This is a genomic window from Streptomyces sp. NPDC047981 (assembly GCF_040653315.1).
In the GTDB taxonomy this organism is placed as follows: domain Bacteria; phylum Actinomycetota; class Actinomycetes; order Streptomycetales; family Streptomycetaceae; genus Streptomyces.
Genome location: NZ_JBEZNQ010000010.1, coordinates 1 through 57,671 on the forward strand (window position 1 = coordinate 1; position 57,671 = coordinate 57,671).

Here is a 57,671-nt window from a genome sequence, read left to right on the forward strand (position 1 = left end):
GGGCGGACACGGCCTCGGCGTCGAGCTCGTTCCACCAGTCGGGGAGCGAGCCTGTGTGGCCGAGGGCGTTCGACGTCCGGTAGTCCTCGCCGAAGCCCTCCTTTCTCTCCGCCGACGCCCTCCTCGCCTTCAACTGGCGCTTCGCCCTGGGCGACCAGGACCTCACCCGCGCCGAACTCGACCTGCTCGCCGAGGCCGCCCGTCCGCTCGTCCGGCTGCGCGACCAGTGGGTCCTCGTCGACCCCGCAGAGGTACGGCGCGCCCGCGCGTCGCAGGACCGCAAGGTCACCCCGGTCGACGCGCTCGGAGCCGTGCTCACCGGGACCACCGAGGTGGACGGCAGGCGCGTCGAGGTCCGGGCGACCGGATGGCTGGAGCAGCTGCGCGCCCGTCTCGACGACCCGGAGGGCGCCCCGCAGGAGGTTCCCCAGCCGGCCGGGCTCGCCGCGACGCTCCGCGACTACCAGCTGCGGGGGCTCAACTGGCTGCACCGGATGACCTCGCTCGGACTCGGCGGCTGTCTCGCCGACGACATGGGCCTGGGCAAGACGATCACGCTCATCGCCCTCCATCTGCACCGCCGGACCGACCCGTCGGCCGCCGGACCCACGCTCGTCGTCTGCCCGACCTCGCTCATGGGCAACTGGCAACGGGAGATCGAGAGGTTCGCGCCCGGCACGCCCGTGCGCCGCTTCCACGGCCCCGCACGCGCCCTGGAGGGCCTGGCTGAGGACGAGTTCGTGCTCACGACGTACGGCACGATGCGGCTCGACACCGAGCCGCTGGCCGCCCGGACCTGGGGCATGGTCGTCGCCGACGAGGCCCAGCACGTCAAGAATCCGTACTCGGCCACCGCCCGGCAGCTCCGCACGCTCCACGCCAAGGCGCGCGTCGCCCTGTCGGGCACCCCGGTCGAGAACAACCTCTCCGAGCTGTGGGCCATCCTCGACTGGACGACCCCCGGTCTCCTCGGCCGGCTCGGCACCTTCCGGTCCCGTTACGCCTCGGCCGTCGAGGGCGGCGAGGACCCGGCCGCGGCGGAGCGCCTGGCCGCGCTGGTCCGACCGTTCCTGCTGCGCCGTCGGAAGTCCGACCCGGGCATCGCGCCCGAGCTGCCGCCGAAGACCGAGACCGACCGCGCGGTCTCCCTGACCGAGGAGCAGACGGGGCTCTACGAGGCCGTGGTGCGCGAGACGCTCGCCGCGATCGCCGAGGCGGACGGGATGGAGCGGCGCGGGCTGGTGGTGAAGCTGCTGACGGGGCTGAAGCAGATCTGCAACCACCCGGCGCAGTACCTCAAGGAGGAGAACCCTCGGATCCAGGGCCGTTCCGGCAAGCTGGAGCTGCTCGACGAGTTGCTCGACACGATCCTCGCCGAGGACGCGAGCGTGCTGGTGTTCACTCAGTACGTCCAGATGGCACGGCTGTTGGAGGGCCATCTGGCGGCGCGGGGCGTGCGCACGCAGTTCCTGCACGGCGGCACGCCGGTCGCCGAGCGCGAGGCGATGGTCGCCCGCTTCCAGTCCGGTGACGTGCCGGTCTTCCTGCTGTCGCTGAAGGCCGCGGGCACCGGCCTCAACCTGACCAGGGCCGGACACGTCGTGCACTACGACCGCTGGTGGAACCCGGCCGTCGAGGCCCAGGCCACCGACCGCGCGTACCGGATCGGGCAGACCCAGCCGGTCCAGGTCCACCGGCTGATCGCCGAGGGCACGGTCGAGGACCGGATCGCGGCGATGCTGCTGCGCAAGCGGGCGCTGGCCGACTCGGTGCTCGGCTCGGGCGAGGCGGCGCTGACCGAACTGACCGATGCCGAGCTGGCCGACCTCGTCAGGCTGCGCGGGGACGAGGGCGGTCACGGGGGCGAGGCCGGTCGCAGGGACAACGAAGGTCACGGGGACAAGGGCGCGAACGGGGAGGACGGTCGATGAGCGACGACCACGGATACGGCGACGGACACGACGATGACCGCGAGGCCCATGGCCGGCAGGAGGAGGAGCGGACCTTCGCCGCGCTGCCGCCCGCCCGCGGATCCGCCTTCGCCCGCACCTGGTGGGGCCTCGCCTGGCTCAAGGCGCTGGAGGACACGGCGCTCGACGGACAGCAGCTCAAGGAGGGGCGGCGGCAGGCGCGCGCCGGCGCGGTGGGCGCGGTGTCGGTGCGGCCCGGCCGGATCACCGCGGTCGTCAAGGACCGTGACGGTTCCTCGTACCGCAGCGACGTCCTCCTCCAGGAGCTCTCGGAGGACGAGTGGGACCGGCTGCTCGATCTCGCGGTGGAGAGCGCGGGGCACATCGCGGCGCTGCTCGACCACGAGATGCCGCCGCACCTGGTGGAGGACGCGGCGGCGGCCGGGCTCGAACTCCTGCCCGGAATCGGCGACCTGGACCCCGAGTGCGGCTGCGAGGCGTGGGACCACTGCCCGCACACGACCGCGCTCTGCTACCAGGTGGCGCGGTTGCTGGACGAGGACCCGTTCGTGCTGCTCCTGATGCGGGGGCGCGGGGAGCGGGCGCTCGTGGACGCGCTGCAGGAGCGGAGCGCGGCGCGGGCGGCGACGGCAACGACTCCGGGTACCCGGAACCTCGCCGAGGAAGCGGCCGCCGAGGGCGTTCCGGCCGAGGAGGCCTTCGCCGCGCGGGACATCCTGCCGCCGCTGCCCGCTCCGCCGGTGCTCCCCGCCGTCCCGGGCGAGCCGCCCTCGCTGGACACCGAGACGGAGCCGGCGCCGGGGCTCGATCCTGCGGCGCTTGAGTTCCTCGCGGCGGACGCGGCCACCCGCGCCCACCGGATGCTGGCCGAGGCTCTCGCGCCCGGGCATGGTCACCCGTGGCGGCCGGAACCGTCCTTGACGCCCGCTCAGGACGCCGTGCGGATGGCGGCCGTCGGGACTCCCCCGTCCTGGGTCGCGGCACGGCTGGCGCAGGGGGCGGGGCGCCGCACGGCGGGGCTCGGCCCGGCCACGCGCGCGTGGCGCTTCGGTGGCGCTGCCGCCCTCGCCGTACTGGACGAGGAGTGGACGCCCGCTCCGGAGGTGCTGGCCCGTGCGCGGGCGGTGCTCGCTGAGGCCTGGGAGGACGCCGAGAGGCCCGTGCTCCGGCAGTCCGGGGCGGCGCGCTGGACCGTGGTCGGCGCGGAGGCCCAGCTGCGCCTCGGCGAGGACGGCCGCTGGTGGCCCTTCCGCAAGGAGCGCGGCGCCTGGGTCCCGGCGGGCCCCGCGGACCAGGACCCCGCCGCAGCGCTCGCGGGCCTGGCGGCGCGGGAGGCCTGACGCATGTCCGGAGCGGATGGCGCGCGTCCGGCGCGCCTGGGCCGCCTGGCACATGTCCGGCGCGCCTGACGCACGTCCGGAGCGACTGACGGTGTCCCCCGCGGTGGGCGTCAGCGCAGCCGGGCGGTGAGCGGGCGGGTGGCCTTGCCGGGGGCCGCGTGCGCGGTGAGGCTGCAGGCCACGGCGTCGGCGCCGAGGAGGTAGCCGGAGCGGTACGGGTACTGGACGAAGGTGGTCCAGCGGGTGCCGCGCGGCTGGGCGGAGGCCTTGCGGCGGAGCGGCTCGCGGCACAGGGCGGCCGCCGCGTCCCGTATCTGCCGGTCGGTGCGGTGCTCGCCGGTCAGCCGGACCACGGCGACGAGCTGGGCGTCGTGCGGCCGGTCGCAACCGCGCCGCACGGCGGAGCCGGGGGCGGCCCGGTCGATGTCGAAGCACTCCCCCGGCGTGAGGTGGTGGTACGGGACGGCAGCGGTGCTCCCGGCCGTTCCGCCCTGCGCGGCGAGCTGGTCGCCGGCGGCCGGCGCACCGTCGGCGCTCGGGCCCGCGCGCGTGCCGACGGTCGCGCCGGCCCCCTCACGCGTGGTCGCGTCCCAGTGGCTCCGGCCCTCCTGGCGGACCACGAAGGCGACGGCCGCGACCAGGACGAGGAGCGGAACGATGAGGTACCGGGTGAACGACGGCGCATTCTCGCCGGAGTACGGGGACATGGTGACCAGAGTCACCTCCGAATCCTCAACAGGGTTGGTTCGATTCCGAGTTGAAGCGTGGCCCGTACAGAACCGTGACACTTCCCTTGGCTGTACGGGCCGTTGGGAACCCCTCCGACGTGCTATGGGGTCTCTCCGCCTAGAGGCCCAGCTGGCGCTCGGCTCCCTCGACGGTCTGGGCGAGGAGCACGGCGATCGTCATGGGGCCGACACCGCCCGGCACGGGGGTGATGAGGGAGGCCCGCTCGGCGGCGGTGTCGAAGTCGACGTCACCGACGTTGCCCGGGTTGTAGCCGGCGTCGATCACGACGGCGCCGGGCTTGATGTCCTCGCCCCGGATGAACCGGGGCTTGCCGACGGCCGCGACCAGGATGTCCGCCTCGCGGACGGCGGCGGACAGGTCGGTGGTGCGCGAGTGGCAGTACGTGACGGTGGCGTCGCGGCCGAGGAGCAGCAGGCCGGCGGGCTTGCCGAGGATCGCCGAGCGGCCGACGACGACGGCGCGCTTGCCGCGCGGATCGACGTCGTAGGCGTCGAGCAGCCGCATGATGCCGCCGGGCGTGCAGGAGACGAAGCCGGGCAGCCCGAAGCCCATGGCGGCGAACGAGGCCATGGTGACGCCGTCGACGTCCTTGGCCGGGTCGATCGCCTCGAAGGCGGCCCGCTCGTCGATGTGCGGGCCGACCGGGTGCTGGAGCAGGATGCCGTGGACGTCGGGGTCCTGGGAGAGCGCGGTGATCGCGGCGACGAGTTCCTCGGTCGTCGTCTCGGCGGGCAGTTCGACGTGGCGGGAGCGGATTCCGGCCTTCGCGCAGCGGTTCTGCTTCATCTTCACGTACGTCACGGAGGCCGGGTCCGCGCCGACAAGCACGGTGGCGAGGCAGGGGGTGACGCCGGTGCGGCGGGTGATCTCGGCGGCGCGGGCGGCGGTCTCCCCAACCGTGCGGCGGGCGAGGGCGGTGCCGTCCATGAGGGAGGCGGTACTGGTGGACATGGGCCACTCCTGGGCGTCGTCGAGGACAGGGTGATGGCCCAGGCGCACGGCAGCGTCGGATCCGCGCGGGTGCGCGGGGTCCGCGGGCCGCTCCCCGGTGGTGATCCACCTCAAGCGCCAGTCACGGCCCGAGCCCTACTCTACGTGAGCACCGGGCGGGGCCCCAGGGCGGTGTTCGGACACGGCGCATATGCCGGAGTGCTGGGACGCTTGTCGGCGGCTTCCCCGCGCACGACGATGACCCCGAGACGGCGGACGGGGCCGGGGCGCCATCGCGGCGCGCCGGGCCCGTCCGGTCCATGGGACCTCGACGTGGAGGCCGAGTTGAGCGATGCGTGGGTGGCGGCCGGGCCCGACGCCGGGGCGCTGCGGCGGGCGCACGAGGTGTTCACCAGCGGCGGCCAGGTCCGCCTCCCGCCGGTGCGGCCGCTGGTCGCGGAGTCGTGGCGACGCTCCGCGCGGGCCCGGGTGAGTCCGGACGGCGCGGCCTGTGTGGAGCTCGCCGACGACGAGCTCGCCGACCACCGTGCCGGGCATCCGCTGTCGGCCGCGATGCCGGTGATCCGGGAGCTGATGGGCACGTACGCGGCGGACGGCGAACATCTCCTGGCGGTCTGCGACGCGGCGGGCCGGATGCTGTGGGTGGAGGGCCACCCCGGGACGCTGCGGCGGGCCCGGGCCATGAACTTCGTCGCCGGGGCGCGCTGGTCGGAGTCGGTGGCCGGGACGAACGCTCCGGGGACCGCGATCGCGGTGGACCGCCCGGTGCAGGTCTTCAGCGCCGAGCACTTCCAGCGGCCGGTGCAGGCGTGGACCTGCGCCGCCGCTCCCGTACACGATCCGCGGACCGGGCGGCTGCTCGGCGCGGTCGACATCACCGGCGGGGACCGGTTGGCCCATCCGCACAGTCTGGCCTTCGTCCAGGCCGTGGCGCGGGCGGCGGAGTCGCAACTGGCCCTGCTCGCTCCGCCGGCGGCGGAGCGGCCGCGCCTGGCGGCGCTCGGCCGGGACGAGGCGGCCCTGGTCGTGGCGGGCCGCCGGCTGCGGCTGAGCCGCCGCCACAGCGAGATCCTGGTGGTGCTGGCCCATCGCCCGGAGGGAGTGGGCGGCGAGGAACTGCTCACGCTCCTCTACGAGGACGAGTCGGTCACCCCGGTCACGCTGCGGGCGGAGATGTCCCGGTTGCGCGGGCTCCTGGGACCGGAGTTGCTGCGCTCACGCCCGTACCGACTGGCGGGCGAGGTCGACGCGGACTTCACGGCGGTGGACCGGCGCCTGGGCTCGGGGGCGGTGTCGGCGGCCCTCGCCGACTACGCGGGGCCGCTGTTGCCCGCGTCCCGCGCCCCCGGGGTGGTACGGCTGCGGGAGCGGCTCGCGGCGAGGCTGCGGGCGGCGCTGGTGGACCGGGGCGACGCGGCGCTGCTCGCGGACTGGACGTACAGCGCCTGGGGCGAGGACGACGTGGAGATGTGGCGGGCGCTGTCGGAGGTCGTGCCCGCCTCGGGCCGGGCCCCGGTGCTCGCCCGCCTGCGCGCCCTGGACGAGGAACTGTCCTCGGGCGCAACGGGGTTGCAACGTGGGGCTCCGCACACTCGGCGGTGAGCGCCGGCCAGGGACGGCCGGCGCGGTTCGAGGGAGGCCATGCCGATGACCCGTTACGCCGCACCCGGTACCGAGGGCGCGCTCATGTCGTACCTGCCCCGCTACGACCACTGGATCGGCGGCGCATACGTGGCGCCCGCGCGGGGTCAGTACTTCGAGAACCCGAGCCCGGTCGACGGCCGCCCCTTCACCGAGGTCGCCCGCGGCACCGCGGAGGACGTGGAGCGCGCCCTCGACGCGGCGCACGCGGCGGCTCCGGCCTGGGGTCGTACGGCGCCGAACGAGCGGTCGAACGTCCTCCTGCGGATCGCCGACCGGATGGAGGCGAAGCTGGAGGAGCTCGCGGTCGCGGAGAGCTGGGAGAACGGCAAGCCGATCCGCGAGACGCTGGCCGCCGACATCCCGCTGGCGATCGACCACTTCCGCTACTTCGCCGGGGCGTTGCGCGGCCAGGAAGGCACGCTGAGCGAGATCGACGACGACACCGTGGCGTACCACTTCCACGAGCCGCTGGGCGTCGTCGCGCAGATCATCCCGTGGAACTTCCCGATCCTGATGGCGGTCTGGAAGCTGGCGCCCGCGCTCGCGGCGGGCAACGCGGTGGTGCTCAAGCCCGCCGAACAGACCCCGGTGTCGGTGCACTTCTGGATGAGCCTGGTGGCCGATCTGCTGCCGCCGGGTGTGGTCAACATCGTCAACGGCTTCGGAGCGGAGGCGGGCAAGCCGCTGGCGTCCTCGCCGCGTGTGGCGAAGATCGCCTTCACCGGCGAGACCACGACGGGGCGGCTGATCATGCAGTACGCCTCCGAGAACATCAAGCCGGTCACGCTGGAGCTGGGCGGCAAGTCCCCGAACATCTTCTTCGACGACGTCTGGGCGGCGGACGACGACTTCCGGGACAAGGCGCTGGAGGGCTTCACCATGTTCGCCCTGAACCAGGGCGAGGTCTGCACCTGCCCGTCAAGGGCCCTGATCCAGCAGGGCCACTACAGCGAGTTCCTGGAGGCGGCGGTCGCCCGCACGGAGCGCATCGTCCCGGGCCACCCGCTGGACACCGACACGATGATCGGCGCCCAGGCCTCCAACGACCAGCTGCAGAAGATCCTCTCGTACCTGGACATCGGCCAGCAGGAGGGCGCGAAGATCCTCACGGGCGGCCGGCAGATCACGTACGACGGCGAACTGGCGGGCGGCTACTACGTCCAGCCGACCATCTTCGAGGGCGACAACCGCATGCGGATCTTCCAGGAGGAGATCTTCGGCCCGGTCGTCGCGGTCACGTCCTTCACGGACTTCGACGACGCGATCCGCACGGCCAACGACACCCTCTACGGCCTCGGCGCGGGTGTATGGACCCGCGACACCAACACGGCCTACCGCGCGGGCCGCGCGATCCAGGCGGGCCGCGTCTGGACGAACTGCTACCACGCCTACCCGGCCCACGCGGCCTTCGGCGGCTACAAGCAGTCGGGCATCGGCCGCGAGACCCACAAGATGATGCTGGACCACTACCAGCAGACGAAGAACCTGCTGGTGAGCTACTCGCCGAGGAAGCTGGGCTTCTTCTAGCGGAACGGAAGAACGCGCATGACCCGGGCCTTTCCCGGGTCATGCGCCTTCTTGGAGCGCCCGGGCCTCGGGGAAGACGGGAGAGATGCCCAGTGACGGGGCGATGGCCGACCAGATCGTCGACTGGGCCGTGGGTAGGTCGACGTGTGGGTCGGTGAGCATCACGCGAATGCCCAGGCCGTCGCAGAGCGCCAGGATCAGAGTGCTGATCGCGGCGACATCGCAGGGGGCGAACTCGCCCGACGCGACGCCGCGTTCCACCGCGCCGCCGACCCAGGCATGGAGCTGGTCGTACAGGTCGACGGCGAGGTGCCGGGCTGCGTCGTCGCGCTGTGCGCGCACCCACAGTTCCTGCCACAGTTTCCAGTCCTGGCGCAGCTCCTCGTCGGTGGGCAGCATGGTGCGCACGATGCGCGCGAGCAGGACGCCGGCCGGCACGTCGGCGTCCCCGCCGTCAAGGTCCGTGCCGGTCTGCGCGAACGAATGCGTCATCGCCTCGGTGAAGAGCTTCTCGCGGGTGTCGAAGTGGTAGTGGAGCAGCGCCTTCGACACCCCCGCGTGCTCGGCGACCTTGCGCATGCTGACGTTCTCGAACCCGATGTCCGCGATCACCTCGCACGCGGCCTTGAGGATCCGCTCCCGTGTCTCGAGTGCGCGCTCGGCCTTGGTCACGTTGGCAACTCCCGCTTTCGGTCTCGGTCCACGTCCCGGACCATCATCCCTGCCCATCCTGCCCCGACCGGCGCCCCGGGTACGGGTGGAAGCCCCGACCTGTCTTCCGACCGAGCCGCCCCGCTTCCACCATCCGAGCGAGCAGCGGCGGCGGGGCGTACAGCGGCTCGCGGTACTCCGCGTACATCGACCGGGCGATGGCCTGCACCGTGTCCAGACCGATCAGGTCGGCCAGGGCGAGCGGGCCGAGTGGATGGGCGCAGCCCAAGGTCATGGCCCGGTCGATGTCCTCGGCCGACGCCGTACCGGACTCGGCCATCCGCACCGCTGCCAGCAGGTACGGCACGAGCAGGGCGTTGACGACGAACCCTGCCCGGTCCCGGGCGTGCACGACCTCTTTGCCGAGGACCTCGGCGGCGAAGGCGCCCGCGCGCCGGACGGTGTCCTCGCCGGTGAGCAGCGAGGGCACCAGTTCCACCAGCGGCAGCCGCGGCACCGGGTTGAAGAAGTGCAGACCGATGACCTGGGACGGCCGCGAGGTGGCGGCCGCCAGCCTGATGACGGGCAGGGACGAGGTGTTGGTCGCCAGGACGGCGTCCCGGCGCTCCACGACGGCGTCGAGCCGGGCGAAGACCTCGGTCTTCGCCCGCTCGTCCTCCGCCACCGCCTCGACGACCAGATCGCGGTCGGCGAGCCGCGCCATGTCGGTGGTCACGGCGATTCGGCCGGCCGCGGCCCGACGCTCGGCCACGGCCAGCCGGCCGGCCGCCTCAGCCCGTTCCAGCGAGCGGGTGATCCGCCGCAGTCCGGCTTCCGCGGCCGCCGGTCCGGTCTCCACCACCACGACGTCGCGTCCGGCGCGGGCGCAGACCTCGGCGATGCCGGAGCCCATGAGCCCGCAGCCCACGATCCCCACCCGGGCGAGGTCGCTCACGGGGTCGCCGGCAGCTGCAGGACACCCGTCCCGCGCTTGACGAGTTCGCCCGCGACGATGAGTCGCTGGATCTCGGAGGTGCCCTCCCAGATCCGGTCGACGCGCAGCTCTCGGTAGAGACGCTCGACGGGGTACGAGCGGTCGTAGCCGCGCCCGCCGAAGATCTGCAGGCACCGGTCGACCACCCGACCGGACGCCTCGCTCGCCGCGAGCTTGGCGATCGCGGCCTTCGCGTGCAGGGTCTTGCGGTCGGTTCGACCCTCGCCGACCTCCCAGGCGACCTGGTGGGTGTACGCGCGGTTCACGGCGATGTCGACGGCCGAGTCGGCGAGCATCCCCTGGATCAGCTGGAAGTCGGCGATACGGGAGCCGAACTGACGGCGTCCGACGGCCCAGTCACGGGCGAGCTCCAGGGCCCGCTCGGCCGCCCCGATCGTGCGGGCGGCGATCATCAGCCGCTCCTCGGAGAACCAGGAGCGGGTGAGGTCGTAGCCGTTGCCGACGCCGCCGAGCACCGCGTCCTCAGGCAGGCGTACGTCGGTGAAGGTGAACTCGGGGTGCTCGTAGACGAAGGTGTGCATCCAGCGGGGCACCCGGGTCATCTCGATGCCCGGGGTGTCCTTGTCCACGAGGAACAGCGTCGGCGCCCGCTCCTCCCCCGCAGCAGCAAGCACAATCATGAAGTCGGCGTGGTCGCCCACGGTGACGAACCACTTCTCGCCGTTCAGCACCCAGCCGTCGGCGGTCCGGGTCGCGGTGGTGTGCAGGTTCTGCGGGTCGGAGCCGGCTTCGGGCTCGCTGACCGCGTAGCAGTCGCGCCGGCGCCCGCGGATCACGGGCACGAGGTACCGCTCGCGCTGTTCGGGCGTGCAGTGCGCGAGGGCGTTGGCGGGCCGCCACACCATGTCCCACAGTGCGCCGGTGAGCCGGCCCAGTTCCTCCTGGACGACGACCTGCTCAGGAACGGTGAGTCCGGCACCGCCCCACTCGGCCGGCATGTTGACGGCCTGGAGGCCGCTGTCGAGGACGGCGTCGCGGATCTCGGCGTGGGCCTGTGGCGGCAGACCGTTGTTCTCCTCGCAGTCGAGCTCGTACTTCATGATGAAGTCGGTGAGGTCACGCGCCGATTCCTTGAGCTCCTGCTGGCGTGCGGTGAGACGGAAGTCCATGGGGTGCTTGTCCTCTCGGTGGTGGGTGTGGGTGCCGGGACAGGGCCGTGGGCTCAGCGCGGCAGGGCCAGCGCCCCGGTGCCGCGCTTGATCAGCTCGTTGGCGATGATCAGCCGTTGGATCTCCGATGTGCCTTCCCAGATCCGGTCGACGCGCAGCTCTCGGTACATGCGCTCGACCGGGTACGAGCGGTCGTAGCCGCGCCCGCCGAAGATCTGCAGGCACCTGTCGACCACCCGACCGGCGGCTTCGCTCGCCGCGAGCTTCGCCGTGGAGGCCTTGGCGTGCAGGGTCTTGCGGTCGGTCTGAGGCTGGTCGGCCTCCCAGGCGATCTGGTGGGTGTAGGCGCGGTTGACGGCGATGTCGACGGCGCAGTCGGCGAGCATCCCCTGGATCAGCTGGAAATCGGCGATACGGGAGCCGAACTGACGGCGTCCGACTGCCCAGTCACGGGCCAGTTCCAAGGCCCTCTCGGCGGCGCCGACGGTCCGGGCGGCGATCATCAGCCGCTCGTCGGTGAACCACTCCTTCGTCAGCTCGTAGCCGTTGCCGACGCCGCCGAGCACGTCCTCGTCGGGTACGAAGACGTCGGTGAACCGGAACTCGGGGTGCCCGTTCACCGCTGAGTGCATGAAACGGGGGACCCGCGTCATCTCGACACCGGGGGCCTGCTTGTCGACGAAGAAAAGCGTCGCCGCACGGTCCGGCCCGGCATCGGCCTGCACCAGCAGGAAGTCGGCGATGTCGCCGCAGGTGACGAACCACTTCTCGCCGTTCAGAAGCCAGCCGCCCGCCGTGCGGGTCGCGGTGCTCGTGCCCGATCCGGGGTCGGATCCGGCCCCGGGCTCGGTGACGGCGAAGGCGTCGAAGCGCTCGCCGCGAATCACCGGCAGCAGATACTTCTCGCGTTGTGCCTCGGTGCCGTACGCGAGGACGTTGGCGGGCCGCCAGGGAATGTCCCACAGGCAGTTGGTGACCTTGCCGAACTCCTCCTCGACGATCACCTGGTCCAGCAGGGAGAGTCCTGCGCCGCCCCACTCGGCGGGCATGTTGATGGCGTAGACGCCGGCTTCGATCGCGGCCCGGGTCAGCTCCCGCACGGTGTCGGCGGGCAGCGGGCCGCCCGCTTCCTCGGACTGCTCCTCGCACCGCATCAGGAGCCGCGTGTAGGCCGCGGCGCGCGCCTTGAGCTCGGTCTGCTCGGGGGTGTAGCGGAAGTCCATGGTGTGGGTCTCCTCCAGGGCGAGAGGGGTGTGCGGGACGGTGTGCAGAGAGGTATGCGGGGGTGTACGGGAAGGCCTCACCGGGGCCTCGTGGGGAGGGTTGGGGGTCAGCCGAGGACGGCTCGCGCGTCCAGCGCGAGGGCGCCGTCCGGGCGTACCAGCAGCGGGTTGACCTCCAGCTCGGCGATCTCCGGGTGGGCCGCGGCGGCTTGGGTGATGCGGGCGACGACAGCGGCGGCCGCCGTCACGTCCACGGCGGGACGGCCCCGCACGCCGTCGAGCAGGGGGGCGGTCCGCAGCCCCCGCAGCAGCTTCTCGGCGAAATCGGCGGCCACCGGCGCGAGGGCGAAGGCCACGTCGCGCATGGTCTCGGCGAGCACCCCGCCGAGGCCGACCATCGCCACCGGGCCGAACCGGGGGTCGCGTTGGACGCCGACGATCAGTTCGACACCGTCCGAGAGGTCCGCCATGGCCTCGACCGAGTACGAGGGGGCGCCGAGGCGGGCGTGCATCCGCCGGTACGCGGCCAGCAGCGCGTCCCGGTCGGCGAGCCGCAGCGCCACCCCGCCGGCGTCGGACTTGTGCAGGAGGTGGAGAGCCTTGAGGACGTACGGTCCTTCGAACGAGGCGGCAGCGGCGAGCAGCCCGGCCTCGTCGGTGATCTCCCGGGCCGGCGGGAAGGGCACTCCGGCGGCGGCCAGCAGCGCCCGCACACCGTGGTACGAGGGATCCCCCAGTGGTGGCCCGGCGGGCGGCGGCGCGGCCACCCCGGTCGGAGCGCCCGCCGCGCGGCCGGTCAGCGCGGCGAGTGCACGGGCCGCGTCCTCGGTGGCGGCGAACACCGGGACCCCGGCCTCGGCGAGCGCCCGGCAGCTGGGCGACTCCGGGTACATGGACTGCACGACCAGCGGCTTCGGTGTGGCGGCGAGGTGTCCGGCGATCTCCTTCGCGGCCCGCTGCTCGCCCTCGGCGAGGACGGAGCCGCCGGCGGGCCCGCCGCCCAGGCCGCCTTCGGAGGCGGCGTACCCGCCGAAGTAGCCCGTCATCAGGACGGCGTCCACCTCGTCGGCGGCCAGCAGTTCGCGGACGGTGTCGGCGTACGAGAGGGGGCGCTGCTCCCCCATCCCGGCGAGGTCGACCGGGTTGCGGACGGCGGACTGCTCCCACAGCACGCTCCGCAGCCGGTCCTGGGCCGGGGCGCCGAGCTCGGGCACGTCGAGCCCGGCGTCCTCGGCAGCGTCGGCGGCGACCGCGCCGTGGCCGCCGCCGTCCGTGAGGACGGCGGTCCGCCGGCCGGTCGTGCGCCGCCCGCCGGCCAGGGCGGCGAGCACCACGGTCATCTCCCGTGGGGTACGGACGAGTTCGACACCCGCGTCGCGGCATGCCGCGGCCACCACGTCGGTCGAGGTGGTCAGTGCCCCCGTGTGCGACTGGGCACTGCGGGCCGAGGCGGTGCCGCGGCCGGCGGTGAGGAGGACCACGGGCTTGCCGGCCTCGGCGGCGGCGCGGGCGAAGGCCCGGCCGTCGCCGAAGTCCTCGGCGTACACGGCGATCACGGAGGTGGGCTCGTGGCGGGCGCAGTCCTCGACGAGGTCGACGAGGGTGACGTCGGCCTGGTTGCCGAGCGAGACGAAGCGGGAGAAGCCGAGGTCGTGCGGGGCGCCGCGCAGCTGGAGTTCGAGGGCCAGGTTGCCGCTCTGGCTGAGCAGGGCGACATGGCCGGGCGCGAACCGGTCCGAAGCCAGGTACAACTCGGTGGTGTTGTCCGCGATGCCCAGGCAGTTGGGGCCGACGAGCACGGCTCCGGCGGCCCGGACCCGCTCGGCGACGACCCGCTGGCGGGCGAGACCGGCGGGGCCGGCCTCGGCGAAACCGGCGGTGATGGCGACGATCGCCTTCGCCCCGCAGGCGAGGGCGTCGTCGACGGCCGCCTCGAAGCCGGTGCCGGGCACGGAGATCACCACCAGGTCGACCGGCTCGCCGATCTCGCCGAGGGAGGTGGCCGCCGTCCGGCCGAGTACGGTGCCGCCGCGCCGGTTCACGAGGTGGACGGGCCGCCGGTCGGGCGCGCGGAGGGCCTGGGCCGCCACCGCATGGCCGTACTTCGCCGGGTCGTCACTGGCGCCGACCACGGCGACGGATCCGGGGTCGAAGAGCGAGGTCAGGTCACGCGTCATCTCATCCCTCCACGCGCAGGGCAGAGTTGGGGCAGCTCTCCGCGCAGGCGCGGGCGCGGTCCTCGGCAGCGGGCGGCACGTCGACGGCGACGACCTTCGCGTAGCCCCATTCGTCGAGCTCGACGAGTTCGGGGGTGTTCTCCTGGCAGAGGCCGTAGCCGTTGCACAGCGTGGCGTCCAGCAGCAGTTTCATGACGTTCCTTCCAGTACGGCGGCCATGGGCTCGGCGGATGTGGGGCCGGATCCGGTCGGCGCGGGTGGTCCCACGGCCGGTACCGGCACGCTCAGGCGGGTCAGGCGGTGCGGGTCCCGCCCGGGGGCGTCGGCGCGGCATACCGGGCAGGGCCCGTCGAGATGGGCCCGGACCTGTGCCGGGAAGACGCGCAGCAGGCTTCCGGCGAGGCCGGCGGCGGCGTCAAGGAGCCCGCACGCACCCCGCCCGGGCAATCCTCGCGCCCATCGGTGCAGCCGCTCGGCAGTGTCGGGTTCGGCGGATCCGGAGGCGAGGCGGTCCAGAGCGTCACTGATCGCGGCCGAGCCCGACACGCAGACACCGCACTGGCGTGCGCTCTCGACCGCGAGGTAACCGACCGCGTCGGCAGCGGCGCCCACCGGGCAGACGTCGGTGGTGAGGAAGCGGATGGCTCCGCAGCCGAGCGCCGTGCCCGCGGCAGCGAGAGCGCCGGGTTCGAGGGGCAGGTCCAGGGCGCGGGCGTCGACGAGCCCGCCGAAGAGACCGCCCATCAGGGCGCCGGTCGAGGCCGGGGTGCCGTGGGCGGCGGCAAGGGTCCTCAGGGGGACCCCGTACGGCGCCTCGGTGAGCACAGGTGCGACGCTGCCGCCCGAGAGGGTGACCAGGGTGGAGCGCGCGATCGGCTCGCGCAGGTCGGGCCGGGCGGCGACGAGCGCGATCCGGGCGAGTGTCTCGACATTGGCGACCAGCGTCGGCACGCCCCGGACTCCCCGCTCGAAGGGGCGGGGCGGTTTGGCGGTCGGCAGGGCCGGCCCGCCGTCGATCCGGCGGACGACCGCGGTCTCCTCGCCGGCGACATAGGCGGCGGCGGTCTCGACGACCTCGACGGGCAGCGACGGTACGCGTTCGGCGAGGGCACGGCGGACGCTGCGGGCCGCCTCCGGGTCGGAGAGGTAGACGTAGCCGTGTTCGGCGCCGGTCACCGCGGCGGCGTGGACGAGGCCGTCGAGGACCAGGTGCGGGCGGGCCCGCAGCAGCCAGCGGTCCTTGACCGAACCGGGCTCGCCCTCTTCCCCGTTGGCCACCACGACCGGGGTGCCTGCACCTGCCGCGCGCTCGCCGCGCGTCCCGCTCCCCCGGCCGCGTCGCCCGAGCTCGCGGACGGTACGGAGCTTGACGGCGGCCGGGAATCCGGCGCCGCCGCGGCCGCGCAGGTCGCAGGCGTCGAGGTGATGCAGCAGCTCGTCGGGGGTGACGGCGGCGGCGTAGCCACCGGTGGCCTCGTACGCCTCGGCGTTCTCCGTCGCGTTCGGCGTCGCGCCCAGCACAGAATCCGGCGCGGGGGCGGTCGGGTGACGGATGACGGTCGAGGGGCGGCTGATGGCCGGGGGGTGACTCGGGGGCGAGGGGAGGCTGTGGGTCATCTGCCGTCTCCTGTACGGGCGGTGGGGGCGGGTCCGGCGGTACGGGACCGGGTGCGCAGGAGTCGCAGCGCGCCTTCGAGCGCGGCGCGGTCCCCTGCGGTGCGGCCGTATCCCGCTCCTGGCAGGCCGATGAGCATGCGGTGGTGGTCGAGGATCACCTCGGCGGCCAGCAGCGCGGCCGCGGTCGAGGCGTCCGTGTCCGCGTCGGCTCTCGTGTCCGCGTCCGCGTTCATGCCCGCGTGGCTGTCTCCGCCGCCCTGCTCTTCGAGCCGGAGGGCCACGGCGGTCACGAGCGCGGTGGCTTCGGCGAGGTAGCGCAACCAGCTGTGCCGGCTGCCCCTCAGAACCAGGCGTTCCACCCGGCGCCGCTCGACGGCCGCGAGTTCGGCCCGGCCCGGCGGCGGGTGGTGCGCCGTGCCGAGGGAGGCGCGCAGCGTGGCGACGGCTGCGGGCAGCTCCCGCTCCGGTTCGGGGGTGAGCCCGAGCCAGTCCAGATGCCGACGACCACTCATACGTGCCTCCGGAAGGGAAGGGGTGCGGGTGCCGTGACCGTCGGTCGCGGGCCCGGCAGCCGAGTGGGGCATTCGAGCCACAGGCTCGTCCGCGGTCTCCGGCCGAGGGGGAATCGGAGGAGGAAAGCGAGGGAGGTGCGTGTCGGGGCAGGTGCCAGGGCACGCCGGGCTGCTTCCGGCGCGAGGCCGTGGGCCGCACCCACCAGATGACGAGAAAATGCGCAGGTCAGAGGCAGTGCGGCGGGAGAGCAGCAACAGGAACACGTTTGCTGACCGATCGGTCAGGCAATAACCAAGCTAGCTGACCGATCGGTCAGCGTACAAGTCTTGACCCAGCGGAATTCAGCCACCACGCTGGCTGTCCAATCGGTCAGCCCGGTCCCGGCACCCGCCCCGACCCGCTGCCCGCATGCGGTTCGCACGACATCGACGCCCGACACCGATCGCCGCCCCGCGGTACGAGGAGTCACCGATGCACCCCAGAGCCCCCGCACCCGGCGCACTCACCGCGCACGAGGCGCCCACCGCACCCGACACAGCCGCCAGGGACCTCCCCGCTCCCGCGCTGGCGGCCCGCAACTACACCGATCCCGCCGTCGCCGCCGCCGAGACCCGCCAAATCTTCGCCAGGTCCTGGCAGCTCGTGTGCCACGAGTCCGACCTGCCCGGCCCCGGGGCCCGGCTCGCCGCCACCGTCGCCGACCGGGAGGTCCTGGTCGTCCGCACCGAGGACGGCGGCATCGCCGCCCACCTCAACGTCTGCCGCCATCGCGGAACCCGCCTGGTCACCGCCCCCGAAGCGGCCGGCAAGGCGATCCGCTGCCCGTACCACGGCTGGACCTACCGCCTCGACGGCAGCCTGGTCGGCGCCCCCGAGGCCCGGCAGATCCCCTGCCTCGACAAGCCCCGCCTCGGCCTGTTCCCGGCCCGGGTCGAATCCTTCCTGGGCTTCGTCTTCGTCAACCTCGACCCGAACGCCGTCCCGCTCGCCGAGAGCTGCGCGGGGCTCGCCGAGGCCGTCGGCCACTACGCCGGGGCGGACCTGGTGCCGGTCGGCCGGGACCGGATCCACGACCTGGCCCGCGCCGAGGTCCAGGAGGCCAACTGGAAGGTCGCGGTCGACAACTACCTGGAGGGGTACCACGTACCCGTCGCCCACCCCGGCCTGATGCGCCTGCTCGACTACCAGGGCTACGGCTGCGAGATCCACGACTCCTACGTCCTGTTCACCTCGCCCCTGCGCGACAAGCCGTCCTCCAACTGGACCGAGCGCCTCTACCAGCGCGTCACCGCGCCCATGCCCGGCCTCACCGAGGCCGACCGCAGGGTCTGGCGGTACGCCGTGATCTACCCCAACACCCTCATCGACTTCTACCCGGACCACGTGCTCGCGTGGACCGCCGTGCCGGCCGCGGTCGACAAGGTGGCCGTCCCCGGCGCCTTCTACACCCGCCGCGGCACCGGGCTGCGCACCCGACTCGCCCGGCGCCTGAACATGCACATCGGCTGGATCACCAACGACGAGGACACCGAGCTGGTCGCCCGTGTCCAACGCGGTCTGTCCACCCCGGGGTTCGAACCCGGACCGCTGTCCCGGCGCGAGCTCGCGGTCGGCTGGTTCGCCGACCGCATCCGTGCCGACCTGGCGGACCCCGCAGAGCTCTCGGACCCCGCCGACCCCGCGGAGGCCGCACCGGACCCCGACCCCGGCTCCGGCCCGCCCGGCCGGTGAGCGGCACCGCCCCGTCGCCGTAGCGCCGTACCACCGCACCGCCCTACCGCCGCGGCCTCATCGCCGTACCTCCGTCCCCCGCCCCGTGCCCCGAACCCGGCCGCACACCCCCGTACGCGCCCAGCCGAACGCCTCACGCGTCGACGCACCGAACGTTCGCCCGCCGTCCCCCAGCGGCCCCTACGGAGAGGACCCCATGTCCCCCGAGGCACCTTCCCTGTCCCGCCGCTCACTGCTCCGCGCCGGCGCCACCGCCACCCTCGGTCTGACGGCGGCCGGCTGCGGATTCTCCTCCGCCTCCGACGACGCCGGCCGGTCGGCCGCCGAGTCCCCCATCGACGTCAAGGTCGACGGCGACCTCGTCTACTTCAACTGGGCCGACTTCGTCGACCCGGCCGTCTTCGCCGGCTTCTCCAAGGAGTACGGGGTCAAGGTCGTCCAGTCGAACTACGACTCCATGGAAGGCATGGCCGCCAAACTCAACGCCGGCAACCGCTACGACATCATCTTCCCCACGGCGAAGTGGGCCGAGCGCCTCTCCCGAGGGGGCCGGCTGCGCCGCATCGACCACGGGCGCCTGAGCAACGCCGAGGCCGTGTTCGGCGCCTACGACTACTTCGCCGACCCGTGGTACGACCCCCGCTCCGCTCACACCGTCCCCTTCACCATGTACAAGACCGGCATCGGTTGGCGCCGGGACCGGCTCGGCGACCTCACCGGCTCTTGGGACGATCTGTGGAACGACCGAGCCAAGGGCAAGGTCTTCGTCCTCGACGACCGCGACGAGGTACTGGCCGTCGGCGCGCTCAAACTCGGCCTGCCCCTCACCACCGACCGGCCGGGCGACCTCGACCGCGTCACCGACACCCTGCGCACCCTGCGCCCTCGACTGCGCGGCTTCTCCAGCGACAGCTACAACAACCTGCTCAACGGCAACGCCGACATGACCCAGGCGTGGAGCGGGGACATGGCCGCGATGCTCGCCCAGGCGAAGGACCCGTCGGTGTTCGGTTTCGAGACCGCCCGCGAGGGGGCCCCGGTCAACTCCGACTGCTACGCCATCCCCGCCGACGCACCGCACCCCGGCACGGCCATGCTCTTCATCGACTACATGCTCCGGCCCGAGAACGTGAAGCGGAACATCGAGTACATCGGCTACCCGATGCCGGTGCGCGGCACGGAGGACACCTACGCCGCGCTCGTGGAGCCCTTCCCCCAGTGCCAAGTGACCGCGGCCGACCTCAGGGACGACCTGTTCTTCCGCAACGGCACGGCAACGGGCGAGAAGGCACGCGACGCCGCCTGGACCGACGTGAAGGCGGGCTGACATGGCGGATACCGCCCGTACCCCACGTACCGCCAGAAAGCCGGTGCAAGAACGTCTGTGGACCTGGCTGATGCTGCCCGGCACGCTCTGGATGACCGTCTTCCTCGTCGCCTCCCTGATCCTGGTGGCCACCCTCGCGTTCGGCACCACCGACCCGCTCGGCAACCCGCGCTTCGGCTTCGTCCTCGACAACTTCACGGCCCTGGCCGACCCCGCCTACCGCACGGTCCTGCTCCGTTCGCTGGGCTACGCCCTGGTCACCTGCGCCGTCTGTCTGGTCATCGCCTACCCCGTCGCGTACGCCATCGCGACCAGGGGCGGCCGGTACAAGAACCTGCTGATCGCGGCGATCGTCGTCCCGTTCTTCGCCAACTACCTGGTGCGGATGTATGGCTGGTCCGTCGTCCTGTCCGACGACGGACCGCTGCTGAGGGCACTGCGGGCGATCGGGCTCGCCGACGGGGGGACCCGGATCCTGCAGACCGGCGCGGGCGTCGTCGCCGGTCTCGTCTACGGCTTCGTCGTCTTCATGATCATCCCGCTGTACGCGGCCATGGAACGCATGGACGCCTCGCTCATCGAGGCGGGCCGCGACTTGTACGCCGGTCCGCTGCGGACGTTCCTGTTCGTCACCGTCCCGGCCACCCGGCAGGGCGCGGCCGCCGGCTGTGTCCTCGTCCTGCTGCCCGCCATGGGCGACTTCGTCAGTGCCCAGCTCATGGGAGGCCCCGACCAGATCATGATCGGCAACCTGATCCAGGACAAGTTCTTCCAGGGGCAGAACTGGCCGCTCGGCTCCGCCCTCACCATGCTGCTGATGGCCGTCCTCCTCCTCGGCATGCTCGGCTATCTGCGGCGCACCCGCAAGGACGAGGCGGAGGCGGTCCGATGAGGGCCGCCCGCGGGCGCCGCCGCGGCGCCGAGCGCCGTCCCCGGTTCGCCATCGCCGTCACCGCCGTCTTCTTCGCGCTGCTCTACGTCCCCATCGGCGTCGTCGTCCTGTTCTCCTTCAACTCGCAGAAGTCCCTGACCGTCTTCGACGACGTCAGCCTGCGCTGGTACGGAGCGTTCCTCCGCGACGACATGCTGCTGGACTCGCTCGACATGAGCCTGCGGGTCTCCCTCGTCGCCATGATCGGCTCGGTGGTGCTGGGCGTCGCCCTCGCGCTCGGCCTGGTCCGCGGCCGCAACCGACTCGGCTCCTTCGCCGGACTGGTGATGCTCGTCCCGCTCATCACCCCGGAGATCGTCACCGGCGTGGCCGCGATGCTCCTGTTCAAGGGCCTCGGCATCACCCTGTCCACGACGACGGTGATGCTCGCCGAGATCACCTTCTCCATCTCGTATGTGACGGTGATCCTGCGCTCCCGTGTCGCCGCCCTGAACCCGGAGATCGAGGAGGCGGCCATGGACCTGGGGGCCACGCGCCGGCAGGCCGTACGGCTGGTGACGCTGCCCGCGCTGCTCCCCGGCATCCTCGCCTCCGCCGTCCTCGTCTTCGCCCTGGTCTTCGACGACTTCGTCCTCGCCTACTTCACCACCGGCGTCGATCCGCAACCTCTGTCGGTCCGGATCTACTCGGCGATCCGGTTCGGGGTCCAGCCCACCATCAACGCCGTCGGCACGCTGATGCTGGCCGGCTCCGTCGCACTCGTCGCCCTCGCCCTCGCCATCCCGCGCCTGTTCGGCCGGCGCGGCGGCCTCGACCTGCTCTCCGGGAAGTAGACGCCATGACCTCGCAACCCACGCCCCCGCAGGCGCCGGACACGGCCCGAGTTCCGCAACCGCAAGCAGTACTCCCGCACCCCGCTGTCCGGCTCGACCGGGTCGGCAAGAGCTACCCCGGGAGCTCCGGGAGCTCCGGCGCCTCCGCCTCGTACGCCGTCCACGACATCAGCCTCGACATCGCCCCCGGCGAGTTCTTCTCCCTGCTCGGTCCCTCCGGCTGCGGCAAGACCACCCTGCTGCGCATGATCGGCGGCTTCGCCGACCCCACCGAGGGCAGCGTCCTGCTCGACGGGGAGGACGTGACGGGCCTCCCGCCCCACCGGCGCAACGTCAACACCGTCTTCCAGAGCTACGCCCTCTTCGACCACCTGTCCCTCGCCGACAACGTGGCCTTCGGCCTCAAGCGCAAGGGCGTCGCCCGCCCCGAGATCCGCCGCCGGGTCGCCGAGATGCTCGACCTCGTCCAGCTCGGGGACCTGGCGGGCCGCAGACCGACCACCCTCTCCGGCGGCCAGCGCCAGCGCGTCGCCCTCGCCCGCGCCCTGGTCAACCGTCCGCAGGTGCTGTTGCTCGACGAGCCGCTGGCGGCTCTCGACCTGAAGCTCCGGCGTCGGATGCAGGTCGAGCTCAAGCAGATCCAGCGCGAGGTGGGCATCACCTTCCTGTTCGTCACCCACGACCAGGACGAGGCCCTGACCATGTCGGACCGCCTCGCCGTCATGAACGAGGGCCGCCTCGAACAGTGCGGGACTCCGGAGGACGTGTACGAGCGCCCCACCAGCAGCTTCACCGCCTCGTTCCTCGGGACCTCCAACCTCGTCCCCGGCACCTACCGCGCCGGACGGGTGCTGCTCGACCAGGGCCCGGCGCTCCCCGTCGGCGACCGCCCCGGCATGACCGACGGCCGTCGGGTCAGTCTCTCGCTGCGCCCCGAGAAGATCTGGCTGTCCGACTTCGAGCCCGGCATGGCCCGGGTCACCGGTGTCGTCCGGGAGACCGTCTACTCCGGCCCCACCACCACGTACCTCATCGAACTGGCCCCCGGCGTCACCGTGCACGTCCTGGAGCAGAACACGGCCCGCTCCCGCATGGAGGACCGCTGGAGCGGCGGCGAGGAGGTCGAGCTCGGCTGGCGGCCCGAGCACTGCCTGGTGTTGGACTGACGACGGCCCCTCCGAAGGAGACACCATGTACCACGATGTCATCGTGCTCGGCGCCGGACTCGCCGGACTCGCCGCCGCCCGCGACCTGGCCGCGGGCGGAGTCGACGTCCTCGTCGTCGAGGCCCGCGACCGGGTCGGCGGCCGCGTCGAGCAGACCACGCTGCCCGACGGCCGCCTCGTCCAGCTCGGCGGGGAGGTGGTCGGCTCGGCGCACACCGCGTACACGGCGCTCGTCGCCGAACTCGGCCTCTCCCTCGTCCCCAGCTACGTCGCCGAACCCGGCGCGCTCGCCCGCGCCACGCCCGAAGGCGTCAGCGCCGGCGACCCGCCGCACTGGTTCGGCCCCGGGGACGACGCCTCCCACCGGAAGGTCACCGCCGGCTTCGCCGCACTCGCCGCGACCGTCGACCCCGACGACCCCTGGTCCCACCCCGAGGCCACCGCCCTGGACCGGATGTCCGTGGCCGGCTGGCTGCGCGACGAGGGGGCGAGCCCGGCCGTCGTACGGCTGTGGGAGATCGGCCAGCTCGCGCTCGCCGACGGCTCGTTCGAACGTACCTCTCTGCTCGCCGCCCTCCGCAAGCATGCCGCCGTCCCCGGCCTCGGCCACTACGAGTACGAGGCCTGGGAGGGCCTGCGGGTGGCCGAGGGCTCGGCGACCGTGGCCCTGCGGATGGCGGCCGGCCTCGACGGCAGAATCCGTACGGGCTCGCCCGTCGAGGCGCTCGTGGTCCGCCGCTCCGGCGACTGCTCGGTGCGCCTCGCGGGCGGCGAGACCCTCACCGCGGCCGCCGTCGTCAGCGCCCTGCCCGCCGGCCCGCTGCGCTCGCTCGCCGTCACCGGCGTCGGCGAGGAGCGCCTGGCCTCGCTGTACCACCAGCGGCACGCCCTCGCCGCGAAGTTCGTCGCCGCCTATGACCACCCGTTCTGGCGCGACCGGGGGTTCAGCGGTCTGTCCGAGTGCGAGGGGGTGCTGGGCAGCACCTGGCCGCAGAACGAGGGCATCCTGTCCGCCCTGATCCCGCCCGAGAGATACGGCGTCCTGCTCGGCACCCCCGCCCACCTGCGCACCCGCGAGCTCCTCGCCGAGATCGCCCGGCTGTACGGCGACCAGGCCCATCGGCCACGCGCCGCGCATCTGCGCCTGTGGGGCACCGACCCCTGGACCCAGGGGTACGTCACGCAATGGGCTCCTGGCGACGTCATGGCCGTCGGCCCCCGTCACGGCACCCATGAACCGCCCTTCTACGTCTGCGGATCCGACCAGTGGGTGGCCGGCTACATGGAGGGCGCCGTCCGCACCGGCCGCGCCGCCGCGAAGGAGGCCCTGCGCCGTGGCTGACAGTCTGCTGAACCACATCGGCGGCGAGGACCGAGCCGCCGCCACGGGCATGACCACCGAGCTGGTCGACCCCGCCACCGGGCGCGTGCACGGCCACGCCCCACGCTCCGGCCGCGCCGACACCGACGCCGCCTGCGCGGCCGCCGCGGCCGCGTACGGACCCTGGTCGGCCACCACCCCGGCCGACCGGCAACGGGCCCTGCTCGCCGTCGCCGACGCCGTCGAGGCGCACGCGGACGAGCTGACCGCCGCGGAGACCGCCGACACGGGAAAGCCCGCCGCACAGTTCCGCACGGAGGAACTCCCCGCGATCGCCGACGCCTTCCGCTACTTCGCCGGAGCCGCCCGCAACCTCCCGGGCGCCGCCGCGGCCGAGTACACCGAGGGCCGCACCTCCCTGCTGCGCCGCGAATCTGTCGGCGTCTGCGCCCAGATCACGCCGTGGAACTACCCCCTGATGATGGCCGCCTGGAAGATCGCACCGGCCCTCGCCGCCGGCAACACCACCGTCCTCAAACCCGCCGACACCACCCCCTCCTCGTCGGTGCTCCTCGCCCGGATCGCGGCCCCCCACCTGCCCCCGGGTGTGCTGAACGTCGTCTGCGGCGACCGCGACACGGGCCGCGCCCTCACCGCCCACCCCGCCGTCGCCCTGATCGCGCTCACCGGCAGCGTCCGCGCCGGCCAGGAGATCGCCGCCTCGGCTGCGGCCGGCCTGAAGCGGGTCCACCTCGAACTGGGCGGCAACGCGCCCGTGATCGTCCACGACGACGTCGACGTCCCGTCCACCGCCGCCGCCCTGGCCCAGGTCGCCTTCTACAACGCCGGCCAGGACTGCACCGCCCCCACCCGCTTCCTGGTCCACGCCCGCATCCACGACGCCTTCCTGGACGCCCTCGCCGACGTCGCCCGCGCACTGCGCCCCGGCACCGACCTCGGCCCGCTCAACAACGCCGCCCAGCTGGCCTCGGTCCGCGCCCTGCTCGACCGGCTGCCCGGCCACGCCCGGATCGTGGCCGGCGGCACACGGCCCGCGGGGCCCGGCTTCTTCCACGCCCCCACCGTCGTCGCCGGGGTGCGCCAGGACGACGAGATCGTCCAGGAGGAGATCTTCGGGCCCGTCGTGACCGTGCAGTCCTTCAGCGACGAGTCCGAAGCGCTGCGGCTCGCCGACGACGTACGCTTCGGACTGGCCGCGAGCGTATGGACCAGAGACCACGACCGGGCGATGCGGGCGACGAGGGCCCTGCACACCGGGATCGTGTGGGTGAACACCCACGGCACCACGGTCTCCGAAATGCCGCACGGCGGAGTCAAACACTCCGGATACGGCAGCGACCTGTCTCTCTCCGGCCTCCTCGACTACACCCGGCCCAAGCACGTGATGATCTGAGCCGCGGTCCCCTCCCGGTCCCTTGCGGACGACGTCGAGGAATTGCCGCGCCGTCTCGCGGAACGCCTTCGCGCTGCCGGCCATGAACAGGGTCTCGGCGTGCAGGCGCTGGTGCAACAAGTCGCGGTGGGCCGCCGCTGCGTGGCGACCAGGATCCGGGCCATGCGCGGACCAGCTGCCTGCGGCTTGGCCGAATCGTGGCCGTTTCCGCTGGTCAGCGACCACGCGAGGTCTATGCGGGCGGCAAGCATGCGGACGAACTGCGGCGGGATCGGGACAGGACGCGTCGCGGTGGCCGCGCGCCGCTTGGGGGTCTACCTCCTCGTTGACCTGCGGAGGGCTTCACTTGATCCCATGAACTGGTGTGCGCTCCCAGCGCTGGTCGATGAGCCTCTTCCCACCTGAGGTGCCGTCTCCGGGTACTCAGCTGACACGGGTTGGCCCCTGAAGAAGCCTCCGTGGACGGTCTCGCCGCAGAGTCGCCATCACGCGCCCCGTCCGGTTGTTGATGTGCGCCAGACCCTCTGGCAGGGTGCGGACATCAAACGGGAGGGACCCATGCTGAAGCAAGCCGCCGAGGGTGTGCTGATCCACCAGAGCGAGTTGCTCGAGAACAACACCGTTGTCGTGCAGGGCAGGGACGGTGTGCTGGTCGTGGACGCCGGGATCACCGGTGCCGAAATGACCTGCCTGGCGAACGACCTTCGACAGCTGGGCCGGCCTGTGGTGGCAGGGTTCTCGACGCATCCTGATTGGGATCACGTGCTCTGGCACGCCGAACTCGGTGAAGTGCCTCGTTACGGCACAGCCCGCTGCGCGGAATTCATGCAGGATGTGTTGTCGAACGCGGACTGGAAGGCCGGCGTCGCCGAGGGGCTGCCGCCGGAAATCGCCGAGGACACACCGCTCGACCTGTACGGCCTGATCACTGGTCTGCCTGCTGGAACCGCGCAGCTTCCCTGGGACGGCCCCAAGGTGCGGATCATCGAGCATCCGGCGCATGCCCCGGGCCATGCGGCCCTGTTGATCGAAGAACGCCGGGTTCTCATCGCCGGCGACATGCTCTCCGACGTCTTCGTTCCCATGCTCGACGACACCGTTGACCCGATTGAGGACTACCTGGTCGGGCTGAGGCTGCTCGAGGGCGTGGCGGACGACGTCGATGTCCTCATCCCCGGACATGGGTCCCTCGCCAGAGACGAGGAGGTAAGCGCAAGGATCAAACTGGATCGAGCGTACGTGGAGGACCTACGTGACGCCCGGGTGTCCAGCGACCCCCGGGTCGTATCGCCCAAACCCGGCTGGGAGTGGGCAAGCAGCATCCACGAAGGGCAGGCCCGAAACCTCGCCCGACGAAGCAAGCGCGACGGGGCGCCTGGCTAGCACGTTGCTTCCGCCACAAGACGCCCCTGCCAGGGAGCCTCTTCAGAGCTGGCTACGCTGAACGCGACTGTCCTGCGCGACGACGAAGCTCCTGGCAGCCGGATTCTCGACCCAGATCACCCGTGTCCGCCAGAAGCTTCGCGTGCTTGTCCATCCGTCCTCCATCGACTTGTCCACCCGCACCTTGCGGTTCTTGGCCGGAGAACTGACGGTCAGGCGCCGGGACATCGGGACGCGGTGGCGGCGGCTTCCCGTGGCTCGTCAGGCCCTGGGATCGCCACCGTCTACCGCTATATACGTGAAGCCATCGAGGTTCTGGCCACCCGCGCCCCGACCTTGACCGAGGCGATGAAGACCATCCATACCCAAGGCGTTCGTCAAGGGACCACGAGAACCTCGCCCACACGTGACCTCGCACTGTCAGGGCGTCGCCAACGACCATGCGTAGGAGACAGCGTGCTGGAGGTTCGGGGGCCTGGGTGCTGGGGCGGTTCAGTTCCGCGCTCTCGCTGCCCAGCGGTGAGAGCGGCCTTGAGGAAGGCGCCGCCTTGGCGGACGGCGGCCTTGGTGGGCGGACTGTCGCGAAGAGCGTTGAGAGAAGCGAAGTCGTGGACTGTTCCGAGGTAGCGGACGGCGGTCACGGCCACTCCTGCTTGCTGTAGCCGGCGCGCGTACTGTTCCGCCTCGTCCCGGACGACGTCGGCCTCGGCCGTGACGACCAGTGCTCCTTGTTGCCCAGGCCCTGCGCCGCCAGACGTACGATCTGCTGCTGCTGGGCGGTCAGGTAGGAGCACTCGCCGCCGACGGCCTCCTCCTCGACGACGGCAGCGGTCAGCCCGGACCGGACGACCCGGTCGGCGACGACCTCGCCGCCCGGCCCGCCGCCGATCACGACGACGTCGTACGTGTTCATCAGCCGCGTACCAGAGGGGTGTCCACGAGGTGTTCGGCCAGGAACCAGACCTGGGCCTCGCCGGTGCGGATGACGTCGGAGACGAGCAGGTCGGCGCTGCCCTCGTCGCCCTCCCCGGAGAGCCGGGCGGCGGCGTCACGGGCGTCGATCAGGATCCGCTCGTGCGCGTCGAGCAGCCTCGACAGCATCACGGGCACCGGCTCCACACCGTCCGGCGGGCGGGGTATCGCCGTCAGTTCCGCGACGTGGCGCGGGTCCCCGACGGCGACGCCGCCGAGGCTCTGGACCCGCTCGGCCAGCGCGTCCACGATGGCCAGCTGGGCCTCCGCGTGCTTGTCCAGCATCAGGTGCAGCGAGTAGAAGGTCGCCCCGCGCATGAGCCAATGGTGCTTCTTGTAGAGGGAGTAGAGGATCTGAGTATCGGCGAGGACACGGTTGAGCCGCTGGCAGGCGTACAGGCGGGTGTCAAAGCCGAGACCGATCGGCAGCTGCTTGAGCGTGCCGAACGCCTGTGTCTCGGCGCCCTTCTGATGCAACAGCGGCTGACCGCCTCCGTGCGAGGTTGTGAGGGTGTCCATCAACTGCTCCTGTTCGGGAGGGAGGGGGAGGGGCCCGGCCGCCCGGTCGGGGGTACGCGGCCGGCCGGGCCCGGTCTGAGTGGCTCGCGCCGGGCGCTCAGCTCTCGGCGGTCGCCGGGGCGGCGGGACGGTGCAGGAAGAGCCGGGCGAGCAGGCCGGATCCGAGACCGGCGACGAGGACGAGGGCAGCCCACCAGGCGGGGTACGGCGTGAGGCCGAGGACCGCGTCGAGGGACCAGGCGCCGGGGCCGATGGCGGTGAGGGCGGCGGCGGTGCCGATGAGGACGAGCGGGTACTCGTACCCGTCGTGCTGGACCCACAGGCCGTTGTGCCACTTCACGGTGAGCGCGACCGTCATGACCCCGATGGTCCCGATCGCGGCGAGCGGGGTGAGCAGGCCGACGGCGAGCAGCAGACCGGATCCGATCTGGCCTCCGCCCGCTGCCAGAGCGGTGAGGACACCACCGCGGAATCCGTCCGCGCGGAACTCCTCGGTCCCGCCCTCGAGTCCGCTGCCGCCCAGGTGTGAGCTGACCTTCTGCACACCGTGGCCGGCGACGAGCAGTCCCACCAGCAGACGCAGGATCAGAATGCCGGTGTCCACGGAGGTTCAGCCGGCCGCGTGCGCGCCGATGACGGCCTGCGCGTACACGACGCCCAGGCCGTACGCGCCGGCGTGGGCCTTGACGATCTCCATGACGTCGCCGTACGTCTCCTGGCGCGCCCAGTCTCGCTGCAGCTCCAGGAGGACCTGCACCCAGGTCACCGGGACGGCGCCGGCGGCGATCATTCGCTGCAGGGCGTGCTCGTGGGCGGCCGGGGTGACGCCGCCGGAGGCGTCGGCGACGACGTACACCTCGTATCCCTGCCCGATTGCCGAGAGGGCGGGCAGCACCAGGCAGACCTCGGTCCACAGGCCCGACAGGATGATCTTCTTGCGTCCGGTCGCCCTGACCGCCGCCACGAGCGCCTCGTCCTCCCAGGCGTTCATGGTGGTGCGGTCGATGATCTCGTTCTTGGGGAAGACCTCGGCGAGCTGGGGCAGCAGGGGTCCGGAGAAGGACTCGGCGGCGACCGTGGTCAGGACGGCCGGCACGTCGAAGGCCCGGGCCGCCTTGGCGAGACCGACGGTGCTGTTGATGATCGCGGCCCGGTCACCGCTGCCGGTGCCGAAGAACATCTGCGGCTGGTGGTCCACGAAGAGCATGACCGAGTTGTCGGGCGTGAGCAGGTCCTCGCTCGGAGCGGCCTGCACCTTGGCGATGTCGAACACAGAGGGGTCCTTTCGGAGCTGTCGGTACCGCGCCCGTCGCGTGTGGCGACCCGGCACTCCTGCAAGCTACGAGCGACCGAATTGGCCGGGTTGCCCCGCTGCGCACAGGGGCTGACACCACAGTGCACACCCGTTCACGGAGTCCGTACGTCCCTGTCCGGCGGTACGGCACCCGGTCGGCCGCCGAAGTCGACGTCGGCGTACCGCGCTGGGCCGAGAACCCGACGCCGGTGTTCACGATGCTCGCCAACTACCTGCGGGTCACCGACCCTGAGCAGGCCCCCGATCATCGATTCGCCCGCGCCGCCGACAGGGCGGAGTCGATGCTCACCGAGCTCGCCCTGCGGGCCCGTCGCGAACGGGCGCTGCGTGGCCGCCTCGCAAGCTTCTTCCTGCGCCGCTCACGAGAGTTGTCCGGGCGGCCCAGTTCTTCCCGAGGGTGCGAACGAGCACGTGGTGTGCCACCCTCACGGTGCTCCCCTTGGGCAGGGAATGGTTCTGCCCTCCGGCCCCAGGACACCACAGACCACGCCTCCGCACGCCCCGCACAGACGTGGAGGCCCAGGCCGGCGCTGTGGTCGAGCGCCCTGCCGGAGCAATGCCGAGCCCGGATGGGGGCCTCCGGGCGCGCTCGGAATGCAGGGGGACGGTCGCCCGCCTAGCGTGATCGCCGAACGGAAACCACGCAGCCCGGCGAGCCATCGGTCCAGACGGGCTTCGGCCCGTCAGCATCCCCCACACCCTCCGGGAGTTTGCCATGGCCCGTATCACCATCAACGGCGTGACGGTGGACCCACTGGTCCAGTCCGATGAGATGGTCGCCGCATCGCTGGTGTCCGAGGACGCCTCCGCGTCCAACTATCTGCTCGTACAGACCACACACCCACCCACAGCCGAAGAGAAGGAACAACTCTCGGAGCTCGGCGTGGTGATCCAGGAATATGTTCCGGACGACACCTATCTGTGCGGCTACCGGCTGAGCGATCTGGACGCCGTACGCGCACTGCCCTTCGTGGCCTGGGCGGACGTGTACCTCAAGGGCTTCAAGATCGGCCAGTCTCTCCGGTCGACCCGGCTGCGCACGGGCGTCGCCGAACTGGCCGAGCCTCTGGGCGGTGGGGGTCCGCGACCCCGCCTCGTCGACATCGTCCTGCACGAGGACGTCGACATGAGCGAGGACGGACTGCGGGACCGGATCGCGGCGGCGGCCGGAGTCAGCCACGGCGACGTACAGCCCGACGGCGAGAAGGTCCGCATCACGATCCGGGACGAGGACCTGTCCGCCCTCGCCTCGCTCGACGAGGTGAAGCAGATCGAGGAGGTCCCCGAGCGGGTCCTGTACAACACGGTCTCGGGCACCCTGCTCAACGCCCACGTGTCACTCAACGGCACGAAGTTCCGGGGCGAGGGCCAGATCGTGTGCGTCGCCGACACCGGCTTCGACAAGGGCTTGAACACCAATGTGCACCCCGCCTTCACCGGCCGGGTCAAGCGGCTGGTCGCCCTGGGCCGTACGAGCCCCCCGCGAGCGGACGACCCCGACGGGCACGGCACCCATGTGGCGGGCTCGGTCCTCGGCGACGGCACGTCGGCGGCGATGGGCGAACCCGTCACCGGAACGGCTCCGGAGGCAAGACTGGTCCTGCAGTCCGTGATGGACGAGAACGGCTTTCTCTCCGGCATCCCGAACAACCTCCGCGAGCTGTTCGAACCGCCCTTCCTGGAGGACGGGGCACGGATCCACACCAATTCGTGGGGCCCGATCACCCCGGGGCTGCCCTACAACCAGGCCGCCAAAGAGGCCGATCGGATGGTCTGGGACAACAGGGAGTTCGTCATCCTCTTCGCCGCGGGCAACTCCGGCACGGACCAGGACGGGGACGGACGCATCAACATGAGGTCCGTCAGCGGGGAGACCGCGGCCAAGAACGTCATCACCGTCGGAGCCAGCGAGGGCCACCGCCCCGAGATCTCCAAGACGTACGGTCAGCTCAAGGGCGGACAGTTCCGTTGGCCGGTCCCGCCGATCAACGGCGACAAGATGGCGGACAACCCCCGCGGGATGGCGGCCTTCAGCAGCCGGGGCCCGTCCCAGGAGGGACGCTTCAAGCCCGATGTCGTGGCCCCCGGTACGTCGATCCTGTCCGCCCGCTCTCGGCTGGCGCCGGCGATCACGGACTTCGGTGTCTCCACGGACCCCGCGTTCTCCTTCATCAGCGGTACCAGCATGGCCACCCCGCTGGTGGCAGGCTGTGTGGCGGTGCTGCGCGAGACGCTTGTGAAGAACGGCACCCCGAAGCCCAGCGCCGCGCTCATCAAGGCCATGCTGATCAACGGCGCCGACGAACTGGCCGGTCAGTACGTCCCCACCGAGGCGGGCCCGTCGCCGAACAACAACTCCGGCTTCGGCCTCGTCAACCTCAAGCATGCCGTCGTCCTGCCGACCGACGCCGGCCGGGCGGGCTTCACCGACGCCAAGGAACTGGACCAGGGAGAGGAGCGCGCCTTCGTCATCACCATTCCGGAGGGAGCGGCCCGCACGCTGAAGGTGACCCTCGTCTGGACTGACCCCCCGGGGGCAGCCCTGCAGAACGACCTCGACCTGATCGTCCGCGCGGACGGTCAGGAACGCCACGGCAACATGGGCACGGGTTCCGGCTTCGACCGCGTCAACAACGTCGAGCAGGTCCACTGGCGAGACATCCCCGCCGGGGAGACCGAGGTCGTCGTGAGCGCTCACCGGATCACTCTGTTCGCCCAGCCCTACGCCGTCGCCTGGCGCATTCTCTGAAGCAGATGCGGGCAATGTCCCGGCCCGTTCGGTCGGGCCGGGACGCAGACAGCAGCCGGCCGCGGTGACACTCTCGGCGTCCGCCCCCGCCGACCGTCGCCTCCGCGGCCCCCGTTGAGACCGCCTCACCCGCACCAGTCCGCCTCGGTCATCCTGGGCTGGTACGACACCGCGGCCGAGACCACCGCCACGGCAGGAGCCCCCACCGAGATCACCAACAGTCCTACGCTGGCGCTCAATTGGCTCGCCGCCGCAAGGGCGACCTGTCAGGAGCCGGCCGACGCGGACCGCGGCTCGCGTTCCAGGAGGCGGCAGCTCACCTCGACCGTGGCCGAAGAACCTGCTGGTCAGCAGCTCCCCCAGGGGGAAGCTCAGGTTCTTCCCGGGCAATGAAGTCCCGTGCAGGGAAGGGGTGTTGCCTTCCTCAGGCGGCGCCCACCACAGCCGCTGGCCGATTCGTCGTCGATTCCGCTGGTCAGCAGTCGCGCGGGGAAGGACGACCAGCACACGAATCGCCTTGGTCGGCTACTCCCCCAAAGCGCTTGGGCTCCTTCCGCGGGCTGAAAGGGGGTTGCGCGTCGACCCAATGGGGTGAAGGGCTGCAAGCCAGGTAGGGCGCGTTCGAGGCGGCCCCGGGCGCTCTCGCCGGGATGCGGTGGCCACCGAAATCGGCGATCCTGGCCATGTTCCCTGAACGGACATGGCCACGACCGTCCATCGCATCAGCCGAGTTTCCATCCGGCGGGTGAAGGAGGCACTGTGGTTGCCCTGACCCGCATTCCGTTGAAGGGCGGGGGCTGCGTTCTGGTCGAGGATCCGACGCCGTCGGACGGGCCGGTGAAGGCCGGCCGCATCGGCGACGCGATGCATGAGCTACCGGGAAGCCTGCAAGCAGCCCTCGAGCCCATCACCGAGGCCGCACGCGCCACCCTGGAGCAACTGCGCAAGGCACGCCCGGACGCGATCACGGTCGAGTTCGGGGTCAATCTGGCGGTCGAGGCCGGCGCCGTGATCACCAAGAGCCGCGCCGACGGTCATCTGAAGGTGACGGTGTCATGGGAGCGCGACGGAGCCGCCCTGTCAGCCACGAACGAAGAGGGGAGTTGATCCCCGTTGGCCGGGACGCCGGGGTCGTCGGACGGGTCAGGGGCGGCGCGACTTCCGTGTGCCGTGGCCCAGGTGCTCGGTCCTGACGGTACCGTGGCAGGGGCGGGATTCCTGGTGGCCGGCGACCTCCTCGCCACCTGCGCGCATGTGGTGCGGGCCGCGGGTCACGGCCCCGGTGACCGCTTGGAGGTGGCCTTCCCCCGGCTGGACGGCGCGGAGCGGCTCGACGGCCTGGTCCTCGAAGGACCGTGGCGTGACCCCGAGGCCGAGGACGTGGCGTTCGTCCGCCTCGACGGCGTCCCTGCCGGGGCGGAGGCGGTGGCGCTGGGGCCCGCGGGGGGGCAGTCGCGGTCACCGGGTGCGTTCCTACGGCTTCCCCGTTCAGGCCCCGCAGGAGGGACACTTCGGCTTCGGTGTGGCCGGTGACGTGCTGCCGGCCGCGCCGGGCGGGGTCGAGCTGCTCCAGCTGACCGGCGCCAACGACCTCACCACCGGGTTCAGCGGCGGACCGGTCCTCGACGAGGAGACCGGCCTAGTGGTCGGAATGGTCACCGAGATCACCGCCCCCGACGCGTACGAGCGTGGGCAGAACATCGCGTACGTCACACCGACGCGGACGCTGCGGGAGCTGCTTCCTGAGCTCGTCGAGAGCGAGTTGTGTCCCTACCGCGGTCTGGAGTCGTTCACCGCCGAACAGGCGCGGTGGTTCGAAGGCCGCCAGGACGCGGTACGGCAGGTCATGGCGAGCCTCGCCCGGCAACGGCTCACGCTGCTGCTCGGCCCTTCGGGCTCCGGCAAGTCGTCGTTGATCCAAGCGGGTGTACTGCGTGCAGTCGCCGCGGGCGAACTGCCGGGCAGCGACCGGTGGTCCACCTTCGTCGTCCGGCCCAGGCAGGACCTGCCGACCGAGATCGAGCACGCCGGGCTGCCCGGCGCGGCCACGGCCGGGATCGCCGCGGCCGTTGCCCACCACCTCGAGGCCCACCGCCGGAGCGACCGCGTCCTCCTGGTCGTCGACCAGTTCGAGGAGGTCTTCACGCAGGTCGGCACGAATGGGCGGGGCAGTAGTCGGTCGGTCGCCGGCGAGATCGCCGCGGCTGCCGGATCGCACGATCGGCTCAGCGTGATCCTGGTCATGCGCGACGACTTCTACCCTCAACTGGCCGCGCAGGCACCCGAACTGCTTGAAGCCGCAACCCCAGGGCTCTTGAACGTCCCGAGCACGCTCACCCGGCAGGACCTGCACGACATCGTCACGCTGCCTGCCGAGGACGTGCGGCTCCGGTTCCAGGCAGGGCTGCCGGAGCAGATCATCACGGACGTCCTGGCCACAGCGCCCGACGGCGCCGGGGCGCTCGAGGTACCCGCCACCGTCCTGCCGCTCCTGGAGCTCACGCTCAGCCAGCTGTGGGAGCGGCGCCATGACGGCTACCTCACCCACGAGGCGTATCGGCGTATCGGAGGGACCACCGGATCCCTGACGACCTGGTGCGACACCGCTCTCGACGCGCTGTCAGCGGAGCAACGGCCCGTCGCCCGCCGGATTCTCACCTCCCTGGTGCGCCCGGACGACCCCGTTCGTCGTATTCCCCCCACTCGCGCGCAGGTGCCTCTCGACGAACTGCGCGATCTGGCGGCCGATCAGGGCGGCACGCCTGGCGCGGACGGCGCATTCGACGAGGTCCTCGCCGTCCTCACGCACCACCGCATCGTGACCACTCAGATCCGGAACGCCGGGGAGGACCGCCCCGACGCCCCTCCCGGCCGCCCGGTGGCCGAGCTGATCCATGACGCGTTGATCCGCGACTGGCGTACCTTGCACGAGTGGGTCGGCCAGGAACGTCTGTTCCAGGAATGGTTCGAGCGCACGCGCGAGCGGCGCGCACGCTGGGCCAACGGGCAGGATCCTGGAGACCTGCTGGCCGGAACGGCACTCGCGGAGGGCCTCGACTGGGGGCGTCAACGCCATTTGCCGGGCGACATCTCCGCCTTCCTCACGGCGAGCAAGCAACGCCAGCACGCCGTCATCCGGCGCAGCAGACGTCTCAACAGCATCCTCGCGACGCTGCTCGTACTCGCCCTGGTGGCCGTGGGCGGGGCCCTCTGGCAGTGGCGGGCGGCCATCAACGCTCGCGAGACGGCCCTGTCCCGGCAGCTGGCCGCGCAGTCCACCGAGCTCATCACCACGAATCCGGAACTCGCCTCGCTCCTCGCCGTCAAGGCATACCGCACGAGCCACAACGCCGAATCCTTGGAGAGCCTGCGGAATGCGGCGTCTCTGCCGCAGCATCGGCGCCTGACCGGACACACCGAAACGGTCCGCACCGTGGCGTTCGGCCCCGACGGGAAGACCCTCGCGACGGTCGGCGACGATCGCACGATGCGTCTGTGGGACGTGGACGCTGGCAAGACGCGCATTATCGGCAGGGAGCACACGAACGAGGTGTACTCGGCCGCGTTCAGCCCCGACGGCAGGACCCTCGCGACCGGCGACGCCGACGACACGGTGCGGCTGTGGAACACGACCACCGGCGAGTCCCGCGCCATCCAGGACGAAGGCGCCGGCCAGGTGGTCTCCGTGGCCTTCAGCCCTGACGGCCGCACTCTGGCGACCGGAGGCACGGACACCAAGGTGCGTCTGAGGGACGCGAAGACCGGCGAGCTGCGCAAGACCCTGCCCGGGCACACCGGTCTCGTGTACTCGATCACGTTCAGCCCCGACAGCAGCACCCTGGTCTCCGGCGGCACGGACAGTACGGCGCTGATGTGGGACGCGGCCACCGGAGGTCAGCTGAGGAAGCTGGACCATCCCGGTCCGGTCTACTCGGTCGCGTTCAACCGCGTCGGGACGACCGTTGCGGTCGGTGGCGTGGACGGTACGGTGCAGCTGTGGGACACAGCCTCCGGCGGGGCCCGCAGTACGGAGAGCGGCAGCGCTGTGTCATCGGTGGCCTTCAGCCCGGACGGACGCACCTTCGCCACTGGCAGCGACAACGTCGTGCAGCTGTGGGACACCGCCACGGGTGCGGCCCTCACGAGCCTGTTCGGCCACACCGACGACGTGCAGTCGGTGGCGTTCAGCCCGGACGGGCGCATCCTCGCGTCGGCAGGAATCGACCGCACGGTGCGGCTGTGGGACACCGCCAGCGGAGCGGTACGCGCCACCCGGGCCGGGCATCCCGGCGGGGTGCTCGAGGTGGCGATCGACCCCACCGGGAAGATTCTCGCCAGCGGCGACACCCTTGGGTACGTCCGGCTGACGGACCTGGCACGCGGAACGGTTCGGGCGCCCGTCGCCCGACACGGCGGCGGGGTGCATTCGGTGGCATTCAGCCCCGACGGACACACGCTCGCCACCGGCAGCATTGACACCAAGGTGCGGCTGATCGACGTGGACACCGGCGAGATCCGCAAGACCCTCGTCGAACACGCCGATGAGGTGCACGGTGTGGCCTTCAGTCCCCGAGGCGACCTCCTGGCGTCGGTCGCCGGCGATCGTACGGTCGTCTTGTGGGACCCACACACGGGCAAGCGCGTCGACGTCCTGACGCAGCAGGCCAGTGGGATCAACGAGGTGGCCTTCAGTCCTGACGGACGCACCCTCGCCACTGCGGGCAGCGACGCGCACGTCCGGTTGTGGGACGTGGCCACAGCCAGACTCCTCACTACCCTAGTCGGTCATACGAGCCAGGTGACGTCGGTGGCCTTCAGCGCCGACGGCCACACTCTCGCCTCGGGCAGCTCGGACCGCACCGTCCGACTGTGGGACTTCCCGTCCGGAGCCCCCCGTGCCACCCTGCTCGGCCACAGGGACGAGGTGCAGGCGGTGGAGTTCAGCCCCGACGGACGCATGGTCGCCGCCGCCGGCATGGACCAGTCCACCCGCGTGTGGGACGCCGACTCCCGCAAGCCCCTCGTCACCCTGATCGGGCACACCAACGCGGTGTTCGGCGTGGCGTTCGGCCCCGACGGCCACACCTTCGCCACCGGCGGACTCGACAACATCGTACGGCTGTGGAACACCGCCCTCCCCGAGCCCGCTGAGGCGGTCGCCGGCATCTGCCGGACAGTCGGCCGTGACCTCACCCCACAGGAGCGGTCGGCCTATCTGCCGGACCAGTCCACCGGTCCCGTATGCGGCTCGGACTGACGGTCTGCACGAGGGGCGCCGCCACGGACGGCCGCGCGGGCAATGCCGCCTGGACGGTACCGATCTCCAGCTCGGCGGCCGACTCCGGGCTGGGCAGAGGTCGCAGCCAACGCACTGCCCAGCCCGGCTCCCGCAGGAAGTGGCACGAGCCCCTGCCGTAGCGCCTCATCAGTTCACGGAGTAGCCATGCCCTCCGGGTCCCGCAGGCTCCAGCCCCTCCTGTGCGACAAATGTCGGCTACTAGCGCACCGCCCCCGACCCTCACGCGTCGCCTGTCGCCTGTCGCCTGTCGCAACCATCCCCGGTCAGCTGCGGACCAAGATCCGGGCCATTCACGGGCCAGCGTCCCGCCGCTTCCGCAAAGACAGCCGTCAACGCTGGTCAGCGTCGTCCCATTTGTGTACCACCAGCACTCGAAGAACCTGCTGGTGTCGTACTCACCGAAGAAGCTCGGCTTCTTCCAGGGGCCCGAAGAGAGGCACCTGACCTGGGCTTTTGCCCGTCAGCCGCCTCTCGCTCGTCCTGTTGAGGGAGGGGGCCGCATCTCCCCTGGGCCGCGATCGAGCCGCACTGGCCGGCCGGGGCCCGTTCAACGCCTGCGGGGCACGATTCGCCGTACGAGCACGCCGACTGCGGCACCGAGAAGGGCGAGCCCGGCCAGAGCGGCCACGGACCAGCCGACCGTATGGTCTTCCCGGTCGTCCGCCGGGCTCGCGGAGGGAGAGGACGGCGCGGGCGCCGAAGCGGACGGGACCGGAGCGGCGGCCGTCGTGGGGACCGGAGCGGACGTGGTGGGAGTCGTGCGGGGACCGGGCGGTGATGGGTCGACCACGGGGACCGAAACCTCCCCCTCTCCATGGCCGAGGGAGGGGAAGCCCACGTCGACGGTGACCTTCCACGTGCCGGGGGTGAGGACATCGGCGGTGCTCCAGCCCGTACGTGTGCCGGGGTCGCGGACCAGCGGCCACGGACCCATGGAACGAGATCCGTCGGGGCTGGTCGCGTTCACCGTGGCGGCGACGGTCTCGTCGACGGCGTCTCCGTCGTTCTCCCAGGTGATCTCGGTCGTGACATGACCGTCTCGCTGGCCGGTCACCACCACCTTGATGGTGTCGCCGTGGGCCTGGGCAGTGGTCGGCAGGGCCAGGACCTGGGCGAAGAGCATGAGCAGGAGGCCGAAGCCCGTGCCGGCGCGGAATCCGCGGTGTGTACGCATCGTTGCGGTGCTCCTGGTACGTGGGTGCGGTGCGGTGGTGCCGGTGAACGGCCGCGGTGGCCGTCCACCGGCGCCAGGTCGACCCGGAGATCGACGTCAAGGTTCAGGCCGGAGTCAGGCGACCTTCTGGACTGTCCACGACTGGGTCGCACCGCCGTTGGTGCGCTGCATGTCGAGCAGCCAGCTCCCGTAGTACGGGCGGTTGCTCACCGTCAGGGCGTAGCCGCCGCTCGGGTCGGTCACGGTGATCGCTCCGTTGCGGCTGGACAGCTTCCACCTCTGCGTGGCGGCGTTGCCGCACGCCTGCTGGGCGATCCACATGCCCTGGGCCGGGGCTCCGCCTGTCTGCAGGCACTTTCCGGAGACGGCGGAGCGGATACGGACGAGGCCGCTGCCCGCGTCGTCGAACAGCCACTGCTGCTGGGCGTAGCCGGTGGCCCCCGCCCCGACGAGCACCGTGCCGTCGGCGGAGCGCCCGCCCCAGACCTCGGCGGCCATGCCGGTACCCGCGTTGCCGAGGGTGTAGCGGCTGCCGGGCGTGGTCGTGCCGCCGCTCGCGTCGGCTGTACGGAAGGAGGTCGTCTTTCCTGCCCCGCTGTCGCGGCCGGACCGGTCGCGGATCGAGACGGCGACCTTGTACTCGGTGCCGGGCCGGAGGTTGTAGATGCGCAGCGACTGCGACTGGACCCACGTCAGGTGCCTGCCGTTCAGCAGGACCTGGTACCAGGCGGCGCCGTCGATCTGGGGCCAGCTCGCGACGGCGGCCGTGGACTGGATCTGGCCGACCGTCACGCCCGGGCCGCCGGTGGGCTGCCGGGTGGGTGTCGGCGTAGGCGTCGGGGTGGGCGTCGGGCTGGGGTTCGGGGCGGGGCCGGAGCCGCCCCCGGACCGCATCAGGAACTGGTTGTCGGCGATGTTCCAGTGCGTGGCCAGATAGCTGCCGGCCCTGGGGTTGGTGTGGAAGTAGTCGTCGTGATTGCAGTCCAGGATGTTCTCGGCCGCCTGGTTGGCACACACGTACCGCATCTGGGGGTAGTACGGGGTGTCCGAGTAGCACATGACGTCGTACTCGTCCGTGCAGTGCGCGCCGCGACTGGTGTTGGGCGCGCTGTTGTTGACCGCGCCGAGATTGTGCCCCAGTTCGTGGGCCGCGGTATGGCCGCCCCAGCAGCCCGCGTCGGTGCGTCCGTAGGAGGGGCCGAAGTTGCTCTGGTTGTTCTGGCCCGGTCGTTCGTCACCCGCGAAGGTACCGATGCCACAGTAGACCTTGGCGTCCGCGAAGATCATGTACTTGCGGTCGCGCCGGTTGAGGCCCTTGTCGGCGAGCGCCCTGTTGGTGGCGCTGAACTCGGCGAGCGCGGACGCCGAAAGCTCGATGTTGAGCACGGTCGGCGTGCAGTCGGCCGCGGTCACATAGCGGATGTGCCGTACACCGCCGGTCTCCTTGGCGCTCGCCGCGTAGATGAGGTCGGCGTCGGCCGCCCACTTGCGGAACGAGGCGACGTACTCGGCGTACCGATCGCGGTCGGGGCCGTGAACGTACACGACCTGCACGCGGTTGCCGGTGCTGCCGTCACCGTCGCACTGGACGGTCTGACCCGAGGGGCCCGCGGCGACGGCCTGACTTCCGGACGTCGCGGCCGGCTCCGGAGCCGCGGCGGCCGCGGTCCTGGCCCCGGCGGCGTCGGCGGCGGGCGCGTCCTGCCGGCGTCCGGGCGGGGGCGTCTTGGCGCTCACGGCCGGAGCCACGTCCGCCTTGATGTCCACGCCCTTGGGCGGAGCGTCGGGCCCATGGGTGCACAGTCCGGCGTCCGTACGGTAGACACCCGTACAACGGTCGCCCTTGGCGGCCGCCTTGAGCCCGTCGTAGACCATGCCCCGCCGGGTGTCGTTGGCGGGCTTCCCGACAATGGGCTCCGGTTCCTCGTCCCTGGCCGGCACGGCGGCCGGCGCGAGGGGTGCCGTCGCGGCCCCGGCCTGCGCGGGTATGCCCCCTGCGGGCGCCCCTGCCTGAGCGTCACCCCCTATGCCGGCGTAGGCGAAACCTGCCGCGATCACCGCCGCTGACGCCACGGCGACGGTGGCGAACATCAACCCCCTGGGCTTGCGTCTGTGTTCACGCTTCCTGCGATGTCTGGTCATGCGCACCTCAAATCCTTGGTCGGAGGAGTGGGTGGCGGAAGCCTGCCAGACGCGCACGGTGGAGAATTCGGGCAAACGGGAATGGCCGTCGAGATATCAGACCGTTACTTTCGTGGTAGATCTGATGAACAATCAATTTCTTTAAAAGGAAGGAGAGTTGGAGACTCGGTGACGAAAGGTCCAGGCCTTTCCGGGGATCTCGTTATAGAATCGAGATATGCATGCCGAGCCTATTGACGGCGATTCAGTTTGGGATTCACCTATTTACTACCTCGTGAATTCCCTTCGTCACCAGCCGTAAGGGATCTCGGCCCCCGTGCAGCAGCCGAACCCCCCCGCCTCCGCCGCGCGCGCTCAACCTCCCGGGCACGAGGGGTGCTTCAGCGAGAACGAGCCCAGGGCGGGAGCCACGCCGTGCCCAAGCCTCGCCGACGAGCGGTCACGGGACCGGCGGCACTGACAACCGAACCTCCTCGGCTCGTACTCCCCGAAGAGGCTCGGCTTCTTCTGAAGCCACGAAAAGGCGCCTGGCCTGGGCTTTGCCCGTCAGGCGCCTCTCGCGAGCCTCACCCAAGGAGGGGTTGCGTCTACACCGAAACTCCCACTTCATCCCACCGATGTCCCCCTCCTGACCAGCGCTTCTGAACCAGTCACGGGCCAAAACCCCGGCTCGGTCCGCAGGGGCCTCACCTCGGCTGACGCGGTCCCACTCCGGCATGGACTGCTCAATGAGGCGGTAAACGGAGGGCCCAGTCCATCGGAGGGACCCTCCTCGTCATCGTGTCGGCCGGCGATACCCTCTCGGGTTCCGTGCGCTTCACCGCCGGGGGACGGCACGCCTTCACGGACCGAGCCGTCCCGTTCGGGTTCCCGGCGGACCGAACGCTTGCGCCCGGGCAAGGCCTGATGGCGGCTCAGCCAACTCCCTCGTAACGGAACGAGGTCGAACGAACGGTCTCGGGGTCTCCGCTCCAGCAGAGGCCGACCCGGGCTCCCGGTGCCAGGCGTTCGGGGTCGAAAGCAAGGAAGCGGTAGTGGGTGGAGTCCACCTCGACGACCTCGACCACGAGCGTGGTGCCGATTTGCAGGGCCGGGCCGAGTGCGCGAGCCGGGATGGGAGCGTCGGTTTCCACCAGGAATTCCACCACGTCCCCGCCCTCGGACAGCGCCGAGCGGAAGTTACGGAACTGGGGCGGCTCGTAGCGGATCGACCGGGTGTCGATCGACAGCACGTCCGGGAGCTCGTGGCGTGCTCGCGGCGCTGGAGGTTCGAGCTCACCGGGGTCGTTCGTCATCTGATGATGCTCCTTCAGAGCGGCTTGACCAGCTGGAGGTCGTCGAAGGCCAGGGCGCGGCGTCCTCGGCGGTTGTACTCGATGAGGACCGCCTGGATGCGATCAAGCCGGAGGGCAGGGTTCGTGGCCAGGAAGCACTCGGGGCGGAACCGCAGGGTCTTGAGCATGGTCTTGATCATGTCCGGGCGGTCGAACGGGCGCGGGACACCACCCACGGAGTCGGAATCGACCCAAGCCCTGGCCCCCGCGCTGTCCTCGAGCCCCAGCCGGAACCCAGTGGCGTCCGACGGCAGTTGCCCCTCGGCGACTTCAGCGACGCGCAACCAGGCACGCTTTCTGGCGCCGTCGTCAGAGCTGGGCGTGACGAGGCAGAGCCGACGCATCCTCAGCCGCCCTTGCACGCAGGGCCTGGGTGCTCGGAGCATCACGGACCGCTCAGCCGGCCGAGCACGCCGAACAGCATGGCGTGGGAGGCGACCACGAGGCCCAGCCATGGGCTGTGTGCCACCGTACTTCCTTGCCCGACCGGGCGTGTGCCGGAAGTGCGGGACGATGTCCGGCATGCCGGCTCGGAAGGCGCCTCTCGGCAGCCTCGTCCGCGTCACGCCTCGGCAGTGGGGGTGGGCCCGAGGGGCGGAGGCGTTGGGAGGGTGCGTGCCGCCCAGAGGGTCTTGCCTCGTCCTGAGGGCCTCACGCCCCAGCGCTGGGTGAGGTGGGCGGTGATGAACAGACCCCGGCCGTTCTCGTCCGTGCCGAGGGCGCGGCGAAGGTGCGGACTGGCGCTGCTGTCGTCGGTGACCTCGCACACGAGCGTGCCGTCGCGGATGAGGCGCAACTGGATCGGCCCCTTCGCGTAGCGCACGGAGTTGGTGACCAGCTCACTGACGACGAGGGCGGTGTCGTCGATGACGTCCTGGGCCAGTCCCCATTCCGCGAGTTGGACCACGGCTCTCCTGCGCGCCTGCCCGGCGCTCTCCGGACTGTTGGGAAACGTCCACGCCTTCGTCCGGGAGTCGCCCAACGTGCGGGTGCGGGCCAGCAACAGATAGGCGTCGCGAAGCGGCCGCTCGGGCGTGAGGGCCTCGGCAGACCTGTCGCACGCGGCCTGAAGCGAGGGCTGCGGTTCGGCGAACAGCTCGGTCAGCCGGCTCAGGAGCGACTCCCGGCCGCCGGCCGCGGCCAGCAGAGCGGTGTTGCAGATCAGCAGGGTGCTCCCTTCGGGCAGGACGCGTTCCGTGAGCGCGTACTCCGCGAGGCCCTGCCCGAGAGGAGGTCCGGCCGCGACATCCAGCAGTTCGACTGCGCCGCCCGGATGCACCAGAACCGGTGACGGGTGTCCCGCGCTCGCCGCGGTGCACAGGCGGGTGACCGGATCGTAGACGAGGCAGAGGCAGGTGGCGGGCGTTCCGTCACCGGTATCGGGTGCGGCCGTGTCCGGCGGGGTGTTCGGGCGACTGGCGAGGTCGTGAAGACGCTGGAGGATGTCGTCCGGTGGCAGGTCGAGGTCGGCCAGCGCCTCGATCGCCGCGCGAAGCTCGCTCATCGCCGCCGGACACGACACCCCGGACGTGGTGTCCCCGGCCACGAGGGCGACCCTGGACCCGGAGAGGGAGATGGCGTCGGACCAGCCGCCGCCCGTGCCGACGGGCAGGTGGGTGCGGGCGAGTTCGACGGCCGTCACGACGGATGCCTGTGCCTGGGCGAATCCACCGGAGAGAATGCGGGCGGCCGAGCGCTCACGCCCGTAGAGGCGAGCGTTGTCCAGGCACTGGCCCGCGAGCATGGTGAGCTGCTGCGCGAGCCTCAGGTGCCGGTCGTCGAACGGCGCCGGTTCGCGCCAGCGGTAGAAACAGGCCAGGCCGAGCACCACACCCCGCGCTCGGATCGGAACCAGCAGCATGGAATGCGCCCCCGCGCTCAGGATCCGGGCATGCCGCCGACGTCGTGGATCGAGCCAGGGGGTGTCCGGGCGCAGTCGCCGGATCAGCTTCGGGGCCAGGGTGTCCAGGGCGGTTCGGTACGGCGTGCCGGGTGGGTACACGTCCACCTCGCCGACGGCGGGGACGCCCTGCTGGTCCGGTCCGGCGACCGAGCGGTATCCCACGCGTCGAACGGTCTGATCCCGTTCGAGGGCGTCCGCGTGGGGAGCCCGGCCGCACAGGACCACGTCGTAGACGTCGACGGTCACGGTGTCGGCCAGAGCCGGTGAGACGACCTCGCAGAACTCGGCCGCCGTACGGAAGATGTCGAGCGTCGTCCCGATCCGCGCGGCCGCCTCGTTCTGCAGGCGCACCTCCGCTTCGGCCCGCACCCGGGCGGTGATGTCGGTCAGCGCGGTAGCCAGCCCCAGCACGGTGCCGTCGGCCCGCTGCAGGCGGAACGCGGACGCCGAGGTGACGGTCTCGACCGGAGGGACACTGCGGTCGCGGAACCGGATGGTCATGTCGAGCTCGGGCACGCCGGTCTCCAGCACCCGGTGAGCGGCCCGTTCCACGGCCGCGGGGTCGGTGATGTCGAAGGCCCGCAGGATCTCCGGCAGCGTAAGGCCGATCAACCGGTCGAACGGGAACTCCGGCATCAGTCGGGCCGCCGTGTTCACCCGTACCAGACGCAGCTCCTGGTCGTACACGTGCAGGCCCATGGGCGACTGGGAGAAGAGCGCGTCCAGTACAGCGCCCTCCAGCTCCTCGGGGGCGGACCGGCTGTCCGGGTGATCTTCACCAGCCACTGTGTGAACGCCCATTTCGACGAGACGGGTGGACCGCGCTGCCTCCCATGCAACGCCCACCCCACCGACCCGGCCACCGCAGTGGAGTGCCCGGGTGACGGCGGCCGGTCCCGCCGGACGGGCTGCTGGGGCGCGGTCGGTCGGAGCGCTGCGTACGCTGGGCGGAGGGGCCCTCTCAAGCGAGGATCGGAAGGTCTGTGAGGCCGGAGATCGACCACGGTGCGTTGTTCGCCGCGACGCCCAGCCCGTATCTGGTGCTGGCACCGGATCTGGTGATCGTGGATGTCAACGAGGCGTACCTGCGGGCGACCGGCCGCACCCGGGAGGATCTGCTCGGGCAGCACGTCTTCGACGCGTTCCCCGACAATCCCGCCGACCCGGGCGCGGACGGAGTGAGGAACCTCGGGGCGTCGCTGGGGCGGGTGCTGGCCACCGGTGAGGCCGACACCATGGCGGTGCAGAAGTACGACATCCCCGTCGCCTCGCAGCCCGGTGTGTTCGAGGAACGCTGGTGGTCCCCCGTGAACACCCCGGTCAAGAACGCGGACGGGCGGGTCGCGTGGATCATCCACCGCGTGGAGGACGTGACGGCGTTCATGCGCTCCCGCCGGTTCCAGGGCCGGAACGAGGAGGGCCGGACCACGGAGCGCGAGGAGGGGATGGAGGCCGAGCTGTATGCCCGCGCGCGGGAGCTGCAGCGGCTGAACGAGCAGCTGCGGGCGGCGCACGCCCGGGAGCGGGAGGTCGCCGTCACCTTGCAGGAGGCGATGCTGCACTCCCCGGATCTGGCTCGGCACAGTGACGTGGCGGTGCGCTATCTACCGGCGGTCGGTTCGCTCAACGTGTGCGGCGACTGGTACGACGCCGTCGACCTGGCCGAGGGGCGGTTCACCGTCGCCGTGGGCGACGTCGTCGGGCACGGGCTTGAGGCTGCCACCGTCATGGGCATGCTCCGCAGCGCGCTGTCCGCGGCCAGTCGGGCGGTGCCCGGGCCGGCCGGGGCCCTGGAAGTGCTGGGCATGTACGCCCGCTCCGTGGACGGCGCGCTGGCCGCGACCGCGGTCAGCGTGCTCGTGGACACCCGCTCCAAGCTGCTCGTCTACTCCAGTGCGGGTCACCCTCCGCCGGTGCTGCTGCACGCGGACGGCACGTGCGAGCTGTTGGACCAGGCCACCGACCCGCCACTGGGAGCCCGACCCGAGCACGTTCCCCGGCCGCAGGCCGGCACCCCGTACCACGCGGGTGACACCCTCGTCCTCTACACCGACGGACTGATCGAACGCCGCGAGGAGGACATCGACACCGGACTGGACCGGCTCACCACCGCCCTGGGCGACCTCGCCGGCCTCGACCCGGATCAGCTGGCCGACGCGCTGCTCGTGCGTCTCGGCGTCGCCAGCGGAGCCCGCGACGACATCGCCCTCGTCATCGTCCGCGTCTGAGCCCCGGGAACGCCGGAGTCCGGGGGCGTCGGCGAGCGGTCTACCTCCGTGGAGCGGGGACGAGGCGCAGCAGCCCGTGGAGGACTGCGTCGATGGTGTCCTGTGCGGGCTCATCGGTCACATGGGTGAGCAGGCGGGCCAGGGTGCGCAGCACGTGGGGTGAGGCCATCACACGCGGGTGCAGGACGGGCCGGAAGCCGTAGCGCGAGAAGACCAGATCCCCGGCGAGGTTGCCCAGCCGGTAGTAGCGCGCCCATCGGCGCCGGATCTCGGCCGGGTACTGGTGCAACGCGTGTTCCCGGCGCGGTCCGGCCGGGCGGGCCAGTGCCAGGGCGATGATGTCCGCCGCCACCTCGGCGGCCTCCATGGCCTGGGCGATGCCCTCGCCGCTCCACGGACTGACCATGCCGGCGCTGTCGCCCACGAGCAGCACGCCCCGTCGGTACTGCGGGCGTCGGTTCAGTCCCATCGGCAGCGGCGCGCTGCGCAGGGGCGAGTCGGCGGTCTCTTCGGACAGCCCCCAGTCCGCGGGCAGGCGGGGCAGCCAGTGGTCCAGTGCCGCTCGCAGGTCCACCGGCCTGCGCCGCCGTCGCTGCGGCAGGACACCGAGGCCCACGTTGACACGCCCGTCCCCCAGGGGGAACACCCATCCGTATCCGGGCAGATCCCGTCCGATGCGAGGACAGCGCAGGTCGGCCCAGAGTTCCAGGTAGGGGTCGTGCGTACGGGCCTCACTGCGGTAGTACCGGCGGGCAGCGGCCGCGACGGGCCTCTTGTCGTCTCGTTCGAACCCCAGGCCGAGAGTCGTGCGCGCCGAGGCGCCGTCGGCGGCGATCACCAACGGCGCCCGGTAGCGGACCGGCTCCTTCTCCGGTCCGCGGGAGGCGGACACGCCGATGACGTGCCCTGCCCGGTCGGTCAGCGGGCCCGTCACCTTCACGTGGGTACGGAGGCGCGCTCCGGTGGCGCGGGCGTGAGCGGCGAGCAGGTCGTCGAAGTCGTGCCGGCTGCGGGTGAGTCCGAAATCGGGCAGGGCACCCAGACGCGGCCAGTCGATCTCCGCCTGGTGGCCGCCGCAGACCCAGCGCATGCCCTTGTTGCGCATCCACCCCGGTGCGTCGATGTCGATGCCCATCCGCACCAACTGGTACACGCTGCGCGGTGTCAGCCCGTCGCCACACACCTTCTCCCGGGGGAAACCGGACTTCTCCAGGAGCAGCACGTCCACACCCGCTCGCGCGAGGTGCACCGCGGCGGCGGAACCCGCCGGCCCCGCCCCCACCACGATGACCTGTGCCTCTTCGTCACCGGCGCCTTCAGGACCCGACCTGCCGGCGTCGCGGCCGTCGCCGGCCTCGCCACTTTTGGTGATCACCCCACCACTATGCCCAGGGTGAGAGTCGGTGGAACGCGCGGCACGACCGGCACGGCGCGTGACGTCACGCCGGGTCGATGCGGGCGATGGTGCCGCCCTGCGCCAGCACGTACAACTCGCCCTTGCGGCCCTGCACGAACGAGACGACCTCGCCGGCGTTGACGACGAGGTCGTTCACCGCGGTCACCGTGCCGTTCTTCATCGTGAGCGAGCGGAGGGTGCCGTCGCAGTAGTCGCTGAACACGTACTGGCCCTTCAGGGCCGGGATCGCGTCCCCTCGATAGACGAATCCACCGGTCACCGCGCACCCGAGGCCGCCGCGGGCGTACTCGTGGACCGGGCGCACATGGTTCGCCGGCTCCGTGCCGCCCCGGAAGGGATGGTTGCCCTCCATCTGGGACCAGCCGTAGTTCTCGCCGCCCTTGTCCCGCGCCGGTGCCCAGTCGATCTCCTCCCAGTCGTTCTGGCCGACGTCGCCGATGAGCAGGGCTCCGGTGCTCGCGTCGAAGGAGAACCGCCAGGGGTTGCGCAGCCCGTAGGCCCAGATCTCGTCCTTCGCGTTCGGGTCGTTCACGAACGGGTTGTCCGCAGGAATCGCGTACGGCGTTCCACCGCGCGGGTCGATCCGCAGCATTTTGCCGAGCAGCGTGTCGAGGTTCTGCCCGTTGCCGTGCGGGTCGCCGCCCGCGCCGCCGTCGCCGAACGCGATGTAGAGGTATCCGTCGGGCCCGAACTTGATGTCGCCGCCGTTGTGGTTCGAGTACGGCTGCGTCTGTGTGAGGACCGTGCGCCGGGTGTCCGGCCGCAGCTTGCCGTTCCGTACGGCGAACTCGTCGATGGTGCTGGTGCCTTCGAGATTCGTGTACGAGATGTAGAAGTGCGCGCGTGCGTTGTCGAACGCGATACCGAGGAGGCCGCGTTCACCGTCGGTGGTGGTTTCGGCGGAGATGTCGAGCACGGGCTCGCCGAGCCCTTGGTCGCCCAACACCCGGACCGTGCCGGCCCGCTCGGCGATCCAGACCTTGCCGCCGGGACCGGCGGCCCCTGCGATCGGGTTCTGTGCCGTGGCCACCTTCGTGAGTGCGATCTTGGTGACCTTCTGCCGGGGTGCGCGGTCTTCTGCGGACGCGGTGCTCAGGGCGAGGGAGGCGACGAGGCAGACGGCGCAGTTGATCGCCGAGCTTGTCGTGCGAACTTTCACCGTGATCCTCCTGGAGGCGGCGAACGGGGGCACCCGGCTGCTCGAGGCGGTGGTGAGTCGGCCCGTGCCAGCGCACAACCGGGGGTGGGGGGGAAGTCCGTACCACTGGCCACGGACGAGACTACGGGGACCTGAGCGATTGGTATAGGCCAAGCACGCGCGAGGGAAGGACGGAGTGGAGGTGGCGGGCAGCCCGTCAGCGGGGCGGAGGGGAGCCTCTTGGTGTCGCGGGGTGCGGCATCGCGCTCGGATGACACCGGGACGTACGACGGCCGGCTCGGCACGACTCCGCCGTCGGCGGCTACGGCGCACACGCGCCGGCCGAGGTCGCCCACGCACATATGATCCACACGCGTACCGCACACCCCCAGGGAGCCCGCACGTGCACCACTTCGATGTCGAGACACTGACGGTCAGCCCGTGGCGCAACGGCGGGGGCGCGACCAGGGAGATCGCCGCGTGGCCGGCGGGCACGGAGGAGTTCGGATGGCGCGCGAGCGTCGCCGACATCGACCGGGACGGACCGTTCTCGGCGTTCCCGGGCGTCGACCGGACACTCACCCTGCTCACAGGCGACGGCGTGCGGCTCACCTGCCCCGGCGTGTTCGACCGGCTGCTGGCGCGCGCGGGCGAGCCGTTCGCGTTCTCCGGCGACGACGAACTGGTCGCCGAACTGCGCGGCGGCACGTGCCGGGTACTCAACATCATGGTGCGGCGCGGCCGCTGGACCATCCGCGTGGACCAGGTCGCCGGCCCGGTCGTGCCGCCCGCCGGGCACGCCGGGGTGCTCCATGTGCTGCACGGCCGCTGGCGGACGAGCACGGACGGGCGTGTCCTGACGGCCGGCCAGGGCCTGTGGTGGGACCGGGACGACCACGCGGGTGCGGGGAGCACGCGGGTGCGGGGAGCACGCGGACTTCCCCGTCACCGCCGACCGCAACGCTTTCGACCGAGAGGGATGAGACAGCAATGGGAGAACCGACGAAGCCCGAGGTCGTCGTTCCGCACGGTGACGCTCCTACCGAGTTGACCGTCCGGGACCTGGTCGTCGGGGACGGGGCCGAGGTGAAGCCGGGCATGGTGGTCAGGGTCCACTACGTCGGGGTGGCCTTCGAGTCGGGCAAGGAGTTCGACGCCTCCTGGGACCGAGGTGAGCCGTTCAAGTTCGCCCTGGGCGGCGGCAGGGTCATCAAGGGCTGGGACCGGGGGGTGAGGGGGATGAAGGTCGGCGGCCGGCGCGAGATCATCGTTCCCCCGCGTCTCGGCTACGGCAATCAGTCACCCTCGCCACTGATCCCGGCCGGCTCGACCCTGGTCTTCGTGGTGGATCTGCTGGACTCGTATTCCAGCACGGCCGGGTGGAGCAACACCTAGGGTGTGTCTCGCCGATCATGCCGGGCCCTTCGCCGCATCTCCGGTTTCCGCCTCCGCAGCGTGGGACTCGGCCCAGCACCAGCAGCACCGCCAGGGCGACGAGGACGGAGTCGATTCGGTCCAGGAGACCGCCCGACCCGGCCGGCCAACTGCCTCGACCGGGTCGAGCTGTGCCGTACGGGTGTGGACTGGGTCGACCTGTCCCGGCTGCGGCGGCTGTTCCGGGCGGCCGCGGAGGCCCGGTCCTCGGCGTCTTCCTCGGCCGGAGCCTGCCCGAAGGACCGCCATCCCCATACGACGGGTGTGCCCCGCGCCGAGGCGAGACGAGGCACACCCGCAGGGACGGATGCATCCGATGTCCGCGGAGCCGGGTGCTCCGCTGGCGGCTGATGGGCGACACTGGTGCACCGCACCGGAGTTGTGGTTTGCTCGACCCATGAGCCTTCTCGTGATGCGTCGGCACGTGGACTACGCGCGCATCACAACCATGGCCTGTTCCGGCTGACATCGAGGCCTCGACCCGGCGTCCGAACAGCCCCACGCTCACACCGAACAGCTTCCGGGCGCCCCCTGACGGCCTCGTCCTGCCCCTGCGGCCCGTTCCTTCCGCTTTGTCTTTCGGACTTCCGGACTTCCGGACTTCCGGCACTGGATACGCGGCCGTGCACACACCATCCGCATCAGCAGGAGGAGACGCATGAGCGTCCGTGGCATCCCCGACACCCGCGAGACCGTCGACACCGACATCACCGGTACTCCCGATCCGGCGCGGTTCGCCGTGGAATGGGAGGAGTGGCACCGGGACAAGGACGCCCGGCTCGCCGCCGAGCACGGCTTTCTCGCGGTGACCGGTCTGCACTGGCTCTCCGAGGAGCCGCAGAGCTTCCCCGGCACGCCCGGCACGTGGTCGACGGGGCCCGAGGGCGTCACAGTCGACCTCGACGAGGGGACGGAACTCGTCGTCGACGGCACGGTGGTCCGGGGGAAGCACCTCTTCGGCGTCATTCCGGAGCGCGGCGGCGTCAACGCCGTCTGGAACGACACCGTGATCGAGGTTGCCAAGCGCGGCGGCCACGACGTGGTCCGGCCGCGCCACCCCGACCACCCACTGCGGACCGCCTTCACCGGGACGCCCGCGTACGCTCCCGATCCGCGCTGGGTGGTCACCGGCCGCTACGAGGCCTTCGACGAGCCGCGACCGACCACGGTCGGCGCCTCAGTCGAGGGGCTGCGGCACGTGTACGACGCTCCGGGCCGGATCGTCTTCCGGCTGGACGGACAGGAGTTGAGCCTGACCGCGTTCAACGGGTTCACACCCGGCACCCTCACGGTGCTGTTCACCGACGCGACCTCGGGTGTCACCACGTACGCGGCCAACCGCCAGCTCGGTGTGGACGCGCCCGGAGCCGACGGCGGTGTCGTGCTCGACTTCAACCGCGCCACCAATCTGCCCTGCGCCTACACCGACTTCGCGACCTGCCCGCTGCCGCCGGCCGAGAACCGGCTGCCCGTGGCCGTCGAGGCAGGGGAGCGCATCCCGCGGGAGCGCGGCCCGGTCCACTGACGGAACGCGCACTTGTTGCCGCGGTATGGCGACGGCATGGCGACCTCGTGACGGCACCGCACGTCGTCCCGTCCTGGCCGTGCCGCGCGCCTAGCATCTCGGGAATGGCCCTGTCACCTGCTCGGTGCAGGGTCACTCCCCCGTCACTGCCAAGGGCAGGATCGCCATGAGCAACTCCCCCACCCCCACTCCCACCGCCACCCTCACCGTCGGCCAGGCCGAGCCGCAGCTCCGCCGGCTGTACGTGGTCGACGTCCGCACCCCGGGCGAGTTCGCGTCCGGCCACCTGCCCGGCGCCGTCAACGTCCCCCTCGACCGCATTCAGGACAGCGTTGCCGACCTGCGAGGCTCGGCGGCCGACGGGTCCCTCCTGCTGGTGTGTGCCTCCGGTGCCCGTTCCGAGAAGGCCGCCGCAGCGCTCGCCGCCCACGGGATCGCGGCGTCGAGCCTCTCCGGCGGCACCCGGGCGTGGGCCGCCGCCGGTCACGTGCTCGAGTTCCCGCCCGGCCCCGTGCGGGCGGTCTGGGGGATGGAGCGTCAAGTCCGCTTCACCGCAGGCATCCTGGTCCTGCTCGGCCTGGCCCTCGGTCTGCTCGTGCACCCGGCGTTCCAGCTCCTGTCGGCCGGAATCGCCGGAGGCCTGGTCTTCTCCGCACTCACCGACACCTGCGGTATGGCCGTGGTTCTCAGCCGGCTTCCCTTCAACCGACGAGGCGCAGCACATCACGGGTGACGAGTCGTCACGGGGGTGCGTCGCGCAGGTCCCTGACGTACCGGTCGAACCGTGCGGCCTCGTCGCCGCGCGGCTGCCCGCCGGGGGTGAATTCCGCCCGCCGCGCGACTGCGGCGGAGGCGGGATTCTCCGGATCGACCTGGATCACCGCCTCCTCCGCGCCCTCGGTGGCCGCGTACCGGGCCGCCAGGAGGACTGCGCGGGTAGCCAGGCCACGCCCTCTCCACGACGGATAGAGGCCGTAGGCGACATTCACCTGGCCCGAAGCCAGGTCCTCCCCGCGAACCGCAGGTCGATCGTCCCCGCGAGCGCCTCGCCGGCGGCCACCCGGATGCCGAAAGCGCGCAGGGGACCGGCGGTGCTCCATTGTTGCCGGCAGTGCCGGAAGTACGCTTCCACACCGTCGCGCGTGCCCGGACCGCCGTTGAGCCAGCGAACCAGCGGCTCATCCTCGCCCGCGAGATGCGCCTCCGCATCGTCCGGGCGCAGCGGCGACAGAGTGATGATCCCGTCGGAAAGTCTCACTTCACGCATCCGCCGATTCTTGACGCCGAAGCCGCGTCGCACCACTGCATTCCGCACGACGTCCGCCCGGAGCCGTCCCACCATTCGGGCCGGTTGTGAACGCCGTACGTCGCGCGTATGGCAGGAGATTCAGGATGCGAGACGCGACAGGACAAGACATTGACGCGTCCGGTTTCCGCTGCAAGTCTCTTGGCCGTGAGCAGTTCTCGGAACCTCGCCGCGCGGCTGCACGTCGATCTTCGATGTCAAGCCGGCGCCATCTGTGCCGTCGGTCGATAGACCCACCGGCAGGCCTCTTTTCCCGCCCGCCGGATTCCTCCGGCCGGGTTTCCCTTTCCCGCCGTCGGGCGGTTCTCCTTCCCTTGCCCGGAGCCCTGGCACGCGCCTTTCCGCATAGGCGCTGTCCAGCCTTCCATCGAAGGTGAACAGGGTTCCCCATGACCACGACCCGACGACCCGACGACATTTCCTCACTCGCGCTGCCGAAAGGACCCCTTCCATGACCACCAGTACCGGCTTCGACGTCCGCAGGATCGGAGGCCGCATCGGAGCGGAGATCCTCGGCGTCGACCTCGGCGCCGACCTCGCCCCCGCCGTCGTCTCCGAGATCAACTCCGCGCTCCTGGAACACAAGGCGCTCGTCTTCCGCGACCAGCGGCTCGACGAGGCGGGCCAGCTCCGCTTCGCGTCCCTCTTCGGCGAGCTCACCACCGCGCACCCGACCGTGCCGTCCGTCGAAGGCCGGCCCCAGATCCTGCCGGTCGACGGCGACGAGGGGATCCGCGCCAACCAATGGCACACGGACGTCACCTTCGTCCGTACGCCGCCCAAGGCGTCCACACTGCGCGGCATCGTGGTCCCGCCCTACGGTGGCAACACCCTCATCGCCAACTCGGGCGCCGCCTACCAGGACCTGCCCGAGCCCCTGCGGGAGCTGGCCGACAAACTGTGGGCGGTGCACACGAACGTCTACGACTACGCGGCCCCGAGGAGCGAGAAGGCGGCCGAGCACCGCAAGCAGTTCGTCTCCCGGACGTACCGCACCGCCCACCCCGTCGTCCGCGTCCATCCCGAGACCGGGGAGCGGGGGCTGTTCATCGGCGGCTTCGCCCAGAGCGTCGTCGGGCTCAGCCCCTCCGACTCCCGCGACCTCCTGCGCCTCTTCCAGTCGTACGTCACCCGCCCCGAGAACATCCTGCGCGTGGTCTGGCAGCCGGGCGACCTCGTCCTGTTCGACAATCGCATCACCCAGCACTACGCCCCCGACGACTACGGCGACCTGCCGCGCCTGCTGCACCGCGTGACCGTCGCGGGCGACGTCCCGGCCGGTGTCGACGGCACGCTCAGCCATGTCATCGAGGGCGACGACGCGAGCCACTACACCCCCGCGGTGCTCTGAGCCCCGGAGAAGCACGGACCTTCCCTCACCCACGCGCGGATGTCACGCCACGCCACCGCGGGCCAGAGAGGGCGCCCGGCCACCACAGGGCGCAGGACTGGGCCCCGAACTCCCCTCGGGTTCCAGAGGCCCCGGCGGAGCTTCGTGGCGGTCCACTCGCCGACCTGGCGGCAGTGCGCGTCCGGGAGCGGCGGCATCCACTCCGCCGGGTCCTGGTCGCTCTACGAGCGGTTCGACCTGGCCGTCACCGCCACCAGCGACGCCGCGGCGTCCTGGTCGTTCGTGTACGCCTCCCGCCGGGCCGCCGTCCACGCGCTCGCGCCAGTTGGCAGGGAGCGTCATTCGTCGCGAGCGGTATTCCCCAGTGATGAGACTGCGGAGGCGCGGACCGTCGTGCCGACGGCGATGAGCGCCGCAGCGGCTCCGATTCCGGCAAGCATGCCGAAGAGCTGGGGGGTGCCGCCGAGGGGCGGGGCGAGGAGGGCCGCGGCGAAGGGGGCGAGGGCGGAGGCGGTCATCGCGGGTGCGCTGAGGATTCCGGAGAGTCGGCCGTAGTGGGTGGTGCCCCACCGGTCGGTGATGGCGGTGGCCTGGAGGAGCGTGAGGTTTCCGCGGACCACGCCCGCGACGACGGACACCGCGATCAGCAGACCGTACGGCCCGGGGACAGTGGCGAGGGCGGCCGTGGTCAGCGCGCCGAGAACGATAAGGATCACGGTGCGGGTGGTCGTGCCGGTGCGGCGGGCGAGGGATGCGTAGAGGGTGCGGCCGAGGGTCTGCCCGGCCCCGCCGAGGCCGAGGGCCCAGGCTGCCTGGCTGGTGGTGTAGCCGCGTTCGATCAGGAGCGGGACGAGGGTGACGACGACCGCGTACATCGCGAACGCGGAGAGCATGAACGCCAGCCCGAGCAGCAGGAACGGGCGGCTGCGCACGACGTCCCGTGGGGTCGAGGCGACGTCGGCGGGTACAGGAGGGGCGGGTGGCCAGGGGGCGCGCAGGGCGACGGCGTGTGCGGGGATCGTCACGACGGCCAGGATCACGGCGAGGACCAGGAAGGTGGTGCGCCAGGTGAAGTGGTCGGCGAGAACGGCGGTGAGTGGGGCGAAGACGGTGGAGGCGAGGCCGCCGGCGAGCGTGACGATCGTCAGGGCGCGCACATGGCCGGGGGCGAACCACCAGGTGAGGGCCGCGAACGCGGGCTGGTAGAACGTTGCCGCCATCGCGAACCCGGCCAGGACCCAACCGAAGAAGAACACCGGCAGGTTCGGCGCCACGGCTATGACCACCAGGCTCACCGCGCCCGCGACGGAACCTGCGGTCATCACCATGCGGGGCCCGCGATGGTCGATGACCCGGCCGACGGGTATCCCTGCGATACCGGAGACGACCAGGGCGAGCGAGAACGCTGCCATGGTGGCGGTGGTGGACCAGCCGGTCGCGGCGGTGATCTCGGGGTTGAGGACGGGGAAGGCGTAGTAGACGATTCCCCAGCTGGTGATCTGCGTGGCGCACAGCGCGGGCAGGACGGCGCGGGGCCGCGACCGGACCCCCGTCCCGGTCGCGGCCCCGCTCGCACGGGTGTTGAGGTCGGTCACGAGCCGCAGGCAGGCACCGGGGCCGCCGTGGTGCCGAGCTGGATCAGGGCCGGCGCGGGTGCGCAGCAGCCACCGCCGTCGCCCGCCTCATCGGTCTCCGGCTGGTCGAAGAGGCCGGCGCCGCCACACACCCCGGTCTCCGGGAGGACGAGTTCGACGCGCTCGGCGGACTCTCGGTCGCCCGCGATCGCCGCGGCCACGGAGCGGACCTGCTCGTAGCCGGTCAGGGCGAGGAATGTCGGCGCGCGGCCGTAGGCCTTCATCCCGACAAGGTAGACACCCTCCTCCGGGTGTGACAGTTCCTTCACACCGTGCGGGTAGACGGTGCCGCAGGAGTGCTGGTTCGGGTCGATCAGCGGCGCCAGTCCCACCGGTGCCTGGAGGCGCTCGTCGAGGCCGAGACGGAGTTCGTCCAGGAACGACAGGTCGGGCCGGAAGCCGGTGAGGACGATGACCTCGTCGACCGCGTCGAGGCGGCGGCCGTCCTCCGCGACCAGGACCAGGCGGCCTTCGTCGTCGCGCTCGATCGCGTCGGTCCGGAAGCCGGTGACGGCATCCGCGTGGCCGTCGTCGACGGCGGCCTTGGCGGCGAGGCCGAGGGCGCCCCGGGCGGGGAGCTGGTCGGCGGTGCCGCCGCCGAAGGTTGAGCCGGAGATGCCCCGGCGGAGGATCCAGGTGGCGTGGGTGCCGGTGCCGTCGTCGGCCTTTGCGAGGTCGGCGAGCAGGGCGAGGGCGGTGAAGGCGGAGGCGCCGGAGCCGATGACAGCGGTGCGCTTCCCGGCGTAACGGGCGCGGGCGGCGGGGGCCTTGAGGTCCGGTACGCGGTACGAGATCCGGTCGGCCGCGGCGCGCTCACCCAGTGCGGCCAGGCCGTCGCCGCCGGCGGGGCCGGGGAGGGACCAGGTGCCGGAGGCGTCGATGACGGCGCGGGCGAGGACCCGCTCCTCACGCCCGTCGGCGTACTGGACGTGAACGGTGAAGGGCTGGGTCTCGCGGTCGGCGTCGACGATCCGGTCGCGGCCCGAGCGGGAGACGCCGGTGACCCGAGCGCCGACGCGCACCTTGTCGCCGAGGACGTCGGCGAGCGGCTGCAGGTAGTCTGCCGCCCAGTCACCGCCGGTGGGGTAGGCGCTCGCGTCGGGCTTCACCCAGCCGGTGGGAGCGAGGAGCTTCTCGGCCGCAGGGTCGGTGACCTCGCCCCAGGTGGAGAAGAGACGGACGTGCGACCACTCGCGCACTGCGGCACCCGCCTGCGCCCCCGACTCCAGGACCAAGGGCTCCAGGCCGCGGTCGGTGAGGTGGGCGGCGGCAGCCAGTCCGGCAGGGCCTGCTCCGATGACCACGACGGGCAGCTGCTTGCCGACGGTGGCGTTCATGACGAGTCCCCTCACGTTGTTTCGACGTACGTCGATCTCTTGTGCCTTCAGCATGGCACTTGCATCGACAAGCGTCAACATAGACATGCATCAAATTAAAGAGTCGGTCGCGAGGCGCGGCAAGCCTGCGGGCATTCACACTCGGCCCCGGCGCACCACCCGGCAACTCGCCTGCCGGCAGTGTGGTGCGCAGCCCCCTTGGATAGCTGGATGTCGAATATGAAGACGCTTCCGCTGCTGGAGCCCACCGTCGAGCCCTGCTGCTCGCCGCTGGCCGAGCGGCCGCTGACGGCCGAGGAGGCCGAGCGGACAGCCCTCATGTTCAAGGCGCTGGGCGATCCGGTCCCGCTGCGCCTGTTCTCGGCGGTCGCCTCGCACG

At 71.6% G+C, this 57,671-nt stretch carries 47 protein-coding genes, 3 pseudogenes and 1 riboswitch (1 of these 51 running past the window's edge); of the genes and pseudogenes, 24 read left to right on the top strand and 26 right to left on the bottom strand.

Going from position 1 to position 57,671, the window contains the following annotated elements; all coding sequences use genetic code 11:
- Window positions 1-95 precede the first annotated feature (95 nt).
- Window positions 96-1,844, top strand: a pseudogene (locus AB0E14_RS08515) (DEAD/DEAH box helicase); the annotation flags it as partial.
- An 83-nt stretch (window positions 1,845-1,927) separates the two neighbouring features.
- Window positions 1,928-3,271: an SWF or SNF family helicase gene (locus AB0E14_RS08520; RefSeq protein WP_362413884.1), complete on the top strand. Its 1,344-nt coding sequence runs from the start codon at window positions 1,928-1,930 to the stop codon at window positions 3,269-3,271.
- A gap of 110 nt (window positions 3,272-3,381) precedes the next feature.
- Here the strand turns inward: AB0E14_RS08520 and AB0E14_RS08525 are convergent, their stop codons facing one another.
- Together AB0E14_RS08525 and AB0E14_RS08530 are read right to left on the bottom strand one after the other, a co-directional pair.
- Window positions 3,382-3,993 carry a hypothetical protein gene (locus AB0E14_RS08525; RefSeq protein WP_362413886.1) on the bottom strand — a complete coding sequence of 204 codons (612 nt, stop codon included), beginning with the start codon at window positions 3,991-3,993 and terminating at the stop codon, window positions 3,382-3,384.
- 124 nt (window positions 3,994-4,117) lie between these two features.
- Complete coding sequence (locus tag AB0E14_RS08530; RefSeq protein ID WP_362413888.1) at window positions 4,118-4,972, bottom strand: bifunctional 5,10-methylenetetrahydrofolate dehydrogenase/5,10-methenyltetrahydrofolate cyclohydrolase; 855 nt, start codon at window positions 4,970-4,972, stop codon at window positions 4,118-4,120.
- Window positions 4,973-5,001: 29 nt separating this feature from the next.
- A riboswitch (ZMP/ZTP riboswitch) is annotated at window positions 5,002-5,107 on the bottom strand.
- A gap of 189 nt (window positions 5,108-5,296) precedes the next feature.
- On the opposite strand from AB0E14_RS08530, the gene AB0E14_RS08535 reads away from it, so the two are divergent.
- Both AB0E14_RS08535 and AB0E14_RS08540 read left to right on the top strand, forming a co-directional pair.
- Complete coding sequence (locus AB0E14_RS08535) at window positions 5,297-6,574, top strand: GAF domain-containing protein (RefSeq protein ID WP_362413890.1); 1,278 nt, start codon at window positions 5,297-5,299, stop codon at window positions 6,572-6,574.
- Window positions 6,575-6,619: 45 nt separating this feature from the next.
- Window positions 6,620-8,143, top strand: a complete 1,524-nt coding sequence (locus AB0E14_RS08540; protein ID WP_362414135.1) for an aldehyde dehydrogenase family protein — start codon at window positions 6,620-6,622, stop codon at window positions 8,141-8,143.
- Window positions 8,144-8,182: 39 nt separating this feature from the next.
- On the opposite strand, the gene AB0E14_RS08545 is transcribed toward AB0E14_RS08540, so the two are convergent.
- The 8 genes from AB0E14_RS08545 to AB0E14_RS08580 all read right to left on the bottom strand — a co-directional run bounded on the left by AB0E14_RS08545 (window position 8,183) and on the right by AB0E14_RS08580 (window position 16,447).
- Window positions 8,183-8,815, bottom strand: coding sequence for a TetR/AcrR family transcriptional regulator (locus tag AB0E14_RS08545; RefSeq protein ID WP_362413893.1), 633 nt, complete (start codon window positions 8,813-8,815; stop codon window positions 8,183-8,185).
- Window positions 8,816-8,858: 43 nt separating this feature from the next.
- On the bottom strand, window positions 8,859-9,749 hold the full coding sequence (locus AB0E14_RS08550) for a 3-hydroxybutyryl-CoA dehydrogenase (protein ID WP_362413895.1): 891 nt from the start codon (window positions 9,747-9,749) through the stop codon (window positions 8,859-8,861).
- The gene (locus AB0E14_RS08555; RefSeq protein WP_362413897.1) at window positions 9,746-10,918 is read right to left on the bottom strand and encodes an acyl-CoA dehydrogenase family protein; all 1,173 of its coding nucleotides are present in this window, start codon (window positions 10,916-10,918) and stop codon (window positions 9,746-9,748) included. The genes AB0E14_RS08550 and AB0E14_RS08555 overlap by 4 nt, the downstream gene beginning before the upstream one ends.
- A gap of 53 nt (window positions 10,919-10,971) precedes the next feature.
- Window positions 10,972-12,141, bottom strand: coding sequence for an acyl-CoA dehydrogenase family protein (locus AB0E14_RS08560; protein ID WP_362413899.1), 1,170 nt, complete (start codon window positions 12,139-12,141; stop codon window positions 10,972-10,974).
- A 107-nt stretch (window positions 12,142-12,248) separates the two neighbouring features.
- Window positions 12,249-14,318: an acetate--CoA ligase family protein gene (locus AB0E14_RS08565; protein ID WP_362413901.1), complete on the bottom strand. Its 2,070-nt coding sequence runs from the start codon at window positions 14,316-14,318 to the stop codon at window positions 12,249-12,251.
- 1 nt (window position 14,319) lies between these two features.
- Window positions 14,320-14,511 carry a ferredoxin gene (locus AB0E14_RS08570; RefSeq protein ID WP_362009209.1) on the bottom strand — a complete coding sequence of 64 codons (192 nt, stop codon included), beginning with the start codon at window positions 14,509-14,511 and terminating at the stop codon, window positions 14,320-14,322.
- Window positions 14,508-15,935, bottom strand: coding sequence for an NADH-ubiquinone oxidoreductase-F iron-sulfur binding region domain-containing protein (locus tag AB0E14_RS08575; protein ID WP_362413904.1), 1,428 nt, complete (start codon window positions 15,933-15,935; stop codon window positions 14,508-14,510). Before AB0E14_RS08575 ends, AB0E14_RS08570 begins: the two co-directional genes overlap by 4 nt.
- Window positions 15,932-16,447 carry a hypothetical protein gene (locus AB0E14_RS08580; protein ID WP_362413906.1) on the bottom strand — a complete coding sequence of 172 codons (516 nt, stop codon included), beginning with the start codon at window positions 16,445-16,447 and terminating at the stop codon, window positions 15,932-15,934. Before AB0E14_RS08580 ends, AB0E14_RS08575 begins: the two co-directional genes overlap by 4 nt.
- A gap of 472 nt (window positions 16,448-16,919) precedes the next feature.
- On the opposite strand from AB0E14_RS08580, the gene AB0E14_RS08585 reads away from it, so the two are divergent.
- From AB0E14_RS08585 to AB0E14_RS08625, 9 genes and pseudogenes are all read left to right on the top strand, one after another.
- Entirely contained in the window at window positions 16,920-18,179 is a 1,260-nt protein-coding gene (locus tag AB0E14_RS08585) for an aromatic ring-hydroxylating dioxygenase subunit alpha (RefSeq protein ID WP_362413908.1), read from the top strand.
- A 196-nt stretch (window positions 18,180-18,375) separates the two neighbouring features.
- The gene (locus AB0E14_RS08590; protein ID WP_362413910.1) at window positions 18,376-19,506 is read left to right on the top strand and encodes a spermidine/putrescine ABC transporter substrate-binding protein; all 1,131 of its coding nucleotides are present in this window, start codon (window positions 18,376-18,378) and stop codon (window positions 19,504-19,506) included.
- A 43-nt stretch (window positions 19,507-19,549) separates the two neighbouring features.
- Window positions 19,550-20,398: an ABC transporter permease gene (locus AB0E14_RS08595; RefSeq protein ID WP_362413913.1), complete on the top strand. Its 849-nt coding sequence runs from the start codon at window positions 19,550-19,552 to the stop codon at window positions 20,396-20,398.
- Window positions 20,395-21,231 carry an ABC transporter permease gene (locus AB0E14_RS08600; protein WP_362413915.1) on the top strand — a complete coding sequence of 279 codons (837 nt, stop codon included), beginning with the start codon at window positions 20,395-20,397 and terminating at the stop codon, window positions 21,229-21,231. Before AB0E14_RS08595 ends, AB0E14_RS08600 begins: the two co-directional genes overlap by 4 nt.
- Window positions 21,232-21,236: 5 nt before the next feature.
- Window positions 21,237-22,397: an ABC transporter ATP-binding protein gene (locus AB0E14_RS08605; RefSeq protein ID WP_362413917.1), complete on the top strand. Its 1,161-nt coding sequence runs from the start codon at window positions 21,237-21,239 to the stop codon at window positions 22,395-22,397.
- Between the two features lie 25 nt (window positions 22,398-22,422).
- Window positions 22,423-23,739, top strand: a complete 1,317-nt coding sequence (locus AB0E14_RS08610) for an NAD(P)/FAD-dependent oxidoreductase (protein ID WP_362413919.1) — start codon at window positions 22,423-22,425, stop codon at window positions 23,737-23,739.
- Window positions 23,732-25,132: an aminobutyraldehyde dehydrogenase gene (locus AB0E14_RS08615; protein ID WP_362413921.1), complete on the top strand. Its 1,401-nt coding sequence runs from the start codon at window positions 23,732-23,734 to the stop codon at window positions 25,130-25,132. The genes AB0E14_RS08610 and AB0E14_RS08615 overlap by 8 nt, the downstream gene beginning before the upstream one ends.
- A 558-nt stretch (window positions 25,133-25,690) precedes the next feature.
- A complete protein-coding gene (locus AB0E14_RS08620; protein WP_362413923.1) occupies window positions 25,691-26,515 on the top strand; it encodes an MBL fold metallo-hydrolase in 825 nt (274 codons plus the stop codon).
- Between the two features lie 142 nt (window positions 26,516-26,657).
- Window positions 26,658-26,869 (top strand): annotated as a pseudogene (locus AB0E14_RS08625) (IS5/IS1182 family transposase); the annotation flags it as partial.
- 23 nt (window positions 26,870-26,892) lie between these two features.
- On the opposite strand, the gene AB0E14_RS08630 reads toward AB0E14_RS08625, so the two are convergent.
- The 4 genes from AB0E14_RS08630 to AB0E14_RS08645 all read right to left on the bottom strand — a co-directional run bounded on the left by AB0E14_RS08630 (window position 26,893) and on the right by AB0E14_RS08645 (window position 29,279).
- Complete coding sequence (locus AB0E14_RS08630) at window positions 26,893-27,309, bottom strand: alpha/beta hydrolase fold domain-containing protein (protein WP_362414137.1); 417 nt, start codon at window positions 27,307-27,309, stop codon at window positions 26,893-26,895.
- Between the two features lie 118 nt (window positions 27,310-27,427).
- Window positions 27,428-28,006: a DNA starvation/stationary phase protection protein gene (locus AB0E14_RS08635; RefSeq protein ID WP_362413926.1), complete on the bottom strand. Its 579-nt coding sequence runs from the start codon at window positions 28,004-28,006 to the stop codon at window positions 27,428-27,430.
- 97 nt (window positions 28,007-28,103) lie between these two features.
- Entirely contained in the window at window positions 28,104-28,610 is a 507-nt protein-coding gene (locus tag AB0E14_RS08640; protein WP_362413928.1) for a DoxX family protein, read from the bottom strand.
- A gap of 6 nt (window positions 28,611-28,616) precedes the next feature.
- Window positions 28,617-29,279: a hydrolase gene (locus AB0E14_RS08645; protein ID WP_362413930.1), complete on the bottom strand. Its 663-nt coding sequence runs from the start codon at window positions 29,277-29,279 to the stop codon at window positions 28,617-28,619.
- 757 nt (window positions 29,280-30,036) lie between these two features.
- Between AB0E14_RS08645 and AB0E14_RS08650 the strand changes: the two genes are divergently transcribed.
- The 4 genes from AB0E14_RS08650 (at window position 30,037) to AB0E14_RS08665 (ending at window position 37,327) form a co-directional block, all read left to right on the top strand.
- On the top strand, window positions 30,037-32,070 hold the full coding sequence (locus tag AB0E14_RS08650; RefSeq protein WP_362413932.1) for a S8 family serine peptidase: 2,034 nt from the start codon (window positions 30,037-30,039) through the stop codon (window positions 32,068-32,070).
- A gap of 759 nt (window positions 32,071-32,829) precedes the next feature.
- Entirely contained in the window at window positions 32,830-33,177 is a 348-nt protein-coding gene (locus AB0E14_RS08655) for a CU044_2847 family protein (RefSeq protein WP_362413934.1), read from the top strand.
- A gap of 150 nt (window positions 33,178-33,327) precedes the next feature.
- Window positions 33,328-33,603, top strand: a complete 276-nt coding sequence (locus AB0E14_RS08660; protein ID WP_362414139.1) for a hypothetical protein — start codon at window positions 33,328-33,330, stop codon at window positions 33,601-33,603.
- Entirely contained in the window at window positions 33,536-37,327 is a 3,792-nt protein-coding gene (locus AB0E14_RS08665; protein ID WP_362413936.1) for a WD40 repeat domain-containing protein, read from the top strand. The genes AB0E14_RS08660 and AB0E14_RS08665 overlap by 68 nt, the downstream gene beginning before the upstream one ends.
- Window positions 37,328-37,916: 589 nt before the next feature.
- Here AB0E14_RS08665 and AB0E14_RS08670 read toward each other — a convergent pair.
- From AB0E14_RS08670 to AB0E14_RS08690, 5 genes are all read right to left on the bottom strand, one after another.
- Window positions 37,917-38,543, bottom strand: a complete 627-nt coding sequence (locus AB0E14_RS08670) for a hypothetical protein (protein ID WP_362413938.1) — start codon at window positions 38,541-38,543, stop codon at window positions 37,917-37,919.
- A 114-nt stretch (window positions 38,544-38,657) separates the two neighbouring features.
- Complete coding sequence (locus AB0E14_RS08675; RefSeq protein WP_362413940.1) at window positions 38,658-40,634, bottom strand: RICIN domain-containing protein; 1,977 nt, start codon at window positions 40,632-40,634, stop codon at window positions 38,658-38,660.
- A gap of 965 nt (window positions 40,635-41,599) precedes the next feature.
- A complete protein-coding gene (locus tag AB0E14_RS08680; RefSeq protein WP_362413942.1) occupies window positions 41,600-41,980 on the bottom strand; it encodes a hypothetical protein in 381 nt (126 codons plus the stop codon).
- Between the two features lie 14 nt (window positions 41,981-41,994).
- The gene (locus AB0E14_RS08685) at window positions 41,995-42,303 is read right to left on the bottom strand and encodes a hypothetical protein (RefSeq protein ID WP_362413944.1); all 309 of its coding nucleotides are present in this window, start codon (window positions 42,301-42,303) and stop codon (window positions 41,995-41,997) included.
- A 278-nt stretch (window positions 42,304-42,581) separates the two neighbouring features.
- Entirely contained in the window at window positions 42,582-44,708 is a 2,127-nt protein-coding gene (locus AB0E14_RS08690; RefSeq protein WP_362413946.1) for a SpoIIE family protein phosphatase, read from the bottom strand.
- 197 nt (window positions 44,709-44,905) lie between these two features.
- Here AB0E14_RS08690 and AB0E14_RS08695 point away from each other — a divergent pair, with 197 nt between their 5' ends.
- Window positions 44,906-46,150, top strand: a complete 1,245-nt coding sequence (locus AB0E14_RS08695) for a SpoIIE family protein phosphatase (protein WP_362413948.1) — start codon at window positions 44,906-44,908, stop codon at window positions 46,148-46,150.
- A 40-nt stretch (window positions 46,151-46,190) separates the two neighbouring features.
- Here the strand turns inward: AB0E14_RS08695 and AB0E14_RS08700 are convergent, their stop codons facing one another.
- On the bottom strand, window positions 46,191-47,438 hold the full coding sequence (locus tag AB0E14_RS08700; RefSeq protein WP_362414141.1) for a geranylgeranyl reductase family protein: 1,248 nt from the start codon (window positions 47,436-47,438) through the stop codon (window positions 46,191-46,193).
- Between the two features lie 151 nt (window positions 47,439-47,589).
- Window positions 47,590-48,726, bottom strand: coding sequence for a PQQ-dependent sugar dehydrogenase (locus tag AB0E14_RS08705; protein WP_362413950.1), 1,137 nt, complete (start codon window positions 48,724-48,726; stop codon window positions 47,590-47,592).
- Between the two features lie 382 nt (window positions 48,727-49,108).
- Between AB0E14_RS08705 and AB0E14_RS08710 the strand changes: the two genes are divergently transcribed.
- From AB0E14_RS08710 to AB0E14_RS08725, 4 genes are all read left to right on the top strand, one after another.
- On the top strand, window positions 49,109-49,756 hold the full coding sequence (locus AB0E14_RS08710; RefSeq protein ID WP_362413952.1) for a HutD family protein: 648 nt from the start codon (window positions 49,109-49,111) through the stop codon (window positions 49,754-49,756).
- Window positions 49,696-50,100: an FKBP-type peptidyl-prolyl cis-trans isomerase gene (locus AB0E14_RS08715; RefSeq protein ID WP_362413954.1), complete on the top strand. Its 405-nt coding sequence runs from the start codon at window positions 49,696-49,698 to the stop codon at window positions 50,098-50,100. The genes AB0E14_RS08710 and AB0E14_RS08715 overlap by 61 nt, the downstream gene beginning before the upstream one ends.
- 697 nt (window positions 50,101-50,797) lie before the next feature.
- Window positions 50,798-51,664: a DUF1684 domain-containing protein gene (locus AB0E14_RS08720; RefSeq protein WP_362413956.1), complete on the top strand. Its 867-nt coding sequence runs from the start codon at window positions 50,798-50,800 to the stop codon at window positions 51,662-51,664.
- A 166-nt stretch (window positions 51,665-51,830) separates the two neighbouring features.
- Window positions 51,831-52,397, top strand: coding sequence for a rhodanese-like domain-containing protein (locus AB0E14_RS08725; RefSeq protein ID WP_362413958.1), 567 nt, complete (start codon window positions 51,831-51,833; stop codon window positions 52,395-52,397).
- Between the two features lie 7 nt (window positions 52,398-52,404).
- Here the strand turns inward: AB0E14_RS08725 and AB0E14_RS08730 are convergent, their stop codons facing one another.
- Window positions 52,405-52,653, bottom strand: a complete 249-nt coding sequence (locus AB0E14_RS08730; RefSeq protein ID WP_362413960.1) for a GNAT family N-acetyltransferase — start codon at window positions 52,651-52,653, stop codon at window positions 52,405-52,407.
- Window positions 52,650-52,931, bottom strand: coding sequence for a hypothetical protein (locus tag AB0E14_RS08735; protein ID WP_362413962.1), 282 nt, complete (start codon window positions 52,929-52,931; stop codon window positions 52,650-52,652). The genes AB0E14_RS08730 and AB0E14_RS08735 overlap by 4 nt, the downstream gene beginning before the upstream one ends.
- Before the next feature lie 490 nt (window positions 52,932-53,421).
- Between AB0E14_RS08735 and AB0E14_RS08740 the strand changes: the two genes are divergently transcribed.
- Window positions 53,422-54,321, top strand: a complete 900-nt coding sequence (locus AB0E14_RS08740; protein ID WP_362413964.1) for a TauD/TfdA family dioxygenase — start codon at window positions 53,422-53,424, stop codon at window positions 54,319-54,321.
- 134 nt (window positions 54,322-54,455) lie between these two features.
- Here AB0E14_RS08740 and AB0E14_RS08745 read toward each other — a convergent pair.
- The 3 genes and pseudogenes from AB0E14_RS08745 to AB0E14_RS08755 all read right to left on the bottom strand — a co-directional run.
- A pseudogene (locus tag AB0E14_RS08745) lies at window positions 54,456-54,647 on the bottom strand (HNH endonuclease); the annotation flags it as partial.
- A 12-nt stretch (window positions 54,648-54,659) separates the two neighbouring features.
- Window positions 54,660-55,916, bottom strand: coding sequence for an MFS transporter (locus AB0E14_RS08750; protein WP_362413966.1), 1,257 nt, complete (start codon window positions 55,914-55,916; stop codon window positions 54,660-54,662).
- Complete coding sequence (locus AB0E14_RS08755; protein WP_362413968.1) at window positions 55,913-57,292, bottom strand: NAD(P)-binding domain-containing protein; 1,380 nt, start codon at window positions 57,290-57,292, stop codon at window positions 55,913-55,915. Before AB0E14_RS08755 ends, AB0E14_RS08750 begins: the two co-directional genes overlap by 4 nt.
- A 210-nt stretch (window positions 57,293-57,502) precedes the next feature.
- On the opposite strand from AB0E14_RS08755, the gene AB0E14_RS08760 reads away from it, so the two are divergent.
- A protein-coding gene (locus tag AB0E14_RS08760; RefSeq protein WP_362413970.1) for a metalloregulator ArsR/SmtB family transcription factor crosses the window boundary here: on the top strand, window positions 57,503-57,671 show its 5' end (the start). It continues 194 nt past the right edge of the window; only the first 169 of its 363 coding nucleotides appear in the window; the start codon lies at window positions 57,503-57,505; its stop codon lies beyond the right edge, outside the window.

What these genes read in the sequence shown, in the direction of transcription:
- AB0E14_RS08520 (WP_362413884.1), top strand. Translation starts at nt 1,928, where the DNA reads ATGAGCGACGACCACGGATACGGCGACGGACACGACGATGACCGCGAG.
- AB0E14_RS08530 (WP_362413888.1), bottom strand. Translation starts at nt 4,972, where the DNA reads ATGTCCACCAGTACCGCCTCCCTCATGGACGGCACCGCCCTCGCCCGC.
- AB0E14_RS08540 (WP_362414135.1), top strand. Translation starts at nt 6,620, where the DNA reads ATGACCCGTTACGCCGCACCCGGTACCGAGGGCGCGCTCATGTCGTAC.
- AB0E14_RS08555 (WP_362413897.1), bottom strand. Translation starts at nt 10,918, where the DNA reads ATGGACTTCCGTCTCACCGCACGCCAGCAGGAGCTCAAGGAATCGGCG.
- AB0E14_RS08560 (WP_362413899.1), bottom strand. Translation starts at nt 12,141, where the DNA reads ATGGACTTCCGCTACACCCCCGAGCAGACCGAGCTCAAGGCGCGCGCC.
- AB0E14_RS08565 (WP_362413901.1), bottom strand. Translation starts at nt 14,318, where the DNA reads ATGACGCGTGACCTGACCTCGCTCTTCGACCCCGGATCCGTCGCCGTG.
- AB0E14_RS08570 (WP_362009209.1), bottom strand. Translation starts at nt 14,511, where the DNA reads ATGAAACTGCTGCTGGACGCCACGCTGTGCAACGGCTACGGCCTCTGC.
- AB0E14_RS08575 (WP_362413904.1), bottom strand. Translation starts at nt 15,935, where the DNA reads ATGACCCACAGCCTCCCCTCGCCCCCGAGTCACCCCCCGGCCATCAGC.
- AB0E14_RS08580 (WP_362413906.1), bottom strand. Translation starts at nt 16,447, where the DNA reads ATGAGTGGTCGTCGGCATCTGGACTGGCTCGGGCTCACCCCCGAACCG.
- AB0E14_RS08585 (WP_362413908.1), top strand. Translation starts at nt 16,920, where the DNA reads ATGCACCCCAGAGCCCCCGCACCCGGCGCACTCACCGCGCACGAGGCG.
- AB0E14_RS08590 (WP_362413910.1), top strand. Translation starts at nt 18,376, where the DNA reads ATGTCCCCCGAGGCACCTTCCCTGTCCCGCCGCTCACTGCTCCGCGCC.
- AB0E14_RS08600 (WP_362413915.1), top strand. Translation starts at nt 20,395, where the DNA reads ATGAGGGCCGCCCGCGGGCGCCGCCGCGGCGCCGAGCGCCGTCCCCGG.
- AB0E14_RS08605 (WP_362413917.1), top strand. Translation starts at nt 21,237, where the DNA reads ATGACCTCGCAACCCACGCCCCCGCAGGCGCCGGACACGGCCCGAGTT.
- AB0E14_RS08610 (WP_362413919.1), top strand. Translation starts at nt 22,423, where the DNA reads ATGTACCACGATGTCATCGTGCTCGGCGCCGGACTCGCCGGACTCGCC.
- AB0E14_RS08620 (WP_362413923.1), top strand. Translation starts at nt 25,691, where the DNA reads ATGCTGAAGCAAGCCGCCGAGGGTGTGCTGATCCACCAGAGCGAGTTG.
- AB0E14_RS08635 (WP_362413926.1), bottom strand. Translation starts at nt 28,006, where the DNA reads ATGGACACCCTCACAACCTCGCACGGAGGCGGTCAGCCGCTGTTGCAT.
- AB0E14_RS08650 (WP_362413932.1), top strand. Translation starts at nt 30,037, where the DNA reads ATGGCCCGTATCACCATCAACGGCGTGACGGTGGACCCACTGGTCCAG.
- AB0E14_RS08670 (WP_362413938.1), bottom strand. Translation starts at nt 38,543, where the DNA reads ATGCGTACACACCGCGGATTCCGCGCCGGCACGGGCTTCGGCCTCCTG.
- AB0E14_RS08675 (WP_362413940.1), bottom strand. Translation starts at nt 40,634, where the DNA reads ATGTTCGCCACCGTCGCCGTGGCGTCAGCGGCGGTGATCGCGGCAGGT.
- AB0E14_RS08680 (WP_362413942.1), bottom strand. Translation starts at nt 41,980, where the DNA reads ATGACGAACGACCCCGGTGAGCTCGAACCTCCAGCGCCGCGAGCACGC.
- AB0E14_RS08715 (WP_362413954.1), top strand. Translation starts at nt 49,696, where the DNA reads ATGGGAGAACCGACGAAGCCCGAGGTCGTCGTTCCGCACGGTGACGCT.
- AB0E14_RS08720 (WP_362413956.1), top strand. Translation starts at nt 50,798, where the DNA reads ATGAGCGTCCGTGGCATCCCCGACACCCGCGAGACCGTCGACACCGAC.
- AB0E14_RS08725 (WP_362413958.1), top strand. Translation starts at nt 51,831, where the DNA reads ATGAGCAACTCCCCCACCCCCACTCCCACCGCCACCCTCACCGTCGGC.
- AB0E14_RS08735 (WP_362413962.1), bottom strand. Translation starts at nt 52,931, where the DNA reads ATGCGTGAAGTGAGACTTTCCGACGGGATCATCACTCTGTCGCCGCTG.
- AB0E14_RS08740 (WP_362413964.1), top strand. Translation starts at nt 53,422, where the DNA reads ATGACCACCAGTACCGGCTTCGACGTCCGCAGGATCGGAGGCCGCATC.
- AB0E14_RS08755 (WP_362413968.1), bottom strand. Translation starts at nt 57,292, where the DNA reads ATGAACGCCACCGTCGGCAAGCAGCTGCCCGTCGTGGTCATCGGAGCA.